Annotated in this window: 56 protein-coding genes (1 of these 56 cut by a window edge); 35 read left to right on the top strand and 21 right to left on the bottom strand. The window is 70.2% G+C overall.

The features are described 5' to 3' along the window. The 5 genes in view from MFF22_RS04885 to MFF22_RS04865 are tightly spaced (at most 24 nt apart) and all read right to left on the bottom strand, a layout consistent with a single transcriptional unit that may run on beyond the window. Window positions 1-1,869, bottom strand: the 5' portion of a protein-coding gene (locus tag MFF22_RS04885; protein WP_238247818.1) for a hybrid sensor histidine kinase/response regulator. 399 nt of this gene lie to the left of the window's left edge; only the first 1,869 of its 2,268 coding nucleotides appear in the window; its start codon is at window positions 1,867-1,869; the stop codon falls past the left edge of the window. Window positions 1,870-1,881: 12 nt separating this feature from the next. After that, window positions 1,882-3,555: a methyl-accepting chemotaxis protein gene (locus MFF22_RS04880; protein WP_238248024.1), complete on the bottom strand. Its 1,674-nt coding sequence runs from the start codon at window positions 3,553-3,555 to the stop codon at window positions 1,882-1,884. 24 nt (window positions 3,556-3,579) lie between these two features. Then, complete coding sequence (locus MFF22_RS04875; RefSeq protein WP_238247817.1) at window positions 3,580-4,122, bottom strand: chemotaxis protein CheW; 543 nt, start codon at window positions 4,120-4,122, stop codon at window positions 3,580-3,582. Window positions 4,123-4,124: 2 nt separating this feature from the next. Beyond that, window positions 4,125-5,633, bottom strand: coding sequence for a CheR family methyltransferase (locus MFF22_RS04870; protein WP_238247815.1), 1,509 nt, complete (start codon window positions 5,631-5,633; stop codon window positions 4,125-4,127). Between the two features lie 6 nt (window positions 5,634-5,639). Continuing rightward, on the bottom strand, window positions 5,640-6,140 hold the full coding sequence (locus MFF22_RS04865; RefSeq protein ID WP_238247814.1) for a chemotaxis protein CheW: 501 nt from the start codon (window positions 6,138-6,140) through the stop codon (window positions 5,640-5,642). A 291-nt stretch (window positions 6,141-6,431) separates the two neighbouring features. On the opposite strand from MFF22_RS04865, the gene MFF22_RS04860 reads away from it, so the two are divergent. The 7 genes from MFF22_RS04860 (at window position 6,432) to MFF22_RS04830 (ending at window position 13,504) form a co-directional block, all read left to right on the top strand. Continuing rightward, on the top strand, window positions 6,432-6,683 hold the full coding sequence (locus tag MFF22_RS04860; protein WP_238247813.1) for a hypothetical protein: 252 nt from the start codon (window positions 6,432-6,434) through the stop codon (window positions 6,681-6,683). A gap of 168 nt (window positions 6,684-6,851) precedes the next feature. Next, entirely contained in the window at window positions 6,852-7,661 is an 810-nt protein-coding gene (locus tag MFF22_RS04855) for a DeoR/GlpR family DNA-binding transcription regulator (RefSeq protein ID WP_238247812.1), read from the top strand. Window positions 7,662-7,735: 74 nt separating this feature from the next. Continuing rightward, the gene (gene glpD / locus MFF22_RS04850; RefSeq protein WP_238247810.1) at window positions 7,736-9,268 is read left to right on the top strand and encodes a glycerol-3-phosphate dehydrogenase; all 1,533 of its coding nucleotides are present in this window, start codon (window positions 7,736-7,738) and stop codon (window positions 9,266-9,268) included. 55 nt (window positions 9,269-9,323) lie between these two features. Then, window positions 9,324-10,829: a glycerol kinase GlpK gene (glpK, locus tag MFF22_RS04845; protein WP_238247808.1), complete on the top strand. Its 1,506-nt coding sequence runs from the start codon at window positions 9,324-9,326 to the stop codon at window positions 10,827-10,829. 186 nt (window positions 10,830-11,015) lie between these two features. After that, the gene (locus tag MFF22_RS04840) at window positions 11,016-11,747 is read left to right on the top strand and encodes an MIP/aquaporin family protein (protein ID WP_238247804.1); all 732 of its coding nucleotides are present in this window, start codon (window positions 11,016-11,018) and stop codon (window positions 11,745-11,747) included. Window positions 11,748-12,055: 308 nt separating this feature from the next. Continuing rightward, complete coding sequence (gene lipA, locus MFF22_RS04835; RefSeq protein ID WP_238247803.1) at window positions 12,056-13,033, top strand: lipoyl synthase; 978 nt, start codon at window positions 12,056-12,058, stop codon at window positions 13,031-13,033. Between the two features lie 15 nt (window positions 13,034-13,048). After that, window positions 13,049-13,504, top strand: a complete 456-nt coding sequence (locus tag MFF22_RS04830) for a type II toxin-antitoxin system RatA family toxin (protein ID WP_238247800.1) — start codon at window positions 13,049-13,051, stop codon at window positions 13,502-13,504. A gap of 4 nt (window positions 13,505-13,508) precedes the next feature. Here MFF22_RS04830 and MFF22_RS04825 read toward each other — a convergent pair whose 3' ends face one another. Both MFF22_RS04825 and MFF22_RS04820 read right to left on the bottom strand, forming a co-directional pair. Beyond that, entirely contained in the window at window positions 13,509-14,681 is a 1,173-nt protein-coding gene (locus tag MFF22_RS04825; protein WP_238247799.1) for a GGDEF domain-containing protein, read from the bottom strand. A gap of 238 nt (window positions 14,682-14,919) precedes the next feature. Next, the gene (locus tag MFF22_RS04820; RefSeq protein ID WP_238247797.1) at window positions 14,920-15,417 is read right to left on the bottom strand and encodes a CinA family protein; all 498 of its coding nucleotides are present in this window, start codon (window positions 15,415-15,417) and stop codon (window positions 14,920-14,922) included. A 97-nt stretch (window positions 15,418-15,514) separates the two neighbouring features. Between MFF22_RS04820 and MFF22_RS04815 the strand changes: the two genes are divergently transcribed. Beyond that, window positions 15,515-15,904, top strand: a complete 390-nt coding sequence (locus MFF22_RS04815; RefSeq protein ID WP_238247796.1) for an MAPEG family protein — start codon at window positions 15,515-15,517, stop codon at window positions 15,902-15,904. Between the two features lie 44 nt (window positions 15,905-15,948). Here the strand turns inward: MFF22_RS04815 and MFF22_RS04810 are convergent, their stop codons facing one another. Next, window positions 15,949-17,202, bottom strand: a complete 1,254-nt coding sequence (locus MFF22_RS04810; protein ID WP_238247795.1) for a bifunctional 2-C-methyl-D-erythritol 4-phosphate cytidylyltransferase/2-C-methyl-D-erythritol 2,4-cyclodiphosphate synthase — start codon at window positions 17,200-17,202, stop codon at window positions 15,949-15,951. A 153-nt stretch (window positions 17,203-17,355) separates the two neighbouring features. Between MFF22_RS04810 and dusB the strand changes: the two genes are divergently transcribed. From dusB to ntrC, 3 genes are read left to right on the top strand one after another with little or no spacing between them, the layout of a single operon-like run. Further along, window positions 17,356-18,369, top strand: a complete 1,014-nt coding sequence (gene dusB / locus MFF22_RS04805; protein WP_238247794.1) for a tRNA dihydrouridine synthase DusB — start codon at window positions 17,356-17,358, stop codon at window positions 18,367-18,369. Beyond that, complete coding sequence (locus tag MFF22_RS04800) at window positions 18,366-19,505, top strand: two-component system sensor histidine kinase NtrB (RefSeq protein WP_238247793.1); 1,140 nt, start codon at window positions 18,366-18,368, stop codon at window positions 19,503-19,505. Before dusB ends, MFF22_RS04800 begins: the two co-directional genes overlap by 4 nt. Window positions 19,506-19,539: 34 nt before the next feature. After that, window positions 19,540-21,009, top strand: a complete 1,470-nt coding sequence (gene ntrC, locus MFF22_RS04795) for a nitrogen regulation protein NR(I) (protein WP_238247792.1) — start codon at window positions 19,540-19,542, stop codon at window positions 21,007-21,009. A gap of 42 nt (window positions 21,010-21,051) precedes the next feature. On the opposite strand, the gene MFF22_RS04790 is transcribed toward ntrC, so the two are convergent. Beyond that, window positions 21,052-21,327, bottom strand: a complete 276-nt coding sequence (locus MFF22_RS04790) for a hypothetical protein (RefSeq protein ID WP_238247791.1) — start codon at window positions 21,325-21,327, stop codon at window positions 21,052-21,054. Between the two features lie 95 nt (window positions 21,328-21,422). On the opposite strand from MFF22_RS04790, the gene MFF22_RS04785 reads away from it, so the two are divergent. The 7 genes from MFF22_RS04785 (at window position 21,423) to MFF22_RS04755 (ending at window position 26,994) form a co-directional block, all read left to right on the top strand. Then, a complete protein-coding gene (locus MFF22_RS04785; RefSeq protein ID WP_238247790.1) occupies window positions 21,423-21,599 on the top strand; it encodes a ribosome modulation factor in 177 nt (58 codons plus the stop codon). Window positions 21,600-21,745: 146 nt separating this feature from the next. Then, window positions 21,746-21,985 (top strand): PilZ domain-containing protein, encoded by a 240-nt coding sequence (locus tag MFF22_RS04780; RefSeq protein WP_238247789.1) that lies wholly within the window; start codon window positions 21,746-21,748, stop codon window positions 21,983-21,985. A 91-nt stretch (window positions 21,986-22,076) separates the two neighbouring features. Beyond that, a complete protein-coding gene (metC, locus tag MFF22_RS04775; RefSeq protein ID WP_238247788.1) occupies window positions 22,077-23,276 on the top strand; it encodes a cystathionine beta-lyase in 1,200 nt (399 codons plus the stop codon). 58 nt (window positions 23,277-23,334) lie between these two features. Then, window positions 23,335-25,302, top strand: coding sequence for an ArnT family glycosyltransferase (locus MFF22_RS04770; protein ID WP_238247786.1), 1,968 nt, complete (start codon window positions 23,335-23,337; stop codon window positions 25,300-25,302). Then, a complete protein-coding gene (locus MFF22_RS04765) occupies window positions 25,299-26,075 on the top strand; it encodes a glycosyltransferase (protein WP_238247785.1) in 777 nt (258 codons plus the stop codon). Before MFF22_RS04770 ends, MFF22_RS04765 begins: the two co-directional genes overlap by 4 nt. Continuing rightward, entirely contained in the window at window positions 26,069-26,404 is a 336-nt protein-coding gene (locus MFF22_RS04760; protein ID WP_238247784.1) for a lipid-A-disaccharide synthase N-terminal domain-containing protein, read from the top strand. Before MFF22_RS04765 ends, MFF22_RS04760 begins: the two co-directional genes overlap by 7 nt. Further along, on the top strand, window positions 26,401-26,994 hold the full coding sequence (locus MFF22_RS04755; protein ID WP_238247783.1) for a pyridoxamine 5'-phosphate oxidase family protein: 594 nt from the start codon (window positions 26,401-26,403) through the stop codon (window positions 26,992-26,994). Before MFF22_RS04760 ends, MFF22_RS04755 begins: the two co-directional genes overlap by 4 nt. Window positions 26,995-27,182: 188 nt before the next feature. Here MFF22_RS04755 and MFF22_RS04750 read toward each other — a convergent pair whose 3' ends face one another. After that, window positions 27,183-28,046 carry a class II aldolase/adducin family protein gene (locus MFF22_RS04750; protein WP_238247782.1) on the bottom strand — a complete coding sequence of 288 codons (864 nt, stop codon included), beginning with the start codon at window positions 28,044-28,046 and terminating at the stop codon, window positions 27,183-27,185. A gap of 46 nt (window positions 28,047-28,092) precedes the next feature. Beyond that, window positions 28,093-29,397, bottom strand: coding sequence for an MFS transporter (locus tag MFF22_RS04745; protein WP_238247781.1), 1,305 nt, complete (start codon window positions 29,395-29,397; stop codon window positions 28,093-28,095). Between the two features lie 133 nt (window positions 29,398-29,530). Here MFF22_RS04745 and MFF22_RS04740 point away from each other — a divergent pair, with 133 nt between their 5' ends. From MFF22_RS04740 to MFF22_RS04725, 4 genes are all read left to right on the top strand, one after another. Continuing rightward, on the top strand, window positions 29,531-30,433 hold the full coding sequence (locus MFF22_RS04740; RefSeq protein WP_238247780.1) for a LysR substrate-binding domain-containing protein: 903 nt from the start codon (window positions 29,531-29,533) through the stop codon (window positions 30,431-30,433). Window positions 30,434-30,578: 145 nt separating this feature from the next. Beyond that, complete coding sequence (rarD, locus tag MFF22_RS04735) at window positions 30,579-31,451, top strand: EamA family transporter RarD (RefSeq protein ID WP_238247779.1); 873 nt, start codon at window positions 30,579-30,581, stop codon at window positions 31,449-31,451. Between the two features lie 65 nt (window positions 31,452-31,516). Beyond that, a complete protein-coding gene (locus MFF22_RS04730) occupies window positions 31,517-33,871 on the top strand; it encodes a response regulator (protein WP_238247778.1) in 2,355 nt (784 codons plus the stop codon). After that, window positions 33,868-34,146 (top strand): hypothetical protein, encoded by a 279-nt coding sequence (locus MFF22_RS04725; protein ID WP_238247777.1) that lies wholly within the window; start codon window positions 33,868-33,870, stop codon window positions 34,144-34,146. The genes MFF22_RS04730 and MFF22_RS04725 overlap by 4 nt, the downstream gene beginning before the upstream one ends. Before the next feature lie 140 nt (window positions 34,147-34,286). On the opposite strand, the gene MFF22_RS04720 is transcribed toward MFF22_RS04725, so the two are convergent. Then, window positions 34,287-35,336, bottom strand: coding sequence for a P1 family peptidase (locus MFF22_RS04720; protein ID WP_238247776.1), 1,050 nt, complete (start codon window positions 35,334-35,336; stop codon window positions 34,287-34,289). A 116-nt stretch (window positions 35,337-35,452) separates the two neighbouring features. Here MFF22_RS04720 and MFF22_RS04715 point away from each other — a divergent pair, with 116 nt between their 5' ends. Next, entirely contained in the window at window positions 35,453-36,322 is an 870-nt protein-coding gene (locus MFF22_RS04715; RefSeq protein ID WP_238247775.1) for an NAD(P)-dependent oxidoreductase, read from the top strand. 113 nt (window positions 36,323-36,435) lie between these two features. Further along, complete coding sequence (locus tag MFF22_RS04710; protein WP_238247774.1) at window positions 36,436-38,157, top strand: methyl-accepting chemotaxis protein; 1,722 nt, start codon at window positions 36,436-36,438, stop codon at window positions 38,155-38,157. Window positions 38,158-38,167: 10 nt separating this feature from the next. Here MFF22_RS04710 and MFF22_RS04705 read toward each other — a convergent pair whose 3' ends face one another. Next, complete coding sequence (locus MFF22_RS04705; protein ID WP_238247773.1) at window positions 38,168-39,034, bottom strand: S49 family peptidase; 867 nt, start codon at window positions 39,032-39,034, stop codon at window positions 38,168-38,170. Between the two features lie 235 nt (window positions 39,035-39,269). Here MFF22_RS04705 and MFF22_RS04700 point away from each other — a divergent pair, with 235 nt between their 5' ends. Next, on the top strand, window positions 39,270-39,590 hold the full coding sequence (locus tag MFF22_RS04700; RefSeq protein WP_238247772.1) for a hypothetical protein: 321 nt from the start codon (window positions 39,270-39,272) through the stop codon (window positions 39,588-39,590). Between the two features lie 216 nt (window positions 39,591-39,806). Beyond that, entirely contained in the window at window positions 39,807-42,524 is a 2,718-nt protein-coding gene (gene gyrA / locus MFF22_RS04695; protein ID WP_238247771.1) for a DNA gyrase subunit A, read from the top strand. A gap of 22 nt (window positions 42,525-42,546) precedes the next feature. Here the strand turns inward: gyrA and MFF22_RS04690 are convergent, their stop codons facing one another. From MFF22_RS04690 to MFF22_RS04670, 5 genes are all read right to left on the bottom strand, one after another. Continuing rightward, complete coding sequence (locus MFF22_RS04690) at window positions 42,547-42,771, bottom strand: hypothetical protein (RefSeq protein WP_238247770.1); 225 nt, start codon at window positions 42,769-42,771, stop codon at window positions 42,547-42,549. 73 nt (window positions 42,772-42,844) lie between these two features. After that, window positions 42,845-43,126, bottom strand: coding sequence for a type II toxin-antitoxin system VapC family toxin (locus MFF22_RS04685; RefSeq protein ID WP_283206153.1), 282 nt, complete (start codon window positions 43,124-43,126; stop codon window positions 42,845-42,847). Window positions 43,127-43,238: 112 nt separating this feature from the next. Further along, on the bottom strand, window positions 43,239-43,487 hold the full coding sequence (locus MFF22_RS04680) for an AbrB/MazE/SpoVT family DNA-binding domain-containing protein (RefSeq protein WP_238247768.1): 249 nt from the start codon (window positions 43,485-43,487) through the stop codon (window positions 43,239-43,241). Window positions 43,488-43,560: 73 nt separating this feature from the next. Continuing rightward, window positions 43,561-44,112 carry an RBBP9/YdeN family alpha/beta hydrolase gene (locus MFF22_RS04675; RefSeq protein WP_238247767.1) on the bottom strand — a complete coding sequence of 184 codons (552 nt, stop codon included), beginning with the start codon at window positions 44,110-44,112 and terminating at the stop codon, window positions 43,561-43,563. A gap of 46 nt (window positions 44,113-44,158) precedes the next feature. Then, window positions 44,159-45,271, bottom strand: a complete 1,113-nt coding sequence (locus MFF22_RS04670) for an apurinic/apyrimidinic endonuclease family protein (protein WP_370877561.1) — start codon at window positions 45,269-45,271, stop codon at window positions 44,159-44,161. A 124-nt stretch (window positions 45,272-45,395) separates the two neighbouring features. Between MFF22_RS04670 and MFF22_RS04665 the strand changes: the two genes are divergently transcribed. From MFF22_RS04665 to MFF22_RS04655, 3 genes are all read left to right on the top strand, one after another. After that, window positions 45,396-46,577 (top strand): YihY/virulence factor BrkB family protein, encoded by a 1,182-nt coding sequence (locus MFF22_RS04665; protein ID WP_238247765.1) that lies wholly within the window; start codon window positions 45,396-45,398, stop codon window positions 46,575-46,577. A 44-nt stretch (window positions 46,578-46,621) separates the two neighbouring features. Beyond that, window positions 46,622-47,029: a peptide-methionine (R)-S-oxide reductase MsrB gene (gene msrB / locus MFF22_RS04660; RefSeq protein ID WP_238247764.1), complete on the top strand. Its 408-nt coding sequence runs from the start codon at window positions 46,622-46,624 to the stop codon at window positions 47,027-47,029. Between the two features lie 330 nt (window positions 47,030-47,359). After that, window positions 47,360-48,367 carry a CYTH domain-containing protein gene (locus MFF22_RS04655; protein WP_238247763.1) on the top strand — a complete coding sequence of 336 codons (1,008 nt, stop codon included), beginning with the start codon at window positions 47,360-47,362 and terminating at the stop codon, window positions 48,365-48,367. A 50-nt stretch (window positions 48,368-48,417) separates the two neighbouring features. Here MFF22_RS04655 and MFF22_RS04650 read toward each other — a convergent pair whose 3' ends face one another. Further along, window positions 48,418-48,897, bottom strand: coding sequence for a L,D-transpeptidase (locus MFF22_RS04650; RefSeq protein ID WP_238247762.1), 480 nt, complete (start codon window positions 48,895-48,897; stop codon window positions 48,418-48,420). A gap of 199 nt (window positions 48,898-49,096) precedes the next feature. On the opposite strand from MFF22_RS04650, the gene MFF22_RS04645 reads away from it, so the two are divergent. After that, window positions 49,097-50,470 carry a dicarboxylate/amino acid:cation symporter gene (locus MFF22_RS04645; RefSeq protein WP_238247761.1) on the top strand — a complete coding sequence of 458 codons (1,374 nt, stop codon included), beginning with the start codon at window positions 49,097-49,099 and terminating at the stop codon, window positions 50,468-50,470. Further along, entirely contained in the window at window positions 50,467-51,387 is a 921-nt protein-coding gene (locus tag MFF22_RS04640; protein WP_238247760.1) for an ROK family protein, read from the top strand. The genes MFF22_RS04645 and MFF22_RS04640 overlap by 4 nt, the downstream gene beginning before the upstream one ends. Window positions 51,388-51,573: 186 nt before the next feature. On the opposite strand, the gene MFF22_RS04635 is transcribed toward MFF22_RS04640, so the two are convergent. Beyond that, complete coding sequence (locus MFF22_RS04635; protein WP_238247759.1) at window positions 51,574-52,623, bottom strand: HpcH/HpaI aldolase/citrate lyase family protein; 1,050 nt, start codon at window positions 52,621-52,623, stop codon at window positions 51,574-51,576. A 165-nt stretch (window positions 52,624-52,788) separates the two neighbouring features. Here MFF22_RS04635 and MFF22_RS04630 point away from each other — a divergent pair, with 165 nt between their 5' ends. Together MFF22_RS04630 and MFF22_RS04625 are read left to right on the top strand one after the other, a co-directional pair. After that, entirely contained in the window at window positions 52,789-53,040 is a 252-nt protein-coding gene (locus MFF22_RS04630) for a DUF4258 domain-containing protein (RefSeq protein WP_238247758.1), read from the top strand. After that, a complete protein-coding gene (locus MFF22_RS04625; RefSeq protein WP_238247757.1) occupies window positions 53,037-53,234 on the top strand; it encodes a DUF2283 domain-containing protein in 198 nt (65 codons plus the stop codon). The genes MFF22_RS04630 and MFF22_RS04625 overlap by 4 nt, the downstream gene beginning before the upstream one ends. Before the next feature lie 16 nt (window positions 53,235-53,250). On the opposite strand, the gene MFF22_RS04620 is transcribed toward MFF22_RS04625, so the two are convergent. Next, window positions 53,251-54,150: an alpha/beta fold hydrolase gene (locus MFF22_RS04620; RefSeq protein WP_238247756.1), complete on the bottom strand. Its 900-nt coding sequence runs from the start codon at window positions 54,148-54,150 to the stop codon at window positions 53,251-53,253. Window positions 54,151-54,271: 121 nt separating this feature from the next. Here MFF22_RS04620 and MFF22_RS04615 point away from each other — a divergent pair, with 121 nt between their 5' ends. After that, on the top strand, window positions 54,272-54,742 hold the full coding sequence (locus MFF22_RS04615) for a YidB family protein (RefSeq protein WP_238247755.1): 471 nt from the start codon (window positions 54,272-54,274) through the stop codon (window positions 54,740-54,742). Window positions 54,743-54,788: 46 nt separating this feature from the next. Next, entirely contained in the window at window positions 54,789-55,130 is a 342-nt protein-coding gene (locus MFF22_RS04610; RefSeq protein ID WP_238247754.1) for a YidB family protein, read from the top strand. The last annotated feature ends 59 nt before the right edge of the window (window positions 55,131-55,189 follow it).

Genomic DNA, 55,189 nt, shown 5'->3' with positions numbered 1-55,189 from the left:
CATATCCGGGTCCGAACGTGGCGCCCGCCCGAGGGTTCCAGCGGCGCCGGCCCTCGCGGCGAGCCCGTCGGGATCGAGGACGAGGACCGGGCGGTCCCCGGGCAGGATCGCGGTTCCTGCGATAAGGTCGCCGTCGCCGCCGACCTCCGGCGCGGGGAGGACGAGCAGGGAGCGCACGTCGCTCAGACCATCGACGGCGATGGCGACCCGGCCGCCCTCCGCCCGGAGGACGATGGCCGTCAGGCGGGCGGCATCGGGGTTCGGCGACGCACCGAGCATCCCGGCGAGGTCGGCCACGGGCAGGGCGCTCCCGTCCGGCCCGTCCGGCGGGATCACGGTCCGGCCCAGGGTCTGGGACAGGGCTGCACGGGGGAGGCGGATCAGCCGCTCGACGGCGGATGAGGGCAGGGCGCAGGTGTGGCCGCCGGCCTCCACGAGGAGCAGGCTGCGGCGCGCGGCCGAGAGCGGGAGGCTGAACGCCAGGGTCGTGCCGGTGGGGTTGCGCGGCTCCAGGCGCACGCTGCCCTGGAGCGACCGGGCGGCGTCGGCGGCCACCGAAAGGCCGTAGCCCCGGCCCGAGAGGGTGTCGATGGACTCCGCCGTGGAGAAGCCGGGCTCGAACACGAGGCGCAGGAGCGTCTCGGGGTCGGCCGCGGAGTCCAGGGGCAGGAGCCCCCGGTCCCGGGCGGTCGCCTCGATCCGGGCGAGGTTCGGCCCCGGCCCGTCGTCGTGGACCGCCACCCGCAGTCGGCCGCCGCGCAGAGCGACTTCCAGGGCGAGCCCGAGCGGCTCCGGCTTACCCTCGGCCCGGCGGACCTCGGGCGGCTGCCAGCCGTGACTCAGGGTGTTGCGCAGGGCGTGGAGGAGGGGGTCCTTGAGCGCTTGGAGGGTCGCCCGTTCCACCGGCAGGTCGAGGCCGGTCACGGCGAAGTCCACCTCCCGGCCCTGCTCCCGGGCCGTCTCCCGGATGGTGCGGGCGAGGGGTCCCAGCACCGTCTCGGCGGGCACGAGGGCGAGGCGCTCCGTCTCGGTTTGCACCCGCGCCGCCGCACCCTCGACGGCGTTGAGGGAGGCCGCCTGCCGCCTGGCATGGTCGGCCGCCTCCCTGGCGAGGCCGGCGAGGCCCGCCGTGAGGGCGCGGATCCCCGGACCGGCCTGGACCGATTCGAGCGCTTCGGCCTGGGCCTGTAGATCATGCAGGGCGGCGGCGAGGCGCCCCATCCCCTCGGCGGCCGAGGCCTTCCCGGCAAGGGTCGTGGACAGGTCGGCGCTCGCCCGCTGGAGGGCGGCGACGGTCTCTGCAGGAACCCTGAGGAAGGAGGCCGGCTCCTGCCCCTCGGGCGCACGGTCCCCGCTGCGCTTCGCCGCGGCCGCGGGGGGCGATGGCACCGGGGAAGGGTCCTGCGTGGCCTGGACCGGCGGGGGCGCAGGGACGGGCTCGGGGGCGGGCGGCGCGGGTGGTGATTGGGGCGCGGGTGGGGCGGCGGAGGGCTCGCCCCCCGGCTGCCCCAGGAGTCGCCCGAGGGCATCGAGGGCATCGCCCGGCATGTCGCAGCCGGCCCCGTCCTCGAGCCCGGCGACGTAGGACTCGATCCGGTCGAGGGCGAGTTCCACGGCCGAGGTGGCCTCCCGGTCGAGGGCGGTCACCCCGGTCCGGACCCGCTCGAACAGGGTTTCGAGGCGATGGGACACCGCCTCGACGGGCGGGAGGTCGACGGCGCGGGAGGCCCCCTTCAGGCTATGCGCCCGGCGGAACACGTCGTTCCAGTCGGGCGCGTCGGCGCGCAGGGCCGCCCGGATCGCGGCGACGTGCTCCCGGTGCTCGACATCGAAGGCCGCGAGCAGGAGCTGTCGGATATCGGTCGCCACGGGTCGCGGCGCTCAGGTCCGGTAGCGTTCCGCCAGGGCCATCAGGGCCTGGGCGAGCTCGGTCATGTTCGCGGAGGCAGTCTCGACCTGACGGGTGCCGGCGGCGGTCTGCTGGCTGGCCTGGCGGATGTTCTGCAGGGCGCCCATCACCTGCTCGATGCCGAGCTGCTGCTGGTTGGTGGAAGCGACGATCTGCTGGAACGTCTGGACGTTCTCCTCGAACCGGGCGGTGATCTCCTCGATGGTGCGCTGGGTCGTGTCGGACCGGGTCTTGCCCACCGCGGAGCGCTTTACCGCCTCCTCGGTCAGCATCACCGAGGTGTTGATGCCCCGCTGGATCTCACCGAGGATCGTCCGCACCTGCCCCGTCGCGGCCTTCGCCTGGTCCGCGAGAAGCTTCATCTCGGAGGCGACCACCGCGAAGCTGCGCCCGCTCTCGCCGGCGGCCGCCGCCTCGATGGCTGCGTTCAGGGCCAGCAGGTGGGTCCGCTCAGAGATGTCGTTGACGCTCTCGATGATCTCGCCGATCGCCTGGGTCTTCTCCGAGACGCTGACGATGTTGCCGGCCACCGCCTCGGCCTGCTCGCGGATCGCGTCCATGGCCTGGGCCGTGTCCGAGACGGCCCGCAGGCCCTGGCGGGAGGTCTTGGCCGTGGCCTGAGCGGTGGCGATCACCTCGCTCGCGCGCTTGGAGATCTGCGCGCCGGAATGGGTGATCTCATCGACGGTGGCCGCCGTCTCCTGCACGGCGGCGAACTGCTCCTCCACGGAGGCCGCCTGTTCCTGCGCCGAGGCGCGGATCTCGGCCGCCGCCGCGTTGAGGTCGGCGGTGGCCGCGCGGTTGGTGCGGGCGAGGTCCGACAGGCTCTCGACCATCCCGTCGAGGGTGCGCCCGAGCCGGGCGATCTCGTCCTGGCCGAGGGGGCGCAGGCGCCCGGTCAGGTCACCGTCCCCGACCTTCCCGACGAACGCCATCACGGTGTTCAGCGGACGCACCACGGCCCGGGTCACGAGGTAGGTGACGAGGAAGGCGAGCAACACGGCCGCGAGGAGGGTGAAGATGATCGAGAGGCGGGACCGCTCGTAGATGTCGGCCGCCGCCTGCTGGCCCACCGAGACGCTCTCGTCGAGGGCGTTGCGCGCCCGCTCGACCGCTCCGGTGGTCGCCGCGTATTGCCGGCCGAGATCGTCGTTGGCATCCTCGACGACCTGGATGTCCCCGGCCGCGGCGGCGTTGATCTGCCGCTCACCACTGTCGCGATACCGGCGATAAGTGTCGTTGGCCTGGCCTAGGGCGGTGAACAGCTTGTCGAAGGTCGCCGCCCGATCCGTGGAGATCGCGACTTTCCGGAACTGATCCGCTTCACGCAGCAGGTCCGCAAAGAGCTTGTCGGAGACGGCGCTGTTGCTGCGCCATTTGGCGAGGATGTCGGCTTCGCGGGACTGCCGCCCCTGGGCCTTCAGAAGGGAGGCGATCACCGAGTCCCGCCGCAGCACGCCCATGTCGCGGGTCTGGTTCCCCAGCTCGTCGAGCTGGCGCATGATCAGGAGATCCCTGGCCACGATCCTGTCGGTCGTTTCGCGCACGGCCCCGACCTGCCCGATGGCATAGATGCCCAGAGCCACAAGCACCGCCGTGACGGCAAAGAAGCCGAGGAGGATGCGTCGTCCGATCGAGATGCTCAGGGCCGGGCTCCGGGTCTGTTCAGGTCAGGGCATCACCCGCCGCAGCACCTGCGCCGGGTCGATGATGGTGAAGTCCGGGCTGCCGTCGGCGCCGGGGACATAGTCCGAAGCGGGGCCGCTTCCCAGTGGGGCGGCCTCCTCGCCGGGCGAGGGTGCGTTCCGCTGGTGGGCGGATCGCACGATGGCGAGGGCGCGATCGACCGAGAGGGCGACCGGCGGCTCGCCGCGCAGCAGAACGAGGTGATCCTCGGATCCGCCCCCCTCCGCCGCCGGCCGGCCCAGGGCCCTGGCGAGGCCGATCACCGGGACGATCCGCCCGGACAGGGCGACGATGCCGGAAAGCGCCGGGCCCGATCCCGGCACCGGCGTACACGGCCTCCCGGGGAGGACCTGCGCCACCGCCCCCAGGGGAAGGCCGATCCGGTCGCCGCCGCAGGCGCAGACGAGGTAGGGATGGGTCGGGCGCACCGCCTCCGCGGCGGCGTCCTTCCGCCTCGCGAGGGCGAGGGTGCGCGCGGCCTTGATCTCCCGGTCGCGGGTGGGGTCGCCGGGGGTTGCGTCGCGCATGCTCAGGCCCGCCCCCGCATCGTGTCTCCATTCCGGCCGAGCGCCAGGGCCACGCCCGCGGCGACGTCAGAGGCCACGGCCCCGTCGCCTTCGGGCAACGGCGTATCCGGAGGAAGGGCTTGGCTCAGGGCGAGGGCGTTGTCGAGGGCCCTGGCTGCCTCGTCCCTCCGCCCCTGGCCCAGAAGCAGCGATCCCAGGTGATAGTGGGCCATCACGAAGCCCCGGTCGAGATAGAGCGTCGCCCGGAACGCGCGCTCGGCCTCGACCTCCCGCCCGAGGCTCGCCGCGACGAGCCCCTCGTAGAACCGCAGGAAGGCGTTCATCGGCTCGCGTTCCAGGGCCTCGCGCAGGGCTCGCCACGCCGCGCCGGTCTCACCCGCGTCGGCGAGGGCGCGCACGCGGGACACGGGGTCGTCCGGGTCCGGCGCCTCGTCGGGGGGCAGGGATGGCGGGTGGGCCTCGACTACGACCCCGGCCTGCGCTGGGGCCGTTCCCGCCTCGGCGGCAGGCTGCGGAGGTCGCACCGCGTCGCGGAGCCCCCCTGTGGGGCCGGCGACCGTCGCCGGCACCTCGGGCAAAGGGCTCGGCGGGTGCTGGGTGCGCGTCGGCGCGGGCTCCACCGGCTGGGTTCCCCCGGGCCGGTAGGCGACGGTGCCGGGTAGGCTCACCGGATCGAGGAAGGCGGAGAAGGTCGGGTTCGGCTCGGCATGACCCAACAGGAGCCATCCCTCCGGCCGCAGCCGCCGTCCGAGGCCGTGGACGACCCGGGCCACGGTGGCCGCATCGAAGTAGATGAGCACGTTCCGGCACAGGATGAGGTCGTAGGCTTCCTCCGGCCCCGGAGGCTCCATGACCTTGAGCAGGTTGCCCTGGACGAAGCGGACCATCCCGCGGAATTCGGACCGCAGGGCGAAGCCACCCTCCCGGCGCAGTCCGGGCATCGGCGGCAAGTGGGTGAAGTAGCGCAGGCGCTCCTCCGGCGGGAGCGTCCGAAGGGCCCAACGGCCGTATTCGGCCGCCTGGGCGGTGGCGATGGCCTCGGCGCTGATGTCCGTCCCGGTGATCGTCACGCGCCAGTCGGGAAGGGCCTCCCCCAGGAGCTCCCGGACGAGGATCGCGAGGGAATACGGCTCAGCCCCCGTCGAGCAGCCGGCGCTCCAGATGCGCAGGCGGCGCTCGCTCCGCCGGGACGCGATGAGGTCCGGCAGGATCGTCGTGCGCAGGGCGGCGAATTGCTCGCTGTAGCGGAAGAAGAACGTCTCCCCGATGGTGATTTCCGCTTCCAGCAGCGCCCATTCCGCCTCGCCCACCGTCAGGTCGGCGAGGAGGGCATGGTAGGCGGCGAGGTCGGCACTCCCGGTCGCCCTCAGGCGGCGGTGCAGGCGCTCGAGGAGGAGTTCGTCCTTATCGATGTAATAGGCGTGGCCCGTGCGCGCGATGATGCGCGCCTTCAGCCCGGCATAGGCCGGGTCGGCGTCGGGATCGGGACGGGGCCTGTCTGGCCGGCGCATCGAGCCTCAGACCGGCATGGTGTCGGGAAGGGCCGAGAGGCGCTCGGCCGCCGCGCGGGCCTGCGCCTCGACGCGCCTCCGCTCGGCCTCGGTCAGCAGACGCTCCGGATCCAGGGCCGGCACGAGCCGGTCGCCAAGGGCGAGCCCCGCCGCCACGCAGCCGTTAAGGCTCACGGCCGGATCGGCCGGCCGGTGAGCGGGGGCAGGAACGGTGACGAGGTCGGTCACCCGGTCGGCCAGCCACGCGACGGACCGGTCGGCAGCGAGGACGAGGTGGGCATAGAGCCCTGCCTCCGCGGGGCCGGACCGCAGGCCGAGCAAGCCCGCGAGGTCAATCACCGGCACGGGACGCCCGCCGAGGTTGACGAATCCGGCCAGCCAGCCCCCCGAGGCGGGGGCAGCCTGGAGTTCGGGCAGGGGAAGAATCTCCGCCGCGGCCTCCCGGGGCAGGGCGCAGGCCGTGCCGGCAAGGTCGAGGACGAGATAGGCTATCCTGGGGTCCGCCACGCCCGTCTCCTCCCCGTCCGGTTTTTGCCCGGAGCACCTGCTCGAAGGTAATGCGCTCCCCGCCGACGGGAATGCGCGCCCGCGACATGTGAAGATGTCCCGTCACGACCGGGACACGGATGCCGCCGGATCGGGATCCAAGCCCGTTTCCGGCCCCACATTCCACCGGTATTTGTCCGCAGAAAATGTCTTAACTGCGGAACCATGTCCTGTCCCGCGGCTTTGGCGAGGCAGCGGTGGCGACGCGGTTCTCGCAGGCGCCGCCCGCTCGCGAATGGAAGGACTACACTCATGAGGAGCATTCTGCTCGGCGCCGCCGCGCTTACGCTGATCGCCGGCTCGGCCTTCGCCCAGGGCGGCTCGCCCTACAACACCTCCGGTGCGCAGGCCGGTGGCCCCCGTGGCGGCATGGAGCGCGCCGCGCAGGGTGCCGAGATGGAAGCTCCCGCTCCGGGCGCCCGCCCGATGATGCGCAAGCGCTCCATGCACAAGCGCATGCATCACCGGAAGATGCACCACCGCCGCATGCACCACAGCATGTAAGTCAGGAAGGCCCGCCCCCCGGCGGGCCTTTTTTTTGACCTCGCCCTACCCCCGCCCTTGCTTGCACGTGCGGGGGCAGGGCGGTTGCCCGGCCGTGGCTTTCGGCGCAGGATCATCGCGAACGCGGCGATGTTGCGAAGCGAAAACGAACGGGGCGGGGACGGGGGAATGGCGCAGCCGGGCGAACACCGGGCCGAGGCCGGCGGTGTCGAGGCGCGGCGGGACGCTATCGTCGTCGCGGTGCGCCAACGGGGTTTCATGACGATCGAGGCCCTGGCCGGGCAGTTCGGCGTCACCGTGCAAACCATCCGCCGGGACCTGAACGAGCTCAGCGCCGAGGGCCGGCTGGAACGCTACCGCGGCGGCGGCGGCTTGCCCTCCAGCGTCGAGAACATCGATTACGCCGACCGGCGGGTCACCCTGTTGGCCGAGAAGACCCGGATCGGACGCCTCGCGGCGAGCCGCATCCCGTCCCACTGTTCGGTCTTCATCAATATCGGCACCACGCCCGAGGCGGTGGCCCGGGAGCTGACCCGGCACGACGACCTGAGCGTCATCACGAACAACCTGCACGTCGCCCTGTCGCTCGCGGAGGCGACGGCCTTCCGGATCGTCGTGGCCGGGGGCACCGTGCGCAACCGGGACGGCGCGGTCCTCGGACAGCTCACCTGCGACACCCTCGGCCAGTTCCGGGTGGACGTGGCGGTCATCGGCATCAGCGGCATCGACGCCGACGGCGCGCTCCTGGATTACGATTACGAGGAGGTGCGGGCGACCCAGGCGATCCTGGCCCACGCCAAGCGGACCTTCCTCGTGGCCGACCACAGCAAGTTCACCCGCCGGCCGATGGTGCAGGCGGGACACCTGTCACAGATCGACACCTTCTTCACGGACAGGGCGCCGCCCCCCGCTATCGCTGCCCTGCTGGAGCGCGAAGGTGTCGCCCTCGCGGTGGCCGCCCCCGACGATGGCGCATAACGAACATTCGTTTTTCGCTTGCGAAAATACGAATCGGCGATATCCTGCCGGGAACGTGCACACTGGAGGAACCCATGGCGACCGCCTCGCCCCGGCGCGAACCGGCCGACGCTTTTGATCTTCTCGTCGTCGGCGGCGGGATCAACGGCACGGGGATCGCGCGGGATGCAGCAGGTCGCGGCCTTTCGGTCCTTCTCGCGGAGCGGGACGACCTGGCGGGCTTCACCTCCTCGTCCTCGACGAAGCTGATCCACGGCGGCTTGCGCTACCTCGAATATTACGAGTTCCGCCTCGTCCGGGAGGCTCTGGCCGAGCGGGAGCGCCTGCTGCGCCTCGCCCCGCATGTAATCTGGCCCCTGCGCTTCGTCCTACCCCACGACAAGGGCCTGCGCCCGGCTTGGCTTCTGCGGCTCGGGCTGTTCCTCTACGACCACCTGGCGCGTCTGCGAACCCTGCCGGGTTCGGAATCGGTCAACCTGCGCCGGGCCCCGGTGGGGCAGCCCCTGCAAGACCGGCTGACCAAGGGCTTTGTCTATTCGGATTGCTGGGTGGAGGACAGTCGCCTCGTCGTCCTCAACGCGATGGATGCCCGCGCGCACGGCGCCGAGGTGCTCACACGCACGGGCGTCGTCTCGGCCCGGCGCGAGGGCGACCTGTGGGTCGCGACCCTCCGCGACGAGCGCAGCGGCGCCGAGCGGACGGTGCGGGCGAAGGCCGTGGTCAACGCCGCCGGCCCGTGGGTGAGCAAGACGCTCGGTGGCACGCTCGGCATCAATTCCCGGGCGGCGGTGCGGCTGATCAAGGGCAGCCATATCGTCGTGCGCAAGCTGTTCGAAGGCGATCAGGCTTATATCCTGCAGCAGCCGGACAAGCGCATCGTCTTCGCGATCCCCTACGAGCGCGACTTTACACTCATCGGCACCACCGACGTGCCCTACGACGGCGAGCCCGGCCCGGTCTCCATCTCGCCGGAGGAGACGGATTACCTCTGCTCGTGCATCAACCGGTCGTTCAAGACCGCGATCGGCCCGGCGGACGTGGTGTGGACCTATTCGGGTGTCCGTCCCCTGTACGACGATGCGGCGGAGAACGCGTCGGCCGTCACCCGCGACTACGTCCTCGACGTGGAGGATGCGGGCGGGCGCCTGCCGGTGCTCTCGGTGTTCGGCGGCAAGATCACCACCTACCGAAAGCTGGCCGAGCATGCGTTGGAGAAGCTCGCGCCCTACTTCCCCGGCCTCAAGCCGGCCTGGACGGGGGGAGGCATCCTCCCCGGCGGCGACATGAAGGACGCCGACTTCGACACGTTCCTCGCCGACCTGAAGCGCCGCCGTCCGTTCCTGCCGGACGAGCTGGCCCGCCGCCTCGCCCGGGCCTACGGCACGCGGGTCGATGCCGTCCTCGGGTCGGCGACCTCCCTCGCCGACCTCGGCGAAGCCTTCGACGCCGGCCTCACCGCGGCGGAGGTCGATTACCTCCGCCGGGAGGAGTGGGTGACCAGGGCCGAGGACATTCTCTGGCGCCGCTCCAAGCTCGGCCTGCGGACCAGCCAACAGGGCGCGACGCGGCTCTCGGCCTATCTCGAACGCCGGGCCGAGGCGGCGTGACCCCACGATCCCCGATCCGGCCTGAGACCGGACGGGACTGACGAAGGAGGAAACGATGAGCCGTTACGTCGGGGCCATCGACCAGGGCACCACCAGCACCCGCTTCATGGTGTTCGACCGTGAGGGTACGGTGATCACCGTGGCCCAGGAAGAGCACGCGCAGATCTACCCGGCCCCCGGCCATGTCGAGCACGACGCCGCCGAAATCTGGGCGAAGACCCAGAAGGTCATGCGCGAGGCTCTCGCCAAGGGCGGCCTCACGCCGAAGGACCTCGCGGCCATCGGCATCACGAACCAGCGCGAGACCACGGTCATCTGGGACCGGGCGACCGGCACACCGCTCCACAATGCCCTGGTCTGGCAGGATACCCGCAACGACCGCCTCGTCTCGGAATTCGCCCATGCCGGCGGCCGGGACCGGTTCCGCGACCTCACCGGTCTCCCGCTGGCGAGCTACTTTTCCGGGCTGAAGCTGCGCTGGCTCCTCGACCACGTCCCAGGCGCCCGGGAGAAGGCGGAAGCCGGCGAAGTGCTGTTCGGCAACGTGGACACGTGGCTCCTCTGGAACCTGACCGGTGGCCCGGAGGGCGGACTGCACGCCACCGACGTGACCAATGCCAGCCGCACGCAGCTGATGTCCCTGAAGACCCTCGACTGGGACGAGGGGATGCTCCGGGAGTTCGGCATCCCCCGGGCGATGCTGCCGAGGATTGTCTCTTCGAGCGAAGTTTACGGCGAGGCCAAGGGCGACTTCGCCGGGGTGCCCATCGCCGGCATCCTTGGCGACCAGCAGGCGGCCCTCTTCGGCCAGACCTGCTTCACCCCCGGCGAGGCCAAGAACACCTACGGTACCGGCTGCTTTGCCCTGATGAACACCGGCGAGGAAGCCGTGCCCTCGAAGGCCGGTCTCGTCACGACCCTTGGCTACCGCCTCGACGGCCAAAAGCCGGTCTACGCGCTGGAGGGCTCCATCGCCATCACCGGCGCCCTGGTGCAGTGGCTGCGCGACAACCTGCACATGATTAAGGATTCCGCCGAGGTGGAAAGCCTCGCCGCCACCGTCGAGGACAATGGCGGGGTCTATTTCGTGCCGGCCTTCTCCGGCCTGTACGCGCCCCACTGGAACGAGGGGGCGCGCGGCCTGATCATCGGCCTCACGCGCTATGCCAACCGGGGCCACATCGCCCGCTCGGTTCTGGAGGCCACCGCCTTCCAGACCCGGGAGGTGCTGGCCGCCATGGCCAAGGATTCCGGCATTCCCGTCAAGGAGCTGCGGGCCGATGGCGGCATGGTCGCCAACGGGACGCTGATGCAGTTCCAGGCCGACATCCTCGACGTGCCGGTCGTCCGCCCGAAGGTCTCCGAGACCACGGCGCTCGGTGCCGCCTACGTGGCCGGGCTCGCGGTGGGCTATTGGAAGGGCCTCGACGACCTCAAGCGCAACTGGGGCGTGGACAAGCGGTGGGAGGCGAAGATGGATGCCGGCCGCCGGGAGACCATCGCCGCCATGTGGAGCCGCGCGGTGGAACGCTCCTTCGACTGGAAGGCCGACGAGGACTGAGCCATCGGGCGCCGCCCGCCGATCCCACCCTTGCCCTCATCCTGAGGTGCCCGCTCCGGCGGGCCTCGAAGGAGGGCTCCAGAGATCGCGCGGGCCATGGAGCCCTCCTTCGAGGCCGCTGCGCGGCACCTCAGGATGAGGGCGCGAGAAGGCCAATATCGCCAGCAATATAAGGGAGAACACGTCATGGCATCGCCGTTCCTGGGCGAGATGCTGGGCACGATGACGCTCATCGTGCTCGGCGATGGAGTGGTGGCCGGCGCGCTGTTGAAGCGCTCCAAGGGCGAGGCCATGGGCTGGATCGGCATCACCGCCGGCTGGGCCTTCGCGACGCTGGCGGGCGTCTTCGTCGCGAACGCAGCGGGCAGCGCCGACGCGCACATCAACCCGGCGGTGACGATCGGCGCCGCCTTCCACACGGGCGACTACTCCAAGCTCGCCACTTATCTTCCGGCGCAGTTCCTCGGCGCCTTCCTCGGCGCGGCCATCGTCTGGCTGCATTACCTGCCGCACTGGGCGGCGACCCCCGAGAAGGATCTCAAGCTCGCCGTGTTCTGCACCGGGCCCGCCATCCGCGACGCCCGGGCGAACATGATCTCGGAGGTGGTGGCGACCTTCGTGCTGGTCTTCACCATCGCCGCCCTGGTCACCAGTACCGTGGGCTCCTCCGGCGGCTTCCCACGCGGCGTGGCTCCCTATCTCGTGGCCATGCTGGTCTGGGGGATCGGTCTGTCGCTCGGCGGCACCACCGGCTACGCCATCAACCCCGCCCGCGACCTCGGGCCGCGCCTTGCCCACGCCGTGCTCCCCATCGCCGGCAAGGGCTCGTCCGATTGGGGCTATGCGCTGATCCCGGTGGCCGGGCCGGCGGTGGGGGCGATCCTGGCCGGGCTGTTCGTACGGATGCTCGGGATGTGAAACGCGCCGTCGTTGCGGCCCGACACCCTCGCCGTCATTGCGTCCTGACACCCTTGCCGTCATTGCGAACGCAGTGAAGCAACCCAGGGCAGCGGGCCGCTTCAAAATGTGGCGCCGCTGGATTGCTTCGCTCCGCTCGCAATGACGGCGGTGGCGAGGGCGGCCGGGTCAGTCGGGCCGGCCTCACCCGCGTGACATCGCCGGGAGAAGGTCGCGCCTCAGCGTCGCGCCCGTTTGCGGCGGAGGCGGTTAGCGCCTAGATCAACGCCATCCCCTCGCTTCCGCGCCCCGGCGCGCCCCGGTTCAGCATGGCCGTCGTCCTCGACCTCCTCAAGAACGATCCGCGGCCCCCGCGCCATCCGGAGAAAGCCCACCGGCCCGACCAGCCGATCGCGCTGAAGAAGCCCGACTGGATCCGCGTGAAGGCACCCGGCTCCAAGGCCTGGGGGGAGACGCAGAAGATCGTGCGCGAGCACGGGCTCGTCACCGTCTGCGAGGAAGCCGGCTGCCCCAATATCGGCGAGTGCTGGGAGAAGCGGCACGCCACCTTCATGATCATGGGGGACACCTGCACCAGGGCCTGCGCCTTCTGCAACGTGCGCACCGGCCTGCCGGAGGGCCTCGATGCTGCCGAGCCGGAGAAAATCGGCGACTCGGTCGCCAAGCTCGGCCTGCACCACGTGGTCATTACCTCCGTCGACCGGGACGACCTGAAGGACGGGGGCGCGGAGCATTTCGCCCGGACCATCGCGGCGATCCGCCGGGCGAGCCCCGGCACCACCGTCGAGATCCTCACCCCCGATTTCCTGCGTAAGGACGGCGCCCTGGAAACGGTGGTCGCGGCCCGGCCCGACGTGTTCAACCACAACCTCGAGACGGTGCCCGCAAAGTACCTGACGGTGCGCCCCGGCGCCCGCTACTTCCACTCGGTGCGCCTGTTGCAGCGTGTGAAGGAGCTGGACCCGACGATCTTCACCAAGTCCGGCATCATGGTCGGCCTTGGCGAAGAGCGGAACGAAGTGCTCCAGCTCATGGACGACCTGCGCTCGGCCGATGTCGACTTCCTCACCATCGGCCAATATTTGCAACCTTCGAAGAAGCACCACGCGGTGATGCGCTTCGTGCCGCCTGACGAGTTCAAGGGCTACGAGACGACGGCGTATGCCAAGGGGTTCCTCCTCGTCTCGGCGACGCCGCTGACGCGCTCGTCGCACCATGCCGGGGAGGATTTCGCCCGGCTGCAGGCGGCCCGGCTCGCCAAGCTGTCACCCGCGCTCTCGGCCTGAGAAAGTCCGTTCCGTATGCCTTCCTTCCGGGTCACGCGCCGGGTGCAGCACACTGCCCAGCAGATGTACGACCTCGTCGCCGACGTCCAGCACTATCCCGAATTCCTGCCGCTCTGCGAGTCGCTGAGGATCATCCGCCGCCAGGACATGCCCGAGGGCGGGCAGGTGCTGATCGCGGAGATGGGTGTCGGCTACAAGGCGATCCGCGAGCGGTTCACTACCCGCGTCACCCTCGATCCTGCCGGCCACAGGATCGTGGCCGAGTATATCGACGGGCCGTTCCGCCACCTTGAGAATCGCTGGGTTTTCAAGGATGCCGAGCCCGGCACCTGCGACGTCGATTTCTTCATCACCTACGAGTTCAAGAGCCGCACCCTCGGCCTGCTCATGGGCTCGATGTTCGACCGCGCCTTCCGCAAGTTCACCGACGCGTTCGAGAGTCGGGCTGCGCGGATCTACGGGACGGCCTGACCCGTCAGGCCGCCGCCGGCCCCGCCACCTCCACGCGGTTCCGCCCCAGGGCCTTGGCCCGGTAGAGCGCCCGGTCGGCGCGGTCGAGGAGCTGGCCGAGGTCGCCCCGCCCGGGCCGCCCCTCGGCGAGGCCGATGCTGACGGTGGCCCGGATCCCGGGCCCTTCCCCCTGTTCCGAGGCGACGGCGAAGCGCAGGGCCACCTCCTCGCCGAGCCGCTTCGCTTCGGCGAGCCCCCGGCCGGGCAGGAGGGCGGCGAACTCCTCGCCGCCGAGCCGGGCGACCACCGGCTCCGGATCCTCGACGTCCCGGATGAGGTCCCGGGCCACGTTCGCGAAGAGCCGGATCACCGCATCGCCTGCGGCATGGCCGTGGCGGTCGTTGATGGCCTTGAAGTGGTCGAGGTCGAAGGCGAGCAGGGACACCGGCGCATCACCCCCGTGGCGCGAGAGGATGCGGCTGCCCTGCTCGAAGAAGCCGTGCCGGTTGGAGAGGCCGGTGAGGTAGTCCGTCCGGGCCGCGGCGCGGAGGCGTTCCTGGGCCTCCTCGCGGATGAGGGCGATGAACGTCATCGGCATGGCCACCGAATAGAGCACCCCCTCGTACATGGTGAACTTGGCCACGGCCGTGAGCACCTCGGCGCCATAGGCGGAGGCCAGGACCGGGGTGACGAAGGCGCGGCACAGGTAGAACAGCCCGTGCCCCGCCGGGATCGCCACGGCGATGGCCCGGGACCGGAGGCCCCGCACCGCCCGGCAGCGCAGGAGCGTCAAGGCGGTGAGGCCGACGATCGCCGCCACGGGCAGGGACGCGATATGGTTCCAGAAGGCCTGCGGGAAATGGACGCCGGCCACCGCCCAGGTCAGGGCAAGGGCACCCAGGGTGACCGCGTACCATTGGCTCCCCGCCCGGCCATCGAGCAGGCGGACTCCGTGCAGCCAGAGCAGATAGCCCGAGACGAACAGAAGGCTGGCACCGGCCGGACCGGAGATTCCCGGCAAGCGCGTCCGGTTCATGGCCACGACACAGGCCACGGCGAAGACGAAGGCACCTGCCGCCCAGAACCCGAGTTCACGCGCCCGGAGACGATACGCTTGACGCTCCCACAGCATCATGGCCCCAGCGACTGTCAGGGTCCCGATCGTCAGACAATACAGGGTTTGGAGGTCGACTTGCATCGCAGCCACGGGGAGAATTCGCGTCAACCATACAGATGGCGATCGAAAACTTCCTTACGCCCTCCGAGAACTGCTAAATATAGTTAAGATACACAATCATGATTGCATCAAGCTCAGCAGATATTATAGAGTTTGATGAGACATGGTGACATCATCACGGTCGTGAAATACCTCATCCCGTTGTTATGTCCAAGACTTTTCGCTCGTCGACCGACGGCGTCCGAAGTGGAATTTCCTGTCATTCCGAAGCGACTGCGTCTTCGAGCAACGTGAGGGCGTCCGCCACGGCCGCCCGGCGGATGCCGCCCCGGCCGAGATCGCCGTAGCGGCGGGCGATGTGCCGGGTGCCGTCCGGCCCGGCCACCGCGAGGTGGACGAGGCCCACGGGCTTGTCCGCGCTCCCGCCGCCCGGCCCGGCGATGCCGGTGATCGCCACGGCGACGTCGGCGCGGGACGCCGCGCGGGCCCCCTCGGCCATCGCCCTCGCCACGTGCTCGCTCACCGCCCCGTGGGTCGCGATGAGACCGGGATCGACGCCGATCGCTTCGGCCTTGGCGGCGTTCGAGTAGGTGACGTACCCCCGCTCCACGGCGGCGGACGAGCCCGGCACGGCCGTGAGCAGGGCCGCGACGAGGCCGCCGGTGCAGGATTCTGCCGTGGCCAGCGTCCGGCCGGCTGCCGAATAGGCCGAGACGAGGGCCTCGGCACGGCGCAGGAGTTCGGGGTCGTCGATCATCGGAAGGACTTTCCGGGGCCGCGGGCGCCCTATGTCGCTGAAACTTTGCTTGTAGCCCCCCGTTGCAGGGCTACTCAACCTTGGAGAAAGCGACCTCATGATCTTTCCGGCGACCACGGCCTTCTATGCCGCGTTGCTCGCGCTGTTCTACCTCGGCCTGTCGGGCTGGGTGATGGCGGGCCGCCTGTCGGGTAACGTCCTGCACGGGGACGGCGGCGATCCGGATCTGCAGAAGCGCATTCGCAGCCAAGGAAATTTCGGCGAATACGTGCCGATCGCCCTCATCCTGATCGCCCTGCTCGAAGGGCGCGGCGCGGGGCATGGGACGGTGCAGGCCTTGCTCATCGCTCTCCTGATCGGACGGATCCTGCATCCGGTGGGCATGTTCGCCCCCGCGAACTCCCCCCGCCAGTTCGCCTGCCGAGGCGGCGGCATCCTCCTGACCTTCGGGACGGTCCTCGTGGCGGCGGTGCTGCTGCTGGTGTGAGCCGACGCCTGTCCCTCCCCCCTCTGCGGGGGAGGGCGGCCCCCTCAGGCCGCATCGTCCTCCGGCAGCCGTACTGTCGCGGCGGCCTGGGCGGCGAGGCCTTCGGCACGGCCGACGAAGCCGAGCTTTTCCGTGGTCGTCGCCTTGATGGACACGGCCGTCAGGGGCACCCCGGCGATCTCGGCGATCCGGCCACGGATCGCCTCCCGGTGCTGACCGATCCGCGGAGCCTCCGCCAGGACGGTGATATCCAAATGGTCGATCCTGCCGCCCCGCGCCCGCACCAGTTCGCAGGCATGGGCGAGGAACTGGTCCGAGGAGGCACCGCGCCACTTCTCGTCGGAGGGCGGGAAATGCGTGCCGATGTCGCCGTCGGCGATGGCGCCGAGGAGGGCGTCGGTCAGGGCATGCAGGGCCACGTCCCCGTCGGAATGGGCGAGGACGCCCCGGTCCGCCGGGATGCGGATGCCGCCGAGCCAGACATGGTCGCCTTCGGTGAAGGCGTGCACGTCGAAGCCCGTGCCGAGGCGGGTTACATACTGGGTCATCGCGGTGGCTCCGGCGGATTCGGATGAGAAGGCCCGTTCGGCCTCGATCAGGTCGGCGGCCTGGGTGATCTTGCGGTTTTCGACCTCCCCCGCGAACACCACCACCGGCAGCCCGGCCCATTCGGCCAGCGCTCCGTCATCGGTGAAGGCATGGAGGTCCTGCCCGGCGGCGGCCCGGTGGGCGTCGAGGAGGGGCCCGAAGGCGAAGGCCTGGGGCGTCTGCACCGCGCGCAGGGCTTCCCGTGCGGGAGTCTCGACGACACGGCCGATCCCGGGTTCGATCTCCTCGACGCGCTTGACCGTATCGGTCACCGGAACGCCCGGCACGGCGGCGCCGTGATCGCGGCCTGCCCGGATCGCCCGCTCGATCAGCTCGGGGCGAATGAAGGGCCGCGCGGCGTCGTGGACCAGAACGATCGCCGGCGCGCCGGAGGCGGCGAGGGCTTCCAGCCCGGCCCTAACGGACATCTGTCGGGTGGCGCCGCCCTCGACCGGGTCGGCGATCCGCGCGCGAATCGCGGGTGTGAGGTCGTCCAGACAGTCGTGGAAGAAGTCGGCTGCGTCGGCCGCGATGACCGGCTGGATCTGGCCGATCCCAGGATACGCGGCCAGTGCCGCCAGTGTCCGCGTCAGGACCGCCTGGCCCGCGACCCGCCGGTACTGTTTGGGGACCCCTCCGCCCACGCGGATGCCGCGGCCCGCCGCCACGACGATCGCAGCGACGCTCTGACTCTCACGGGAGGCGGACATGAAGGCGAGAATCCCGGCGAGGATGGCGGCAGACCTGCCGCGCGGCCGGCGCCATACCTGTGAAACGTGCCCTGCGTTTAAGCGGGGGAGGGGGCGAAATCAACGCGCCGCCCCGCTTGCGTCCCGCAACGCTTTGCCTCATTGTTGAGCAGAATGACGACTGACCATTATTTGGGCGCCCTGCGCCGCGGCCGTTCTGCCGGAGATCCGCCCCTGTGCCTCCTGGCACCGCTGTCCGGCGTGACCGACCTGCATATGCGCCGCATCGCCCTGCGTTGCGGGGCCGATGCCGTCGTCTCGGAGATGGTGGCCGCCCGGGAATTCGCCCGGGGCTCGACCGAGGCGGCCCTTCGGGCCGAGGGGGCGGACATCTCGCCGCACATCGTCCAGCTCGCCGGTTGCGAGGCTGCGCCGATGGCCGAAGCCGCCCGGCTGGCGGAAGCCAACGGCGCCGACGCCATCGACGTGAACATGGGCTGCCCGGCCAAGGTCGTGACCGGGATCGCCTCCGGTTCCGCGCTCATGCGCGACCTCGACCACGCGGAACGGCTGCTGGCCGCCGTCCGTGGGGCGGTGGCGATCCCCGTGACGGTGAAGATGCGCCTGGGCTGGGATCATTCCTCCCGAAACGCCGCCGACCTCGCCGCCCGGGCGGAGCGGCTCGGGCTCAATGCCGTGACGGTCCACGGCCGCACCCGGCAGCAATTCTACAAGGATCGCGCCGACTGGGTGGCGATCCGCAACGTGGTCGAGGCGGTGTCGATTCCCGTCATCGCCAACGGCGACGTCACGGGGATCGCCGAGGCGCGGGCCTGCCTCGCCGCCTCGGGCGCGGCGGGAGTGATGATCGGCCGGGCGGCCACGGGGCGGCCCTGGCTCGTCGGGCAGGTGGCGGCGGAACTGGCCGATCGCCCGGCCTCGCCCCCCGATCGGGCGGAGCAGGCCGCCCTGGCGGCCGAGCACTATGCCGGGCTGCTGTCGCTCTACGGCCGGCAGATGGGCGTGCGGCACGCGCGCAAGCACCTCGCCGCCTATGCTGAGGCCGGTGGCGCCCTGGACGCCCCCGAGCGGAACGCCCTGCTGACGACGACGGACCCGGAGGCGGTCTTCGCCCTCCTGCGCCGGGCCTTTACCGGTCCGGCCCCTGGGATGAGGGCCGCGGCATGACCGGCGACGATCGTCCGTCCGGCCCGGCGGGCTCCCGCCTCGACGGCAGCGACGCGGTGCTCAACGCCTTGCCGCTGCCGGTTCTCACCATCGGCGGGGATGAGCGCATCCTCCAGTGCAACCATGCGGCGGAGGCGTTCTTCGAATACTCGGCGCGGCTGATGCAGCGGCGGCGCCTGCGGGATATCATCCCCTTCGGCTCGCCGATCATCGCCCTGGTGGCGGAGGTGCGGCGGCGCAAGGCGAGCGTCAGCGAGTACCGGGTGGAACTGACCCAGCCCCGGCTCGGCACGGAGCGCAGTGTCGATGTCTTCGCCACGCCCCTCGACGACGGCGACGCCGTGGTGATGATGCTGCAGGAGCGCACCATCGCCGACAAGATGAACCGCCAGCTCACCCATCGCGGGGCCGCCCGCTCGATGGTGGCGCTCGGCGCCATGCTCGCGCACGAGATCAAGAACCCGCTCGCCGGCATCCGCGGGGCGGCGCAACTCCTGGAGAGCACCGGCGCCGAGGAGGACCGGCTGCTCACCCGACTGATCTGTGACGAGTCCGACCGGATCGTCCGCATCGTGGAGCGGATGGAACTGTTCGGGGACGAGAGGCCGGCCGAACGGGGGCCGGTCAACGTCCACGGGGTGCTCGATCAGGTGAAGCGCTCGGCCCAGTCGGGCTTCGGGCGTCACATCCGCTTCATCGAGACCTACGACCCTTCCCTGCCGCCGGTCCTCGGCAACCGGGACCAGCTCGTTCAGGTAATCCTCAACCTCGTAAAGAACGCCGCCGAAGCCATCGGCCCGGACGCGGTGGAGGGCGAGATCACCCTGGCGACCGCCTTCCGCACCGGCCTTCGGCTGCAGATTCCCGGCTCGCGCGAGCGGGTCAGCCTGCCCATCGAGGTGGCGATCCGCGACAACGGCCCCGGCATCACCAGTGAGATGCTGAGCGACATGTTCGACCCGTTCGTGACCACCAAAGCACAGGGTTCCGGCCTCGGTCTTGCTTTGGTCGCCAAGATCGTCGGGGACCACGGAGGGATCGTCGAATGTGATCCCGCCCCCCGCCGGACGACGTTCCGCATCCTCCTTCCGATGTCGAGCGCGCGCGACGGGCGCGAGCCGACCCTCGACCCCTGATCCGGATGCCAGCCGGAGGTTTTGAGTAACAGTCATGCCCAACGGCCACATCATCGTCGCAGACGACGACGCCGCCATCCGCACGGTGCTCAACCAAGCGCTGTCCCGGGCGGGCTACGAGGTCCGCTCAACGGGCAATTGCGCGACCCTCTGGCGCTGGGTCGCGCAGGGGGAGGGCGACCTCGTCATCACCGACGTGGTGATGCCCGACGAGAACGTGTTCGACCTGCTGCCCCGCATCAAGCGGGTGCGGCCGGAGCTGCCGATCATCGTGATGAGCGCGCAGAACACCTTCATGACCGCCATCCGCGCTTCCGAGCGGGGCGCCTACGAGTATCTGCCCAAGCCCTTCGACCTGAAGGAGCTGATCGCCATCGTCGGCCGCGCGCTCTCCCGGCCCCGCGGGGCGCCCGCGCCCGGCGCCGGGCCGGAGAACGAGGACATCCCCCTCGTCGGCCGCTCGCCGGCCATGCAGGAGATCTACCGGGCGCTGGCCCGCCTGATGCCCACCGACCTGACGGTGATGATCACCGGCGAGTCGGGCACCGGTAAGGAACTGGTCGCCCGGGCGCTCCACGATTACGGCCGCCGCCGCACGGGGCCGTTCGTGCCGGTGAACATGGCCGCGATCCCCCGCGACCTGATCGAGTCCGAGCTGTTCGGCCACGAGAAGGGCGCCTTCACCGGGGCGCTGCAGCGCTCGGCCGGCCGGTTCGAGCAGGCCGAGGGCGGCACGCTGTTTCTCGACGAGATCGGCGACATGCCGATGGAGGCGCAGACCCGTCTGCTGCGTGTCCTTCAGCAGGGCGAGTACACCACCGTCGGCGGCCGGGTGCCGATCCGCACGAATGTTCGCATCATCGCGGCGACCAACAAGGACCTGCGGGTCTCGATCCAGCAGGGAATCTTCCGCGAGGACCTGTTCTTCCGCCTCAACGTCGTGCCCCTGCGCCTGCCGGCGCTCCGGGAACGGTCGGAGGACGTGCCCGACCTCATCCGGCACTTCTTCGTGCTGGTCGAGCGCGAGGGTCTCACCCGCAAGACCCTCGACGGCGATGCCATGGAGAAGCTCAAGCGCTACCGCTGGCCCGGCAACGTCCGCGAGTTGGAAAACCTCGTCCGGCGGCTGGCTGCCCTCTATCCGCAGGAGACGATCACCGGCCCGGTGATCGAGGCCGAGCTCGACACCCTTCCCCTGGCTCAACCCGCCTCGGCGGGGGGTAGCAACGGCGCGTCGCGGAAGTCCTCGGGGGAATCCGAGAGCCTGTCGAGCGCGGTGGAACGGCACCTGTCGGACTACTTCTCGGGCTATCGCGACACTCTGCCGCCGCCCGGCCTTTACCACCGGGTTCTGCGGGAGATCGAAGGCCCCCTGATCGGCGCAGCGCTCGCCGCCACCCGCGGCAACCAGATCCGGGCCGCCGAACTTCTTGGTGTGAACCGGAACACCCTGCGCAAGAAGGTGCGGGACCTGGACCTGCAGGTGTTCCGCAGCGCGCGGTAGGCGAAACAGTCTCCCACTCCCCGCAGGGGGGAGTGGGGGAGGTTACCGCCCGCGCATGATCGGATCGCCCTGAATCAGCGCCCGCAGCCGCTCGGTGTCGTACCCGTTCGGGATCGACGAGGCCGCCTTCTTCGCCACGGGCGCGGGGGCGGGCAGGGGCGCCGGGATGGAACCCGTCGCCGAAGGTTCGAGGACGGCGGTTCGCGCCACCGGGGCAGGCGGGGCGAGATGGGCGAGCCGGTCGGCGCTGACGAACACCACGATGGCGGTCGAGACCGTGACGACGAGACCGCCGAAGAGGGGACGCAGGATACGCACGCCGCGGGACCCGGGAACTCTGGACAGGACCGCAACAGAATAGGGCTGCGCCCGTTAACGAAGCCCCCCATGTGACCGAAAAGGCGCCACGCCCCATGACCAACGTGCAGGCCACCGCCAGCGACAGTCCGTTCATCCAGGGCCGCAACGCCCGCCTATACGGCAAGCCGAAGAGCGAATGCCCCTACCCGGAGGGTTCGCAGGAGCACGAGGCGTGGATGCAGGCCTACGACGAGGCCCAGCAATCCGACCCGCCGCAAACCAAGCGCTAACGCAACCTCAGAATGAGTTCACCGCCATCGCCAGATCGGTCGAATTTGAGCGATCCGGTCGGCGGGGGCGTTAAGGACCCTCGCCCGCATAGTCGCCCATGATAACGCGGCCCCCTCGGGCGGGCCGCCTCGCGGGAGCGGCGGCAATGGCATCTAGGAACGGAAAGCGGGTCTCCCTCGACCGCCCGGGTCGGGTCGATCCGGGAACGGGCGAAGCGCATGCCTGCATCGTCCGAGACATCTCGGCGGCTGGCGCCCGGCTTCTCCTGCCGGAAGCGGGCGAGGTGCCGGAGACCTTCGCCCTCTCCCTGGACCCCGGTGGCGACCGCTGGGCCTGCCGGGTGGTCTGGCGGCAGGTGGGCGAGATCGGCGTCGCATTCGCGTGATCCGGCGGCGGGGCCGATGATGGCGCCAGCTTGACGGATGGCGGTCGCGGGGTCTTCGTGCGGCATCGCCGTACCGCAGATCCGGGTTCCGATGTCGCTGAAGCCAAACCCCGAGTCCAAGAAGAAATTCGGTCCCGCCACGCGACTCGTGCATGCCGGGCGCGACCCGTCCGAGCAGCACGGGTTCGTCAACACGCCGATCTACCGTGGCTCGACGGTGCTGTTCCCGACCTACGACGACCTTCAGCACCGGCGCGGACGCTACACCTACGGCACCCACGGCACCCCGACCTCCGACGCCCTCGCCGAGGCCTGGAGCGAGATCGCCGGGGCGGCCGGCACCGTGGCGACGCCCTCCGGGCTCGCCGCGCTCTCCATCGGCCTGATGGCCGCCGTCTCGGCCGGGGACCACCTCCTCGTCACCGACTCGGCCTACCGCCCGACCCGCATCTTCTGCGACGAGGTGCTCAAGCGCTTCGGAGTCGAGACGACCTATTACGATCCGCTCATCGGGGCCGGAATCGCCAAGCTGATGCGCGACAACACCAGGGCGGTGCTGGTGGAGGCGCCGGGCTCGCTGACCTTCGAGATGCAGGACGTGCCCGCCATCGCCGAGGCGGCCCATGCCCGGGACGCCTGCGTGATCATGGACAACACCTGGGCGACGCCTCTGCTCTTCCCGCCCCACGAGCGGGGCGTGGACATCGCGGTGGAGGCCGGCACCAAGTACCTCAGCGGCGGCTCGGACCTGCTCCTCGGCCTCACCTCCGCCAACGCCCGGTACTGGCCGGCGCTCAACCGGACCTACCATCAGTTCTCGGTCTGCGCCGGGCCGGAGGACATGTTCCTGGCCATGCGCGGCCTGCGCACCATGGGCCTGCGCCTGCGCGAGCACGGGCGCCAGGGATTGGAGATCGCCCGGTGGCTCCAGGGGCGACCGGAGGTTCTGCGCGTGCTCCATCCGGCCCTCCCGGAGGATCCGGGCCATGCCATCTGGAAGCGCGACTTCGCGGGGGCGTCGGGCCTGTTCGGGGTCATCCTGAGGCCGGTGCCGGAGAAGGCCGTCGCCGCCATGCTCGATGGGCTCGAACTGTTCGGGATGGGCTTCTCCTGGGGTGGGTTCGAGAGCCTGTGCATCCCCTTCGATTGCACGCCCTTCCGCACCGCCACCCGCTGGGCGCCGGGGGGGCCGGGCCTGCGCTTCCACATCGGCCTGGAAGACGTGGAGGACCTGAAGACGGACCTCGCCGCCGGCTTCACGCGGCTGAGGAAGGCGGCCGGGGATATTTGACTTTCCCCGCCCGATCCCGATTGAGGTGCCGGGGACGGAGAGCCGTGACCCGGAGCCCATGACCATACGCCTTCCCGTCGGCGCGCTTGCCCGCGACGGCGACGCCCCGTCCGTCGGCCAGCGTGCCGACCGAGGCCCGACCCTCCTCGACCGGCTCTCCGCGGGCCATACCCGTGCCTGCGCGGCCCTCGCCGCCCTGTGCCTGCTGCTGTTCCTGCCGGGGCAGATCTCCCTCCAGCCGATGGACCGGGACGAGCCGCGCTTCGCCCAGGCCTCCAAGCAGATGCTGGAGACAGGCGACTTCGTGTCGATCCGGTTCCAGGACGAGGCCCGCAACAAGAAGCCGGTGGGCATCTACTGGGCGCAGGCCGCCGCCGTCGCGGCGGGGGAGGCGCTGGGCGTGCCCGACGCCCGTACCCGCATCGCCCTCTACCGCGTTCCCTCCCTCGTCGGCGCCCTCGCCTCGGTGCTGCTGGCCTACTGGGCCGCGCTCGCGTTCCTGCCCCGGCGGAGCGCCCTGCTGGCCGCCGCGCTGTACGGCGCCTGCCTGATGCTCAACGCCGAGGCGCACCTCGCCAAGACCGACGCTTTGCTGGCCGCCTGTGCCACGGCGAGCCTGGGGGCGCTGGCCCGGGCGTGGCTCGGGCGGCATCGCCTCTCCGCGCAAGGGAGGGATCGGGACGATCCCTCGTCGCCCGGGGCCGATCCCACCCATTCCCCTCATCCTGAGGTGCTGCGGAGCAGCCTCGAAGGAGGCATCCAGCCTGCTGCGCGATCCCTGGGGCCCTCCTTCGAGGCCCGCCCGAGCGGGCGCCTCAGGATGAGGTGGAGCGGGGGATCGATGTCGCTGCGAGCCCCGCAAGACGGGGAGGGGGGCTTCGCCCCGCGTCTCGGCGCAACTGTCTTCCTCGCCTTCTGGCTCGGCCTTGCGGTCGGCATCCTCGTGAAGGGGCCGATGGTGCCGCTGTTCGTGGCACTGCCGGCCGCGCTCCTGTCGTGGAAGGCCCGTTCGGGGCGCTGGCTCCTGCCCCTCAGGCCCTGGGCCGGGCTTGCCCTCACGGCGCTGATCGTCGCCCCGTGGTTCGTGGCCATCACCCTCAAGAGCGGCGGCGCCTTCTACGCCGAGGCGGTCGGCAAGGACATGCTCGGCAAGGTCGGCGGCGCGGCCGAGCGGCACTGGGGCCCGCCGGGCGCCTACACGCTGATCTTCTTCGCGACCTTCTGGCCCGGCGCGGCCTTCGCCGCCATGAGCCTGCCCCTGGCGTGGCGAGAGCGCCGTACCGAGGCTGTCGCCTTCCTGATCGCGACCGTCCTCCCGGCGTGGCTGATGTTCGAGGCCGTGCCGACCAAGCTCCCCCATTACGTGCTGCCGCTGATGCCCTGGATCGCGATCCTGACGGTCCTCGCCCTCGGCCGCGGCGAGCTCGATCCCCGCCGCCGGGGGGCACGGGTCACGGCGCTGCTGGTGCCGGCGATCCCGGTGGCACTGACGGTCGGCCTGTGCCTCGTGGGCTGGAAGCTCGATGACCACACCATCCCATGGCTCGCCCTCCCGGTCCTGGGGGCCGCCTGCCTCGCCGCCGGAGCGAGCTGGTACGCCTTCGCCCGGAACCGGGCCGAGCACGCCCTGATGCTCGGGATCCTCGCCTCGTGCCTCCTCGGGCCGGGTGTGCTCGGCCTGGCGCAGCGGCAGTTGCCGGCGCTGAAGGTCTCGCCACGACTAGCCGCCTTCCGGGACCGCATGCCCTGCGCCGACCCGCAGGTGGCGAGCCTCGGCTACCGGGAGCCGAGCCTCGTCTTCCTTACCGGCACCGGCCTCGACCTCCTGCCCGATGCCCCCGCCGCCAAAGCCTTCCTGCAGGGGGGCGGCTGCCGGCTGCTCTTCGTGGAAGGCCGCGAGCGCGAAGCGTTCAACACCGCCTGGCCCGTCGGCCGGCCCGCCCCGCCGCCGCTGGGCGAAGTGGAGGGCTTCAACCTCAACACCGGCCGCCGCGTCTTCGTGACGGCCTATGCGGCGACACCATGACCCCTCCGGACGCCCCCCGCCTCACCATCGTCGTGCCCGTGAAGAACGAGGCCGGCAACATCGCCCCCCTCGTGGCAGAGATCGAGCGAGCCTGCGCCGGCCTGCCCTTCGAGGTCGTCTACATCGACGACGGCTCGACCGATTCCACGCCCGCGGCCCTGGAGGCCGCCCGGGCCGGCCGGCCCTGGCTGCGGGTGCTGCGCCACGGGCAGAGCGCGGGCCAATCCGCTGCCGTAAGGAGCGGCGTGCTGGCCGCCCGGGGTGCGATCATCGCCACCCTCGACGGCGACGGCCAGAACGACCCGGCCTTCATTCCGGTCCTCCTTTCCGCCCTCGACGAGGCCGGGGAGGGTGCAGGCCTCGCCCAGGGACAGCGGCGCGGCCGCAAGGACGGGCGTTTCAAGATGCTCCAGTCCCGGATCGCCAACGGGGTCCGGGGCCGGATCCTCAAGGATTCCACCCGGGACACCGGCTGCGGCCTGAAGGTGTTCCGTCGACACGTCTACCTGCGCCTGCCCTATTTCGACGCCCTGCACCGGTTCATGCCGGCCCTGGTCGCCCGGGAGGGCTACTCCGTGGTCCACCGGGACGTGATCGACCGGCCCCGGCTGACCGGCACGTCGAATTACGGCCTGTTCGACCGGCTCTGGGTCGGCCTTCTCGACCTCGCCGGGGTGTGGTGGCTGATCCGGCGGAAGCGCGCCACCCCGCGGGCCGTCGAGGTGGGAACACCAGAGGCGGATGCCGCCAGGGATGAGGACGTCGGATGCTGATCCAGCTCGCCCACGACCTGCCTGACTACTTCTACGACGTGTTCGTCACCCGGTTCGATTTCTGGCTGGCGTTCGGCGTGCTGGCGCAGCTGATCTTCGGCTCCCGCTTCATCCTCCAGTGGATCGCCAGCGAGCGGGCGGGCAAGAGCGTGATGCCGCTCTCCTTCTGGTTCCTGTCGATCGCCGGCGGGCTGATGACCCTGGTCTACGGCTTCGTCCGCAGGGAGCCTGTGATCATCATCGGCCAGGGCCTTTCCACGGGCATCTACTTCCGCAACCTCGCCCTGATCTTCCGGGAGCGGCAGCGTCGCCGGGGGGCGGCGGCGTGACCCCGCTCCCGCCCTTCTACGACGACCTCGACGCCACCCTCGCGGAACTCTGGCGGCTGCTGGCCGACGGGGCGGAGCACGGGCGCAGCGGCTTCCACCTGCCGACGCTGGCCACCCTGTCGCCGGAGGGTCCGCGCCTGCGCACCGTCGTGCTGCGGGAGGCGGACGCCGCCACGAGGACCCTGCGCTTCCACTGCGACCGCCGCTCGGACAAGGCATTCGAACTGGCGGGCAACCCCGCCTGCGCCCTTGCCGTCTACGATGCCGGGGCGAAGATCCAGATCCGCATCGAAGGCCGGGCCGTCCTGCACACGGACGACGCGGTGGCCGAGGCGGCTTGGGCGGGCTCGCGGGCGATGAGCCGGGTCTGCTACGCGTCCGAGCCGCCCCCCGGCACGGCCCTTCCCTCCGGCGGCGCCTACACGCTCCTCGACGAGGCGACGGCGGCCACCACGGGCCGCCGGCATTTCTGCGCAGTGGTGGTACAGGCGCACCGCCTCGACTTCCTCTACCTCGATCGCCGGGGCCACCGCCGGGCGGCCTGGGCCCGGGACGAGTCGGGCTGGGACGGGGGCTGGGTGGCGCCCTGACGGTCCTCCCGGCCACCTTCGTCATTGCGAGCGAAGCGAAGCAATCCAGGGCAGCGGGACCTATCCGAACGTCGCGGATCCCTGGATTGCTTCGCTTCGCTCGCAATGACGGCGAGGGGCCATAGCAAAATGGGGCGGCGCCTTGCGGCACCGCCCCCGCGCGTCTCTCGCGTAGACGCGTTGCCCCCTCACGCGAACATGTCCGGCTGGGTCGCCGCGATGTGGTTGTAGATCGTCTGGAAGTGCAGCCAGCCGATATAGTCGCTGCCGACATGCTCGCGGCTGTAGCGGGCGGTCTTCTCCGACAGGAGCTGCGGCTTGATGCCGGTGGCCTCGACCATGAGTTGCTGTTTGCAGGCCCGTTCCAGGGCGATGAACCAGAAGGCCGCGTCGTCGATGCTGTGATGCGAGCAGGTCAGCAGGCCGTGGTTCTGGTGAAGCACGCCGCGGTTGCGGCCGATCTGCTGGGCCACCGAGAGGCCGCTGTTCTTCTCCACCGCCACCGCACCGGCCGACGCGCCGATCACCGCGTGGCTGTTGTAGAAGGCGGCCGCATCCTGGCTGATCATGTCGAGGGGCCGGCCCGTGGCGCACCACGCGGTGCCGTAGGTGGTGTGCGCGTGGCACATCGCCATGACCTCGGGGTACTCGTCGTGGACGGCGGCGTGCAGGACGAAGCCGGCGCGGTTGATCGCGTAGCGGCCCTCGACGACCCGGCCGTCATGGTCGGCCAGGATCAGGTTCGACATGTTCACCTGCGAGAAGTGAACGCACATCGGGTTGGTCCAGTACAGCTCCGGATGCTCCGGGTCGCGGATCGTCAGGTGGCCCGCGAAGCCGTAGTCGAAGCCGTGCATCGCGAAGGCGCGGCAGGCGGCGACGAGGTGCTTCTTGCGGTAATCCCGCGCCTCGGCATGGTTGGCGAATTCCGGGATCTCCGGGAAGATCAGGCCGGCCTGCTCGGGCTGGTAGATCGAAGTCCGCCGGCGGCCGGAATCGTCGTTGGGCAGATCGATGGCGACACTGTCGTGGTGGTCGTGTTCGTCGAGCATGGAATGTCCTTCCGGTTGCAGGTGTGGGGTCGAGGGGGCGCCGCGGTCAGCGGTTGACGAGGCGCTTGGGCATGGTCAGCGCGAGGGCGCTGCCGATGGCGAGGCAGGCGGCGAGGGTGTAGACGCCGAGGCTCGTCGACTTGGTCGCGTCGATGATCCAGCCGATCAGGTACGGGCTGACGAAGCCCGCGAGGTTGCCGACGGAGTTGATCACCGCGATGCCGGTGGCCGCCGCGGCCCCGGCGAGGACCGCAGTGGGCAGGCACCAGAACTGGGCGAGGGTCACGAGCACGCCGATCGTGGCGACGGTGAGGGCGGCCTCGGCGACGACGAGGTCCTTGCTGTACCAGATGCTCACCAGCCAGCCGGCGGCGCCCACGAGGCCGGGGACGACGATGTGCCAGCGCCGCTCCCGGGCCGCGTCCGACATCCGCCCGACGGTGATCATCGCCGCCGCCGCCGCGCCGTAGGGCAGCATCGTGAGGAAGCCGATCTGGAGCGGGTCGGAGACGCCCGCGCCCTTGATCAGGGTCGGCAGCCAGAAGCCGACGCCGTAGAGGCCCATGATGAAGAAGAAGTAGATCCCGCTCAGCAACCATACCCAGGGGCTGGTGAAGCCGTCGCGGAAGCGGTGGGCGCCCACGGAGGAGGCGTCGGCGGCGACGTTGCGCTCCAGGAGGGCCTTCTCGTCGGCGGTGAGCCACTTGGCCTGGGCGATGCCGTTGTCGAGGTAGGCAAGGACGCAGAAGCCGAGGATGAGCGACGGCAGCGCCTCGATCAGGAACAGCCATTGCCACCCGGCGAGGCCGTGCATCCCGCTGAAGGCGTTCATGATCCAGCCCGAGAGGGGCCCGCCGACGAGGCCGGCGACCGGGATGCCGGTCATGAACAGGGCGATGATGCCGCCCCGGCGCTCGGACGGGTACCAGTAGGTGAGGTACAGGATCACGCCCGGGAACAGGCCGGCTTCCGCCACCCCGAGGAGGAAGCGCAGGATGTAGAACATCGTGGCGCTGGTCACGAACATCATCGCGGCCGAGATCAGCGCCCAGCTGATCATCACCCGGGCGATCCAGACCCGGGCGCCGACCTTGTGCAGGATCATGTTGCTCGGCACCTCGAAGACGAAGTAGCCGATGAAGAAGATGCCGGCGCCGAGACCGTAGACGGTCTCGCTGAACTTCAGATCGTTGAGCATCTGCAGCTTGGCGAAGCCGACGTTGACGCGGTCGAGGTAGGCCGCGACGTAACAGGCGAACAGGAACGGCACGAGGCGCCAGGTCACCTTGCGATAGACCCGTGTCGCCTCGTCGATCACTGGACCGTCGAGAGTGGCTACTCCCTGTGCCATCCCTGGTTTCCTCCCGATAGACTTCGTTCGTTGCTGCCGTCTGCGCGGCATGGGCAGTATTTTTCCGCTTCCGGCCCGCCTTTGACAAACGATGAATTTTCACCGACAGGTGAATTGGATTCACGGATAGGGCATGCGGCGGATCCCCAGTTTCCCCTCCCTGCGCGCCTTCGAGGCCGCGGCCCGGCTCGGCAGCTTCGCCCGGGCGAGCCAGGAGCTGTGCCTGACGCCGTCCGCCGTCAGCCATCAGGTCCGTGCCCTGGAGCGGCATCTCGGCCGCGCCCTGTTCCGCCGGGAGAACCGGCAGGCGACCCTGACCGCCGACGGCGAGCGCCTTCTCGCCGGCCTGTCCCGGGCCTTCGACGGGATCGAGGCGGCCTGCGCCGAACTGATGCCGGCGGCGGGGCCGGCGCTCGCCGTCCACTGCACGCCGAGCTTCGCCCAGAAATGGCTGGGCCCCCGCCTGCCGGACTTCGTGGAAGCCAACCCGGCCATCGCGATCCGCCTGTCCTCCGGGGCGGAGCCCCTCGACCTGATGCGTCATGGGGAGATCGACGTGCTCATCGCCTACGGGCGTCCGCCGGGCGGAACCGGCCTGCGGGTGGAGGCCCTGGGCCCGGAGGAGATCGCCGCCCTGTGCCGGCCGGAGATGGCGCGGGAGGCGGCCGCCCTCACGCCCGAGGCGATCGCCCGGCTGACATGGCTCGAATCGTCCTTCAGCCCCGTGCGCTGGGCGGACTGGTTCGCCCATAACGGGTTGACCGCTCCGAAGACCCGGGCTGGCCCGGCCTTCGACCGGGGGTCCCTCGTCATCTCCGCAGCGGTGCAAGGGCTCGGCGTCGCCCTGGAGACCCTCCGCTTCGCCCGGGCCGAGATGGAGGCCGGGGATCTGGTCCGCCTCGGGGAGGGCCGGTGCGACAGTATCCGGAAGGACCTGCACTTCCTCTGCTGGCGCGTCCGGGACGACGAGGCCCCCGGCATCCGCCGCTTCCGGGACTGGATCCTGGAGGGGGAAAGGCGCGTCGGCACGGGCTGACACCGTGCCGGTCGGAGCGACGCAAAGGTAACGCGCAGCAGGCACCCGGATGGCTGCTGTGCATGCCATGGGCTGACGACGGCGAGGCGCCTCGGCTAGAGACACGCGGCCGGTTCCGCGACCTCGAACCGGGGAAGGAACCGCCGTGGGCCTCGTCTACGCGCTCGCCGCCTATCTGAGCTGGGGCCTCGTGGTCCCGCTGCACTTCCGGCTGCTCAGCGGGTTCAGCCCCTGGTACATCCTGGCCGAGCGCATCGTGTGGTCGACCCTGTTCGCCGGCCTCCTGGCCCTGGCGTGGCGCAAGCGCCTGAGGCTGCCCGTTCCGCTGAGCCCCAAGCACGGGCTCCTGGCGCTGTCGGCCGTGTTCATCGGGGTGAACTGGCTGCTCTACCTGATGGCCATCGAGCGCGGGCATCTGCTGGATGCGAGCCTCGGCTACTACATCAACCCGCTGATAAACGTCGCCCTCGGGCGGCTCATCCTCGGGGAACGCCTGCGGCCGGTCCAGGCGGTGGCGATCGGCATCGCCGCGGCGGGGGTGGCGGTGGCGGTGGCCTGGGCGGGGGACCTGCCGCTGATGTCCCTTGCCCTGGCGCTGTCCTTCGCCCTCTACGGGCTCGTGCGGAAGATCGTGGCGGTCGACTCCCTGGTGGGCTTCCTGGCGGAGACGCTCTTCCTCCTGCCCGTGGCGGTGGGGTGGCTACTCCTGACGCCGGAGCCGTTCCTGCAGCCCGCCCCCCGGGACCTCGGCCTCCTGATGCTCACCGGGTTGACCACGGCGCTGCCGCTGATCTGGTTCGCTGCAGCCGCGGTGCGCCTGCGGCTGACGACCCTCGGGCTTCTCCAATACGTCGCACCCACCTGCCTGTTGCTCCTCAGCATCCTCGTCTTCGGTGAGCATGTGGAGCCGCACCGGGCGGCGATGTTCGGGCTGATCTGGCTCGGGCTCGCCCTGTATACGGTGGATGCCGTCCGCGGCCGGCGGAGCGAGGCGAAGGCGACCCCCGTCCGGGCCTAGGCCGAACGGATACCCTTTCCCGTCCCGCGCGCTATTTGTCACACGATCCAGCACCGGCGGAGCCGATGAGCGAACCTGTGGGCGGCGATGCCGTCACCGACGACGACTTCCGCAACCTTGCGGACATACTCCCCCAGCTGGCCTGGATCGCCAGGGCCGACGGCCACATCGTCTGGTACAATGCGCGTTGGTACGCCTACACCGGCACGACCCTGGAGGAGATGCAGGGCTGGGGCTGGCGCAACATCCACCACCCCGACCACATCGCCGCCGTCGAGGTCCGGTACCGCCTCGCCATCGAGGCCGGAGTGCCGTGGGAGGACACGTTCCCCCTCCGGGGCGCGGACGGCGAGTACCGTTGGTTCCTGTCGCAGGCGATGCCGCACCGGGCGCCGGACGGGACCATCCTGCGCTGGTACGGCACCAATACCGATATCTCCCGCCGCCGGGCCACGGAGGAAAGGCTCCGCCATTCCGAGGAGCGGTTCCGCGCCCTGATCGATGCCTCGGCCTCGGTCATCTGGAACACCACGGCGGAAGGCGAAATGCAGCCGCCCCAGCCGCGCTGGGGTGCCTATACCGGCCAGACCGAGGAAGGCTACCTGGGCTGGGGATGGATCGACGCCGTGCACCCCGACGACCGGGCCATGACGGCGGAGGCCTGGGCGCGTTCGGTGGAAGAGCGCGTGCCCTATTCCATCACCCACCGCCTGCTCCGGCACGACGGCGCGTGGCGCGACATGGAGGCCCGGGGCGTCCCGGTCTTCGCGGCGGACGGCTCCCTCCGGGAATGGGTCGGGACCCACACCGACATCACCGCGCGAAGGGAGGCCGAGGCCGAAGCCGAGCGGGCGCGGCAGGCCGCCGAGGCGGCGAACCGGGCCAAGAGCCAGTTCATCGCCAACATGAGCCACGAGCTGCGCACCCCCCTCTCGGCGGTGATCGGCTACTCGGAGATGCTCGGCGAGGAACTGGAGGATATCGGGCAGGCCGCCCTCCTGCCGGATCTTCGCAAGATCGAGGCGGCGGCGCGGCACCTGCTTTCCCTCATCAACGACGTCCTCGACATCTCCAAGATCGAGGCGGGGCGCGTGACCGCCTCGGCCGAGACCTTCACCGTCACCGACCTGCTCCGGGACGTCACCGACTCCACGGGCTCCCTGGTGGAGAAGAAGGGCAACCGCTTCGTCCTCGATGCGGAGGCCGACCTCGGCGCGATGCACCAGGATCAGACCAAGATCCGGCAATGCCTCCTGAACCTCGTCGGCAATGCGGCGAAGTTCAGCGAGAACGGGACGATCACCCTCACGGTCCGCCGCCACCGGGAGGAGGACGCCGACTGGATGTCCTTCGCGGTGTCCGATACCGGGATCGGCCTGACGCAGGAGCAGATCGGGCGGCTGTTCCAGCGCTTCGTCCAGGCCGACGATTCGACCACCCGCCAGTTCGGTGGCACGGGACTGGGGCTGGCCATCACCCAGGCCTTCTGCCGCACCATGGGCGGCGATATCGGCGTCGAGAGCGAACCGGGCCGCGGCGCGACCTTCACCATGCGCCTGCCCTCGATCCTCGTGCCGGAGGACGAGCCGGTGGAGGATCTTCCCCCCGTCGAAGTGCACGAGCAGCACGACACCGTCCTCCTCGTCGATGACGATCCGGCCGCGAGGGAGTTGCTGCAGCGGTTCCTGGAGCGGGAAGGCTTCCATGTCCGCACCGCCGCCGACGGCCGGGCCGGCCTCACCCTGGCGCGGGCGCTCAGGCCGCGGGCGATCCTCCTCGACGTGGAGATGCCGCGGATGGACGGCTGGGCGGTGCTGCATGCCGTGCGCAGCGACCCGGACCTCGCGGGGACGCCGGTCATCATGACCTCGGTGGTGGCCGAGCAGGGCCTCGGTCAGGCCCTCGGCGCCACGGACTACTTCGTGAAGCCCATCGACTGGGACCGCCTGAAGGGCCTGATGGAGCGCTACCGGCCCCAGGCGCCGGCCGAGGCGCGGGTTCTCGTCGTGGACGACGACGACGACGGGCGCGAACGTCTTCGCCGCTCCCTCACCCGCGAGGGCTGGAAGGTGGACGAGGCCCGGAACGGCCGCATCGCCCTGGAGCATTACGACCGCTCCCGGCCCAACCTGATCCTCCTCGACCTGATGATGCCCGAGATGGACGGGTTCAGCTTCCTGCGCGCCCTGCGCTCCCGCCCGGACGGCGACGTGCCGGTGGTGGTGCTGACGGCCAAGGAGATCACCCCCGCGGAGAAGGTGAGCCTCGGCGCCCAGGCGGACCGGGTGATCTCCAAGGGAACGCTGAGCCTCGCCGAGATCGGGCGGCAGTTGCGGGTTCTCTACGCCCGCTCCACACCCGAGACCGTGCCCGGCCATCTGCAGGGCCTGATCGAGCAACTGGCGGAGAGGGACGGATGAGCGACGGGATCGATCCCGACAAGGCAGTGGCGATCCGCCTGCGGGCGCGGCTCGCGGTGGTGGAACGGGCCGCGTGGTTCGGCCTCGTCCACGCGATGCGGACCCGGCCCGAGGAGACGGAGGCCTTCATCGCCTCCGAGCGGGACCGCTGTACGGAGGGGTTCGGCAGCAAGGGCTGGGCCGGCGACCTCACGCAGGCCGAGCGCGCCATGCTCGCCGCGGAGGTGGACAAGGGACTGGCCGAACTGCTCGCCGACGCCAAGGACGCCGTCTAAGGGATTTTGGCGGGCGGAGGATCGTGAGAGCGATCCACCACTACCTCTTACCTTTGCCGGTCACCACCGCTTCCCCTCTCCCCGCATGCGGGCAGAGGGGATCCCCCGCGCACGAAACCGGATGGCCGCGACGGTGGGGTTCAGGCCGGGCCCGCGCCACTTCCGAACAGGTCCCGCCATGCCGGCGGCAGCCCGTCCAGCGTGCCGGGCGGGGAGGGCGCGACTCCCGGCAGGCTCGTCGCGGCATGGATCCCGATGGCGATCGCCCGGGCCAGGACACGCGCCGCCGCATGACCGAGCCGGGCCACGTCGGCGATGGGATCCGCGAGGGGCCGCTCACCCGTCGCCGCAGCGAAGACGAGGTCACCGTCCAGGGGCGTATGGGCCGGGACGAGGGCCCGGGCGAGGCCGTCCTGCGCGGCCACGGCGAGGCGGCGGCATTGCGCTTTGCTGAGGAGGGCGTCCGTGGCGACCACGGCAAGGGTCGTCGACGAGCCGGCGGCGACGCGCGCGGGGAAAGCGTGAGCCTCCTCCGGCACCCGCCCGGGCAGGCCGAGGCCGCCGAACTCGTCGCCCCGCTCGAACGGCGCCGCCCAGAAATGCGGGCCGCCGCCAACCACGGCGCTCCCGAAGGCGTTCACCGCCACAAGGGCCGCGACGTGAAACGGCGTCCCCGGTACGGGGGCGGAGGCCGAGCCGATCCCACCCTTGAGGGTGGCGGTGCGCGCCCCCATCCCGGCCCCCACGGAGCCGAGGGCGAACTCCACCCCCGCCGCCTCCGCCGCCCGGTAGCCCATGTCGCGATAGGGCGGCACGGCGCCCCAATCCTTGTCGCCGCCGTTGAGCAGGTCGAACAGGATCGCCGCCGGCACGATGGGCACGCGCATCCCGCCCACGGGAAAGCCCTGGCCATGCCCGGCGAGCCACCCGGTCACCCCCGCGGCGGCATCGAGGCCGAAGGCGGAGCCGCCCGAGAGGACGAGGGCGTCGACGGCCTCCACCGTCCGCTCGGGATCGAGGAGGTCGGTCTCCCGCGTTCCGGGCCCACCGCCGCGCACGTCCACGGAGGCGACCGCCGGACGGTCGAACAGGATGGCGGTGACGCCGCTGCGCACGGCGAGGTCGTGGGCATGGCCGACCCGGATGCCGGGAATGTCGCTGAGGAGGCCACGCAGCCGGGATTCGCCCATGGGAGGGAGACTGCCACGATCCGCCCCCCGCCGGAACGGCCATCGGACGGGCCCCGCGCACTTTCCCCGGGCCGGGCGGTTCCCATCTTGCGAGGCATCACCCCGGAGAGACGCACATGGATGTCGGTTTTATCGGAATGGGCCGCATGGGCCGCGGCATGGCCGCCCGCCTCGCGCAGGAAGGCCACCGGGTCAGGGCCTGGAACCGGTCGCCGGAGGCCGCGCAGGGCATCCCGGGCGTGACCGCCGTCGGCACCGCGGCAGAGGCCTTCACCGGGGACGCCGCGATCTCCATGCTGGCCGATGACGCGGCGCTGGAGGCGGTCGTGGTCCAGGGCGGCCTCCTCGACGGCGCCGGCCGCCCCGCCGTGCATCTCGGCATGAGCACCATCTCCGTCGCCCTCGCCGAGCGGCTGACCGCCATCCACGGCCGGGCCGGCGTTCCTTACGTCTCCGCGCCGGTCTTCGGCCGGCCGGACGTCGCGGAGGCGGGCAAGCTCAACATCGTCGCCGCCGGCCCCGATGCGGCGATCGCCGCCGCGGCGCCCCTCCTCGACGCCATGGGCGCCAAGACGTGGCGCTACGGGGAGGAGCCGAAACGGGCCAACGCGGTCAAGCTCGCGGGGAATTTCATGCTCGTCGCCGCCATCGAGGCGATGGGCGAGGCCTGCGCCTTCACCGAAGGCCACGGGGTGAAGGGCGGCGACTTCCTCGACCTGATGACCAACACGATCTTCGCGTCGCCCGTCTACAAGAACTACGGCGCCGCCATCGCCGCCCGCCGCTACGAGCCGCCGGGTTTCGGCCTCCGCCTCGGGGCGAAGGATATCCGCCTCGCCCTCCAGGCCGCCGAGACGGCGGGCGTGCCGATGCCCTTCGCCAGCGTCCTGCGGGACGGGCTCATCGAGGCGATGAGCCACGGGGATGCGGACAAGGACCTCGCCGCCCTGGCCGAAGTGTCGGCCCGCAGGCGCGGAAAGGGGTAGGCGACTGCGGCAAAACAACTCATATCACGCCGCCGTGAGCGGGCACGGCCTTTTTTAAATCAATATTGACGCCGTGCCCCGACAAAACTGCCCCGTGAAGTATAGGGCAGATTATGAATTTCGTCTCACGCCTCCGTTCCCGGTCGCTCACGCTGTCGGCAAAAGTCATCCTGCTGGCGATGCTGGCGGTGACACTGACGACGGGAGCGATCTGGGTCACCGTCTCACGTCAGACCTGGTCCCAGATGGAGGATCGGCAACGGACGAATGGTGAGCGCAACCTGAGGACTTTGGCCCTGGTCCTCGCCGGCCGCGTGCAGGGGGCGAAGGCGGACCTCGACGGGACGCGGGTGAGCCGCGTGACCACGCCGGACCTGTCGGCCTTCACGGATGCCTCGGTGGTCGACGACGCCGTGGCCTATAGCGGCGGTGTCGCCACCGTGTTCGCCTACGACCCGGCGAAGGACGTCTTCGTGCGCCGGCAGACCACAGTGCGGAAGGAAGACGGCTCGCGGGCGGTCGGCACGGCGCTCGCCGCCGACAGCCCGGCCCTGCCCGTCCTGCGCGCCGGGCGGACCTTCGAAGGGCCGACGGTGCTGTTCGGACGCCGCTTCTACACGGTCTACCAACCGGTCTTCGACGGTGCCGGCAAGATCAACGGCGTGCTCTTCGTCGGCCTGCCGATCGAGATGTATTTCGAAGCCCATGCCGAGACGATGAACCGGCTGACCGTCGCGGCGCTCGCCATCGCGCTCATCGCCTGCACGCTGGTCGGCATCGCCGCCTCCCGCCTGTTCCGCCCCTTCGCAGCGATGTCGACCCGGATCGAGGCCCTGGCCGCGGGCGACACCGAGAGCCCCGTGGGCGACACCGGCCGGGGCGACGAGATCGGCGCCGTGGCCCGCGCCCTCGAGACCCTGCGCGAAGCGGTCCGCCGGACCCGGGAGCTCGAAGGCCTGCAGAGCACCGACGCGGAGAAGGCGGCACGCCGCCGGGCGATGCTCGACGAAACCATCGCGGCATTCCGCAGCCGGGTCGATGCCTTGAAGACCACCCTCACCGCGAACACCGGCGACATGCGCGAGCGCGCCGAGGATATGCGCCGCCGCGCCGCCGAGGCCGAAGCCGCCGTCGCGGACACGGCCCAGGCCTCGCGGGAGACGTCCTCCAGCGTGCAGACGGTGGCGAGCGCAGCCGAGGAGCTTCACGCCTCCATCGCCGAAATCAGCGGCCAGCTCGGACAGGCCGAGTCGCTGGTATCGTCGGCCACGCGCGAATCCTCCGCCATGGAGACGCAGATCGGAGGCCTCGCCGAGGCGGCGTCCCGGATCGGCGCCGTGGTCGGCTTGATCCGCACCATCGCCGAGCAGACCAACCTGCTGGCCCTGAACGCCACCATCGAAGCCGCCCGCGCCGGGGAGGCGGGCCGAGGCTTCTCGGTGGTCGCTGCCGAGGTGAAGCAGCTCGCAGCACAGACCGCCCGCGCGACGGAGGAGATCGCCGATCAGATCGGCGCGGTTCAGGCCGCGACGGGCACGACGGTCGCCGCCATCGGGCGGATGGGCGAGCAGATGCGTTCCGTCCAGGCGACCACCGCCGGCATCGCCGTCGCTGTCTCGGCCCAGGGCGACGCCACGGCGGAGATCTCCCGCAACGTCGCGGAGACGGCGGACGCCACCGGCTCCATCGCCCACGGAATGATGGTGGTGAGCGGCGCGACGCAGCGATCCGCCCGCCTTGCCGAGAGCGTCACCGCCGCCGCGGGCTCGGTCGATACGGTCGCCTCGGAGCTGGAGACCGAGATCGGCCGCTTCCTGGCGCAGGTGGCGGCCTGACGGCGGGCGCCTACAGGCCGTAGCGGGCGAAGGCCGCCCGCTCTTCCAGGGCGGCAAGGGCCTCGGCGGGAAGGGTGGAGACCGCTTCACCGATCTTGCCGGGGGCGCCGCGACGCAGGAGACGGCTCAGGAACCCGCCCTTGGCCTCGGCGATGGCCACGAGATCGACCTTCTCCCCGAAGCGCCCGCGCATCGTGGACCGGACGTCCCCGAGGGCATCCACGAGGCCAAGGGGCAGGGCCTGCCGGCCCGTCCAGACGGCTCCGGTATACAGATTCTCCTCCGTCGGCAGGCCCGGACGGCGGGAGGAGACCAATTCGGTGAAGAGCGCCTGGACATCCGCCTGGATGCGCTTCAAGCGCTCGATGTCGGCGGGATCCTCCGGCCGGAAGGGATCGAGCATGGCCTTGGCCTCGCCGATCGTGTGCACCCGCCGCTCGATGCCGAGCTTCTCGAGCAGGCCGGGGAAGCCGAACCCCGCCGAGACCACCCCGATGGAGCCCACGATGGAGGTCGGGTCCGCGACGATCTCGTCGGCGGCGCAGGCGATCATATAGCCGCCGGAGGCCGCCACATCCTCCACGAAGGCGACCACCGGCAGGGACTTCTCCTCGGCCAGCGCCCGGATCCGCCGGAAGATCAGGTGCGACTGTGCCGGCGATCCGCCCGGCGAGTTGATGACCAGGGCGACGGCCTTCACGCCCGGAAGCGAAAAGGCCCGCTCGAGGCTGCCGGCGACGGAGGCGATCGAGAGTCCCGGCCGAAGGGGCGAGACTGCCCCGATCGTCCCTGAAAGGCGCACAACCGCCACGCGCGGTCGCCGATTCCTCAGGCGCCCCGGCAACAGGGCTCGGAGACGTTCGGACAGCGCGGGCATGGGTTCAACGCTCGACGGATGACGCTCGGACACCGGGGGATAATGGGATTTCAGTCCGCCGCCGCAAGGGCGGGACCGCCGTGCCGCACCCGGAGATCACGATCGGTTAGCTGTCTGCGTAGTTGCCGACACAACCTTAGCTGGAGCAGTCGAACCGTTTCCCGCCTCCCGCCGTTCCCTGGGACGGACCGGCAATCCCGCAGGCCGTATCCGACAACGGGAGAGAGACGACACGATGCGCACCTTCAGACTGCCGCGCTGGCCGATCCTGATCTTGCTCGCCGCCTTCTTCATCGGTCCCACCGCCGGCCCGGTCCGTGCCGCCCCGCTTCCGGTGCCCATGTCCGCCGCCACGAGCGCTCCGGATGCCGCCGTGCAGCAGGTCTATTACGGCTGGCGCCGCCATTACGGCTGGCGTCGGCACTATGGCTGGCGCCGCCACTACGGCTGGCGCCAGCACTACGGCTATCGCCGCCATTACGGCTATGGCCGCCCCTACGGCTATGGCTATCGCCGCCATTGGCACCACTACCGCCGGCCGATCTACTTCTACTGAGCCCTTGAACCTGCCCCGGCCGCGATGGCCGGGGCACCGTCCCCGACGGTGGAACAGCCCTCCTGCGCGCCTGCGGACCCTTGCGCGCGCACGCGAAAGCCCTTAACCAAACGTCTGATATCACTGCACTTCCGCAGCAGTGCCTGACGCAGCCCCGGCCCGGCCCCCGGCCGCCGGCGGATCCGCCCCAGGCCCCGATACAGACGGACGCACAACTTGGCCGAGACCGATCCGACGGGCGCACCGCCGCCCGCCAGCGACATCCGCCCCGTTTCCATCACCGACGAGATGCGCCGCTCCTACCTCGATTACGCGATGAGCGTGATCGTGAGCCGCGCCCTGCCGGATGCCCGCGACGGGCTGAAGCCCGTCCACCGCCGCATCCTCTACTCGGCGTTCGAATCCGGGCACCTGCCCGAGCGCAAATACGTCAAGTCCGCCCGCATCGTCGGCGACGTGATCGGTCTGTATCACCCGCACGGCGACCAATCGATCTACGACGCCCTGGTCCGCATGGCCCAGGACTTCTCGATGCGCCTGATGCTCATCGACGGGCAGGGCAATTTCGGCTCCGTGGACGGCGATCCGCCGGCGGCCATGCGCTACACCGAGTCCCGCCTCGCCAAGCCCGCCATCGCGCTCCTCACCGACATCGACAAGAACACCGTCGATTTCGGCCCGAACTACGACGAGTCGCGGGAGGAGCCCCTCGTCCTGCCGGCGCGGTTCCCGAACCTGCTGGTCAACGGCGCGGGCGGCATCGCCGTCGGCATGGCGACCAACATCCCGCCCCACAACCTCGGCGAGCTGATCGACGCCTGCGTCGCCCTGATCGACGATCCGGGCCTGACCATCGAGCAGTTGAACGAGATCGTCCCCGGCCCCGATTTCCCGACCGGCGGGATGATCCTCGGCCGGGCCGGGACCCGGCAGGCCTACACGACCGGCCGCGGCTCGGTGATCATGCGGGCGAAGTCCCACGTCGAGGAACTCCGCAAGGAGCGCGAGGCGCTGATCTTCACCGAGATCCCGTATCAGGTGAACAAGGCGACGCTGGTCGAGAAGATCGCGGAGCTCGTCAAGGAGAAGCGCGTCGAGGGCATCTCGGACCTGCGCGACGAATCCGACCGCAGCGGCATGCGCATCGTGGTCGAGATCAAGCGCGACGCCATGGCCGAGGTGGTGCTGAACCAGCTCTACCGGTTCACCCCCCTGCAATCCTCCTTCGGCTGCAACATGGTCGCCCTGAACGGCGGCCGCCCCGAACTGATGAATCTGAAGGACCTGCTCCAGGCCTTCGTGGACTTCCGCGAGGAGGTCGTCTCCCGCCGGACCAAGTTCCTCCTCGGCAAGGCCCGGGAACGCGCCCACGTGTTGTGCGGGCTGGCCATCGCGGTGGCCAACATCGACGAGGTGATCCGCCTGATCCGCACCTCGCCGGACCCGAACACCGCCCGCGAGTCGCTGATGGCCCGGGACTGGCCGGCCCACGACATCGCCCCCCTCATCGCCCTCGTTGACGACCCCCGCCACCGGGTCGCGGAGAACGGCACCTACCGCCTTTCGGAGATCCAGGCCCGGGCCATCCTCGACCTGCGCCTGCAGCGCCTCACCGCGCTCGGCCGCGACGAGGTCGGGGACGAGCTGAAGAAGCTCGCCGACGAGATCGCCGACTACCTCGACATCCTGCGCTCCCGGGCGCGGATCCAGGGCATTGTGAAGCACGAACTGATCGAGGTGCGCGAGCAGTTCGCCACGCCGCGCCTCACCGAGATCGTCGACTACGATTCGAGCGTGGACGACGAGGACCTGATCCAGAAGGAGGACATGGTCGTCACCGTGTCCCACGCGGGCTACGTGAAGCGCGTGCCGCTCTCGACCTACCGGTCGCAGCGGCGGGGCGGCAAGGGCCGCTCCGGCATGGCGACCCGCGACGAGGATTTCGTCACCCGCCTGTTCGTGGCCAACACCCACACGCCGGTGCTGTTCTTCTCCAGCCAGGGCCAAGCCTACAAGGAGAAGGTGTGGCGCCTGCCGATGGCCGCGCCGAATGCCCGTGGCAAGGCGCTGGTGAACATCCTGCAATTGCAGGACACCTCCGAGCGCATCACCACGATCATGCCGCTGCCGGAGGACGAGGCCTCCTGGGAGACGCTGGACGTGATGTTCGCGACCGCGAGCGGCAGCGTCCGCCGGAACAAGCTGTCGGATTTCACGACCGTGAACCGCAACGGCAAGATCGCCATGAAGCTCGACGAGGGCGACCACATCGTCCACGTCGAGATCTGCCGGCCGGACCAGAACGTGCTGCTGACCACGGCGCTCGGCCAGTGCATCCGCTTCCCCGTCGAGGACGTGCGGGTGTTCAAGGGCCGGGACTCGACCGGCGTGCGGGGCATCAACCTCGCCGAGGGCGACCGGGTGATCTCGATGACCATCCTCAACGCCTTCGAGGCCACGCCCGAGGAGCGCTCGGGCTACCTGAAGATGCGCCGGGCGGTGACCGGCGAGGTCGAAGAGGGGAACGAGGAGCCGGAGGAGGGCGCCGAGGCGGCTGCCATCTCCCTGGATCGCTACAACGAAATGGGGGCGGCCGAGCAATACGTGCTCACCATCTCCGAGCGCGGCTACGGCAAGCGGTCGTCGTCCTTCGAGTACCGGACGTCGGGCCGGGGCGGGAAGGGTATTACCGCCATGCGGGTCAACGCCCGCAACGGCCACCTCGTGGCGTCCTTCCCCGTGGAGGCGTCGGACCAGATCATGCTGGTCACGAACGGGGGCCAGCTCATCCGCGTGCCGGTAGACGACATTCGCATCGTCGGCCGCGCCTCACAGGGCGTGACCGTGTTCAACACCGACAAGACCGAGAAGGTCGTCTCGGTCGAGCACATCGAGGGCGAGGAGGAAGGGGAGGGCGAGGCCGAGACGGCCTGATCCTCCCTCACGGCCGGGCGCGTCAGCGCCCGGCGGCCGCCCGCCTGTTGGCGATGCGGGAGAACATGTTGCCGGTGTAGTCGGCGACCTTCGCCTTCTCCGGCTCGCCGACCTGGGCCTCGAAGGCCTCGATCCGCTTGAGCAGCGCCGCGTCGTTGAACAGCGATGAGTTGAAGGTCTTGTTGGCCCGGGGGCCGAGGGCGGCCTGGACCGCTTCGAGGCGGGCGAGGAGGTCTTTGCGCGTCACGGGGTTCTCCGGGGGGTGGGACGGCAGCGCGCCACCCCAGGCCACACTCGACGCTTCGAGGGTAAATGCGGGGTTAACGGAGCAGCTCGATCCGCAGCCCGGCTAGGGGAAGTTCGGCCCAAGCCCGATCGGCGGTCATTACGGGAAGGCCTTGGACGGCCGCCAGCGCAAGGCAGGCGCGGTCCCCGAAGGACAGACCTGCCCGGCGCGTCGCCGCCCTCAACCGACCCGCTTCGATGGCCTGGGGCCGATCGAAATCGACCGTGTCGAGATGCAGGGGATCGAGAACCGCCGCAGCGAACTCGACCGTGCCGCCCCGCTCGACGATCTTCGCCACAACCTCCGAATAGTTCACCGACGAGATGACAGATCAGCCGAGGACGGCCTCGACCCGTTCCTCGCCTTCCTCGCCCTGCAACAGGCTCAGCAGCGCCGACGCATAGAGGACATAGCGTTCAGCCATCCGATCAATCCCTGCCAGCATCCACGCGCCGGTCGGCGATCAGTTCATTCACAAGGCTGATGTCGTCGGACACGAGTTGACGCATCAACCTCTGGGCATTGGCCACGGCGGAACTCCGGGAGCGGACACGCAGCTCGCCGTTGGCGACCTCGACGAGGACGGTGTCCCCGACCTCGACGCCGAGTTCCTGACGGAAGCTTGCCGGGATCGCCAACTCACCACCATCGGTGATCTTGATGGCTCGCGGGGACATACTCGGCCTCCCGAATTCGAAACGGGAACAAGCTAATAGCCGGGGCCGCCCGGCACCAGCCGTACGAAGTCCCTCACAGCCCCTTCATGAACCCGGCGAGCCGCATCAGTCCCTCGGGCCAGGGTCCGTGGCCGCTGGCGATGTTGATATGGCCCGACTCGCCCGCATCCACGGTGAGCGCCCCCCAGGCATGGGCGAAGTCGTCGGCACGGTCGTAGGAGCAGTGCGGGTCGGTACGGCTCGCCACCAGCAGGGACGGGAAGGGCAGGGGATCGCGGGGCAGGGGGGCGAAGGCGCGCACGGTATCCGGCAGGTTCGGCGCCTCCTCGACATCGGGGACGGCCACGAACAGCGCGCCGCGCACCACGCCCTCGGGGAATAGCGGCACCGCCTCGACGCAGGCGACGACGCCGAGACTGTGGGCGATCAGGATCACCGGCCGGGTGGCCTCCCGCACCGCCGCGGCGACCTGCCCGCACCATTCGTCGCGGCTCGGGGTGTGCCAGTCGTCCTGGGCGACGATCCGGGCGGTGGGGAGCCGACCGGCCCAGCGTGCCTGCCAGTGGCCCTCCCCGGAGCCCCCGAGCCCGGGCACGATGAGGATGTCGCAATCGGCGGTCTTCATCCGTCGATGCCTAGAGCACGCCCAAGGCGCCGCGCAAGCCTTGCGGTCATGCCGCCACGGCCTCGCCCATGGACTGGATGTGCGCGGCGATCTGCATGGAGGCGAGGTTCTTGGCCTTGGCCTCGATCTCGAAATCCGCCCAGGCGAGATGCCGGGCCACGAGGTCGTTGACCGCCCGGTTCCACATCAGGTCCGAATGGGCGGCGAGGTCGCGGACGGAATGTCCGGCCTCGCGCAGGGCGGGGAAGTCCGGGAGGCGGTCCTCGTCGCAATCGGCGAGGACCGCCTCCCGCGACACGCTGATATGCGCCACCGGCCGCACCCCGCGCCAGGACTCGATCACCCGGGCGATCCGGGGATCGTCCGGCTCGATGTAATCGCCGCCACTCTCCACCCAGTGGTGGTGCAGGTCGAAGACGACCGGCACGAGGTCGGACAGGCGCAGCACCTCGTCGAGGCCGAAGAGGTTCTCATCGTTTTCCACGGTCACGAGATCCCGGGCGAGGCGGCTCGCCCGGGGCAGGGTCTCGCGGAACCCCGCGACGCCGGGGTCCCCGGCCCCGACATGGATGTTGATGTGGGCCCCATGCGGGTGCCAGCCGCCGCCATAGCCCATCAGGCCGAACAGCTCGGCATGGTAGTCGAGTTCGGAGAGGCCATTCTCGATCGCCGCCGGGTTCTGGCTCGCCAGCAGGCAGAACGGGCCGGGGTGGAAGCTCAGCCGCACGCCGAGCCTGCGGGCCAGGACCCCGGCCTCCGCGAGCCCGGTCTCCACAGCCATGCGCAGGTCCGGCTCGGCGTAGAGCGCCTTGACGGCGAGATGGGTGTAGCCGGGCAGGACGTTGCTGCCCATGCGCAGCAGCCGCTCAATGGGCGGGCGGGCACCGACCCAGGCGATCTGGCGCGACAGGGCCGTCAGGTTGTGCCTCACGACTCCGACGAGCTTTTCCCGCCGGTCGGCGGGGTTGAGCTTGGCGAGATGCGCCATGGTCACCGTCGTCAGGTTCATGGCGCGGGTCGCCTCCCGCGCCGCCTTCAGGGTGGCATGGGTCCCAGGCGGCTCGTCGAGGACGAAGGTGCAGCAGAAGCCGAGGCGGGCTTGCGAGGGGACCTGCGGGGACACTTGCGGAAGGACTTGTGGGGAGTTTTTTCTTGGCATTCCGGCACAACGCGCCACGCGCTGATCCGTGGCAGGGCAAAGTCGCGGAACGGTGAGGCCGGGCCGACGTTTGCGCTCAGAGAGCGTGGCAATACCGCTCAGGCTCTCTCCGACACGATCCCCGATGCCGACGCCTTCCCCCCGCCCGAGCGGACCGCCCGAGACCGCTTCGACCCTGTGGATCCTGATGCTCGGGACGGCCCTCGTCGCCCTGACCGTCGCCCAGCCGCGCCGGGTCGCGGCGCTGGCCCCTGCGACACCCCGGCCGGGGCCGGAACCCGCGGAGCACAAGGCGCGCAAGCCCAACGGCGCGGGCGGCGCACGGTCCATCGAGGGCCATGCGGCGCGGATGATCGCGGCGACCCAGCCCGAACGCGGCCGGCACGCCGAACATCCCACCGCCATCCCCGCAGCCGGATGGAAGGACATCCTCGTTCGCGTCTACCTGGAGTTCCTCAAGGACCGGGTGCTCGCGGTCGCCGCGGGGGTGACGTTCTACACCCTGCTGGCCCTGTTCCCCGGCATCGCCGCCCTGGTCACGCTCTACGGGCTCTTCGCCGATGCGAGCGCGATCAACGATCACCTCGCGCAGCTCCATGCGGTGCTGCCCTCCGGCGCGGTCGAGATCGTCGGCGATCAGGTGAAGCGCATCGCCGCCAAGCCCAGCGGCACGCTGGGGCTCACCTTCTTCTCCAGCCTTCTGGTGTCGATCTGGAGCGCGAACGCCGCCATGAAGGCGATGTTCGATGCCCTGAACGTGGTCTACGAGGAAGATGAGAAGCGCAACTTCTTCATGCTCAACCTGCGCTCCCTCACCTTCACCGTCGGGGCGCTGATCTTCATCATCATCGCCCTCAATGCCATCGTCGTCGTGCCGGTGGTGTTCAACTTCCTCGGGCTCGGCTCCGAGGCGTGGCTGATCGCGGCCCTGCGCTGGCCGGGCTTGCTGATCGTGATCCTCGGGGCCTTGTCCGTGCTCTACCGCTTCGGCCCAAGCCGGGAGTATGCCCGCTGGCGCTGGGTCGGCGTCGGCAGCCTCGTGGCGGGGCTGCTCTGGCTCGTCGCGTCCCTGCTCTTCTCCTGGTACGTGAGCAATTTCGGCACCTACAACGAGACCTATGGGTCCCTCGGAGCCGTGATCGGCTTCATGACCTGGATCTGGATCTCATCGACGATCGTCCTCGTCGGCGGGGAGATCAACGCCGAGATCGAACACCAGACCGGCCGGGACACCACGACCGGACAGCCCCAACCCCTGGGCACCCGCCGGGCGCGGATGGCCGACACTCTCGGCGCGGCGGCCTGACGCCGGAGGGGGCGCTCCCTATATTTGCAGCAAAGGAGTGTCCCATGTCCGACAGCACGATCGCCACCCCCGAGGCCCTCAGCGACGCTGAATGGCGGGCCCGTCTAAGCGACGACCAGTACCGCGTCCTTCGTGAGCACGGCACCGAGCGGGCCGGTACGTCCTGCCTGCTCGCCGAGAAGCGGCCAGGAACCTTCGCCTGCGCCGGATGCGGGCAACCCCTTTTCGAGCAGGGGACGAAGTACGAGTCCGGCACGGGCTGGCCGAGCTTCTTCGCCCCCCTCGAAGGGGCGGTGGAGACGACGACGGACCGCAGCTACGGCATGGTCCGGACGAAGGTCCACTGCGCCCGGTGCAAGGGCCATCTCGGCCACGTCTTCGAGGACGGGCCCGCTCCCAGCGGCCTCCGCTACTGCATGAACGGAGCGGCCATGACCTTCGAGGCGGCCTGACGCGGGTCGGCTAAGGCGCGACGCCTGCCGGGGGAAAAGCCGGACGGTGTGCGGGGATCATGGGGAAAGAGCGCCCCGGCCCCCGCCCACCCTCCGCATTCCGCCTTGATTTCGGCATCATTTTGCGTAGTCGCTTTACTTATACGAGGTATCGTTAATCCTGAGCCGTCGAGCGGGACAATCAGGCCCGAGTTCTCGGCGGCACTGTGAAGTTCGATACCCGCCGATCCGTTCTCTCGACTTGCCCTTAACTCGGTGCGTCGAAAGTGACCGGACCAATCGGCCGTTCCGGGCATCGGGCCGGGCCGGGCGTGAGGAGTGAAACAGTCCATGAGCACAACCCGCAGGTTCCTCGTCGCGCCGGCCCTCGTCCGCCTGATCCGCAAGGAACGGGGTAGCAGCCGGATCACGGAAGGCCATTTCGCCCCCCAGGGCGGCCGCAATTCCTTCGTCCGGGTGGACGGCCAGGCATGCCAGCTCGTCCTGGTGAACAACGGTGTCGAGGAGCGCACCGACGTGCCCCGCGCCCACGGCGACGCCCTCTTGGACGTCTGCCCCGGCAAGGCGGCCTACGACCGGACCACCCTGACCGCGGGCGGCCGGGAGATCCTGATCGACCGCTACGTGTCGCCCGGCAGCCTCGATCTGGTGAGCGTCGCCTTCGACGACGGCGCGCAGGCAGGAGCCTATCAGGCGCCGGCATGGTTCGGCCGCGAGGTCACGAACGAGGGCGCTTTCGAGCGCGCCGCCCTGGCGATCCAGGGCGTGCCGGCCGCGGCCGAGACGTCCCTCAGCAACGCCGCCCTCGACGCCGTGCTCGACCTGATCGAGCCGCGCTTCGGCTTCGGCCGCTACGGCGCCTCGTCCCGTTCGACGGAGGGGACGGACGGCCTCAGCGGCGCCCTCCGGCGCCCGGCGGCGACCGGGCCGGCACCCGAGGCTCCGCGCCCGGCCCCCGAGCCGGAGGTTCTCGCCCCCGCGCCGGTCCCGCCCGCCCCCGAGCCCGTTCCGGCCTTGGCGGAGATCCCAACTCCCGCCCCCGAGGCGATCCACCACGAGCCCGCGCCTGAAGAGGTGCATCAGGACATCGCCCATCACGAGGCGGCCCACGCCGAAGACCATGGCCAGCCGGCCCACGCGGTGGGTTCTTCCGCCAACGGCACGCCCGCCGAGGCCGTGCACGGCGACGCCCGGATCGACGACGTGATCGAGAGCCTTTCGGCGGCCCTCGGCGCGGCGATCCACCAGAACCCGGGCCAGCCGGAAAAGCAGGAAGATCCGAGCGCGGTGTTCGAGCGCTGGACGGTCCGTCCCCGCCGGACCCAGACCCAGGGCTGACGCCCGATCCAGGACGACGTTCGAAGGCCGGCGCCCGCGCGCCGGCCTTTTCAGTTCCTGATGACGACGGCAGCCCCGCCATAGTCCCGGGCGAGGCGGAACAGCGTCGCCGCATGGCCTGGTGAGAGGCGGATGCAGCCGTGGCTCGCCCGCCGCCCGAGGGAGCCGACGGAATAGGTGCCATGAATGGCGTAGCCGCCCCGGAAAAACATGGCGTGCGGCATCGGTGCGCCATGATACTTGTGCGACCGCCACATCGTCGCCATCCGTCCGACCCTGTAGGCCCCGTTCGGGGTCACGAACCCGCGCCTCGCCGTCGAGACGGGCCATTCATAGGCCGGCATGCCATCGACAAAGACGCGCATGCGCTGGTGCGACTGGTCGATGCGGGCCACGACGCCCGCACTAGCCGGAAGCGCCGGGAGGCCCAAGGCGACGACCGCGCCGAACAGGCCGACGCGGAGACGGAACGACTTTGACATGACGCTCACCGGAAGCTGACGCGGGGCCGCGGCGGCACGTTCCGGCATGGACGAAGCTTCGCGCGAGCCCCGTCTTAAAGTGACCGATCACCGCGTCGGGTGAGACGGGCGCTGAGGCGGAATCGACAGGTTTTTGTCATGGTTGGCCCGGGTGGGACTACGGAGCCGGCGTTGAGATGGCCGCCAAAGCCGGCTAGCGTGTCACGAACGGGGAGACGCGCGCGGAATCGCGCGGAGGAAGTAGAGAATGGCTCAGGCGATCCACGCCACGGGAACGACCGCCGCTCCGAAGGAGCCATGGTACAAGGTGCTTTACATCCAGGTGCTGATCGCGATCGCGCTCGGCATCCTGCTCGGTTGGTACGATCCCGCGACGGGCAAATCTCTGAAGTGGCTCGGTGACGCCTTCATTGGCCTCATCAAGATGATGATCGCGCCCATCATCTTCTGCACCATCGTCCACGGCATCGCCTCGATCGGCGACCTGAGGAAGGTCGGGCGGGTGGGCCTCAAGGCCCTCGTCTATTTCGAGGTCGTGTCCACCCTGGCGTTGCTCATCGGCGTCCTGGTCGGCGAGGTCATCCGGCCTGGCGCCAGCTTCCATGCCGACCCGTCGAAGCTCGATGCGAGCAAGGTCGCGAGCTACGCGAGCAAGGCCGCCTCCGATTCGACCGTCGCCCACATCATGGCGCTGATCCCGAAGAGCTTCTTCGACGCCTTCGCCACCGGTGACCTGCTGCAGGTGCTCCTCGTCTCGATCCTCACCGGCTGCGTCGTCACCGGGCTCGGCGAGAAGACGGCCGCCGTCAGCAGCGCCATCGACACCGCCGGGCAGATCTTCTTCCGGATCATCGGCATCATCGTGAAGCTCGCACCCATCGGCGCCTTCGGCGCGATGGCCTTCACCATCGGCGAGTACGGCATTCAGAAGGTCTACGACCTCGGCCAACTCGTCGCGACCTTCTATCTGACCTCGGCGCTCTTCGTCCTGGTGGTCCTCGGCGCCATCGCGCGGCTGGCCGGCTTCTCGATCCTGAAGTTCCTGGCCTACATCAAGGACGAACTGCTCATCGTGCTCGGCACCTCGTCGTCCGAGACGGTGCTGCCGCACATGATGACCAAGATGCGCCGCCTCGGTGCGTCGGATTCGGTCGTCGGACTCGTGGTGCCTACGGGCTACTCGTTCAACCTCGATGGCACTAACATCTACATGACCCTCACCACCCTGTTCCTGGCGCAGGCGGTGGGGGCGGATTTGTCCATCGGCCAGTACGCGACGATCATCCTCGTGGCGATGCTTACCTCGAAGGGCGCCTCCGGCGTCACCGGGGCGGGGTTCATCACCCTGGCGGCAACCCTGTCGGCGATCCCGAACAACCCGGTTCCCGTGGCGGCGATGACCCTGGTGCTCGGCATCGACAAGTTCATGTCCGAGTGCCGCGCGCTGACCAACCTAGTGGGCAACGGCGTGGCCTGTGTCGTCGTCGCGAGTTGGGAAGGCGAGCTCGACCGGAATAAGCTCAACGAGGTGATGGCCAACCCCGTCGCCATCGGCACGGCCGTGACCGACAACACCCCTGCGCCGATGCCGACCGACACCAAGGTCGCTGCAGCAGAATGAGATCGCCACAGGCTCGGCTCGGGATCGACCTCGGCGGGACGAAGATCGCCGGGGTCGTGCTCGACTGGGATGGGCGCCGGCTCGCCCAGGGCCGGGTGGCTACCCCGCGGGGTGATTACGGCGCCACCCTCCAGGCCGTCGCGGATCTGGCCCTGACCCTCGAAGGGGAGGCCGGGCGGCCCTGCAGCGTCGGCGTGGGCATGCCGGGCAGCCTGTCCCCGGCCACCGGCCGCGTCCGCAACGCCAACTCGCACTGGCTCATCGGCCACGCCTTCGGCACCGATCTCGGCGTCCGGCTGGGGCGGGAGGTGCGCGTCGCCAACGACGCCGATTGCCTCGCCGTCTCGGAGGCGACGGACGGGGCAGGGGCGGGGGCCCGGGTGGTCTGGGCCATCATCCTCGGTACCGGGGTCGGCTCGGGCCTTGCCATCGAGGGGCGGCTTCATGCCGGTCGCAACGGCATCGCAGGCGAATGGGGGCACAACCCGCTGCCGGCCCCCCGGGACGACGAGCGGCCCGGCCCGACCTGCTATTGCGGCCGCCGCGGCTGCATCGAGACCTGGGCTTCCGGCCCCGCCCTGGCGGCGGACCACGCCCGGCACCACGGGGGCGGGATGACCGCCGAGGCGGTGGTCGAGGCGGCCCGGGGCGGCGATGCCGCCGCCCGCGCGACCCTGGCCCGCCACCTGGACCGGCTCGGCCGGGCGGCGGCGCAGGTGGTCAACGTCCTCGACCCGGACGTGATCGTGATCGGCGGCGGGCTTTCGCGCATCCCCGAGCTGATTGCCGGCCTGCCGGAGGCGATGCGCCCGCACATCTTCTCGGACGCGTTCGACACCCCCGTCCGCGCCAGCCAGCACGGCGACGATTCCGGCGTGCGCGGCGCCGCATGGCTGTGGGGGACGGAGACGGTGTGAAACCTGGGGCTACCCGCATCGCCCGATCCGCAGGTACCCTCCCACTCGTTACCTCACCCTGAGGTGCGGCGAAGCCGCCTCGAAGGAGAGTTCCAGGGATCGCAGAGCTTGCGAGAGCCCTCCTTCGAGGCCCGCTGACGCGGGCACCTCAGGATGAGGTCCTGGGTGGGACAAGGGCGCCTGGGTTCACCCCAGATCGTACACCTTCGCCAGATCCGGATCCTTCGCCGCGACGAGCTTGGCGAGGTCCACGATGACCTTGGCCTGCTTCCACGTGGCGTCGTCCTGCATCTTGCCGTCGAGCATCACGGCGCCGGTGCCATCGGGCATGGCGGCGACGATCCGGGCGGCGAAGGCGACCTCGGCCGGGTCTGGCGCGAAGACCTTCTTGGCAAGCGCCACTTGGCTCGGGTGGAGCGTCCAGGCTCCGGCGCAGCCCATCAGGAAGGCGTTGCGGAACTGGACCTCGCAGGCGGCCAGATCCGAAAAGTCGCCGAATGGGCCGTAGAACGCCTTGATGCCGTTGGCCATGCAGGCATCGACCATCCGGGCGATGGTGTAGTGCCAGAGATCCTGCTGGGCGCTGGCCCGGGGGGCATCCCCGGCGGGGTCGGCGATGACCCGGTAATCCGGATGGCCGCCGCCGACGCGGGTAGTCTTCATGCCCCGGGAGGCGGCGAGGTCGGCGGGCCCCAGGCTCATGCCATGCATCCGCGGCGAGGCGCAGGCGATGGCATCGACGTTGGCGACGCCCTCGGCGGTTTCGAGGATGGCGTGGACGAGGATCGGCTTCTTCACCCCGTGGCGGGCTTCGAGCTGCGCCAGGAGCTGGTCGATGTAGTGGATGTCCCACGGACCCTCGACCTTGGGCACCATCACCACGTCGAGCTTGTCGCCGACCTCGGCGACGATGGTGAACAGGTCGTCCAGAATCCACGGGGAATTCAGGGCGTTGATCCGGGTCCAAAGGCCGGTGCCGGTGGCGGCGAAGTCGGTCGCCTGGGCCATGGCGACGAAGCCCTTGCGGGCCGCCTCCTTCTGGTCGGCGGGGACGGCGTCCTCCAGGTTGCCGAGCACCACGTCGACGGTGCCGGCCAGTTCCGGCACCCGGGCGCGGACCTTGTCGTTGTGGGGCGGCACGAAGTGGATCATCCGTTCCAGCTTCACGGGCAGGTCCCGGAATGGAGCCGGCGCGCCGGTGGCCAGGGGCTGGAAGAATCGGCGGGGCAGTTTCATGGCGGGCCTTCGGCTCTGGCGTTCCTCGTCAGGGCGTTATGGCACTCGCTCCGCTCAGGTAAAGCTGTGCTTTCGTGCCGTTTCGGTCTCCGGCGGATAAGCTGACGTTTGCTCCGATGAAACGTGCGTCCGCCTCTTAATGATTCGTCAACCACGGAGGTGGCGGTGCGAATCACCTACGGCGCCCATGCCATGGATGTCATGGCGGAGCGCGGAATCGACCGGGCATGGATCGAGCGAACTGTGATCGCCCCGGAGACGATCGAGCCGGATGCAACGCATCCCGAACGGGTCAGGGCCTATCGGACGGTCCCGGAGCGCGACGGTCGGGTTCTGCGTGAGATATATGTCCCGACGCTCGAAGGCGCACATATCGTGACTGCCTTCCTCGACCGTAGCCGGAGGCGCCCCTCGTGAAGTCGCGGTACGATGCCGAGGCCGATGCCCTGTATATCCGCTTCGCCGACGCCCCTGTCGCGGAGAGCGAGGAGGTGCGCCCCGGGTTCGTGGTCGATTTCGACGCGCAGGGGCGGATCGTGGCCGTCGAGATTCCCGACGTCTCCGAACGGCTTTCGGCGGGGGCCGACCTGACGCAGCTGACGGCCGCCTGAGCGCGGGCGACCGCCCTCACATCAGATCGAGCACAGCCTGCGCGAACGCCTCCGGCGCCTCCTGGGGGACGTTGTGGCCGATGCGCGGCAGGCGGCGGTAGCGGTAGGGGCCGCTGAACCGCACCGCGTCGCCGTCGTCGGATTTCGGGGGGAAGACTCCGCCATCGCTCCCCTCGAGGACAATGGTCGGCACGCCGATCTTGGGCTGGGCGGCGAGGCGCTCCTCGATCGCCGCATAGGCCGGGTCGCCGGGCACGACGCCGTAGCGCACCCGGTAGGAGTGGATCACCACCTCCACGAAATCGGGGTTGTCGAACGAGGCTGTCGTGCGGGCGAGGGTCGCCGCGTCGAAATCCCAGTGCGGCGACCATTGCCGCCACAGCAGTTCGGCGATCCCGGCGCGGTTCTCGGTGAGCCCCGCCCGGCCGCGCCCGGTATGAAAGTAATACTGATACCAGAGCCGGCTCTCCGACTCGGGCGCGGCCGGGCGACCGGACCGGGCCACGTCGTGCAGGTTGTAGCCGCTGCCGCAGGACACCAGCCCCCGCACCCTTTCCGGCCAAAGGGCCGCGACGACGCAGGCTGCCCGTCCGCCCCAATCGTAGCCTGCCAGCACTGCCTGATGGATGCCGAGGGCATCCATGAAGGCGAGGAGGTCCGCGCCCAGCGCCGCCTGTTCACCGGACCGGGGCGTGGCGTCGTCGAGGAAACGCGTCGGGCCGTATCCCCGCAGGTACGGCACGAGGCAGCGGACGCCTCGGCCCGCAAGCCTCTCCGCCGCGGGCAGGCAGGCCTGGATGTCGTAGGGGAAACCGTGGAGCAGGATTGCGGGCGGCCCGTCCGCCGGCCCGGTCTCACGGTAGGCCACGTCGAGCACGCCGGCGCGCAGGTGCTGGTCGGAACCGGCTTCGGCCATGTCGCGTCGCTCCGTTCACCGTTTCGGGGGGTCCTGCCCGGCAATCGCGTCGCACACGCTTGCCGGCCCTGTCCAGCGCCCGACCTAGGCGGTGAGTCGACACGGAAGGGTGAGGTGAGCGATGGGTCTCAAGGATGTGCTGGGCGACCTCGCGGCGGCGACGGAGCGGACGATCGCCGAGGTCGGAGGGCGCGACATCCCCATGGCCTTCGCCAAGTTCCATCCCGGCGGCCTCGCAGGCTTCCTCGACCGCCTGAAGCAGGAAGGCCACGGGGCGGAGGTCGACTCCTGGCTGCAGGCTATCGATCCGCGCCCCATCCCGGCACCCGCCCTGGCCGCCTGCCTGCCGGAACCGGTGGCCGAGAGCATCGCCCGGGATCTCTCCCTGCCGCGGGAGCGGCTCGCAACCGCCCTCGCCGAGTTTCTGCCCGCCGCGGTCGCGGCCCGGAGCAAGGATGGGCGCCTGACGCCGCAGCCGGTGTTCTCCAGCACCCAGGTGGTGGGCAAGCCCGCGCAAGGAAGCGAGCTGAAATCCGTTGAAACCGAGCACCGGACCATGTTTGGCGATCCGGAATCCGAGGTAAAACAGTAGAACGGTCGCCGGGGCCCGGTCATCATGCCCCCGTAGAGGACGGAACATGAGTCTTTTCGATTCGCTCGGCGGCTCTTTGGAGCAGATGGCCCTGAAGGCCCTACCCGGCATCATTCAACAGGTGCTGCCCGGGGGTCTCAACGCGTTGCTCGATAAGCTCCGGAGTTCCGGTTACGAGTCGCAGGTCAACTCCTGGCTCGGCCGGGGCCCGAACGAGCCGATCACCGCCGACGATCTCCAGAAGGTCCTGGGCAACGATCAGGTCCGTGAGATGGCCGCAAAACTCGGCATCCCCGTCGAGCAGCTGTTTCCGACCCTGGCGAAGACCCTTCCGCAGGCTGTCGACGACCACAGCCCCAACGGGACGCTGCACCCGCCGCAGGGGTGAAGCGCGTTTCTGCGCCCAACCCCACCCGACGTTGCGAACGCAGTCAAGCAATCCAGGGC

Origin of the sequence: Methylobacterium persicinum (genome assembly GCF_022179525.1) — a bacterium.
Taxonomy (GTDB): Bacteria; Pseudomonadota; Alphaproteobacteria; order Rhizobiales; family Beijerinckiaceae; genus Methylobacterium; species Methylobacterium persicinum.
The sequence above is the reverse complement of the archived record's forward strand: the minus strand, read 5'-3'. Positions and strand labels throughout refer to the sequence as shown.

Coding starts and splice junctions, on each gene's coding strand:
- MFF22_RS04875 (WP_238247817.1), bottom strand. CDS start 4,122: ATGCGCGACGCAACCCCCGGCGACCCCACCCGCGACCGGGAGATCAAG.
- MFF22_RS04870 (WP_238247815.1), bottom strand. CDS start 5,633: ATGCGCCGGCCAGACAGGCCCCGTCCCGATCCCGACGCCGACCCGGCC.
- MFF22_RS04860 (WP_238247813.1), top strand. CDS start 6,432: ATGAGGAGCATTCTGCTCGGCGCCGCCGCGCTTACGCTGATCGCCGGC.
- MFF22_RS04855 (WP_238247812.1), top strand. CDS start 6,852: ATGGCGCAGCCGGGCGAACACCGGGCCGAGGCCGGCGGTGTCGAGGCG.
- glpD (WP_238247810.1), top strand. CDS start 7,736: ATGGCGACCGCCTCGCCCCGGCGCGAACCGGCCGACGCTTTTGATCTT.
- glpK (WP_238247808.1), top strand. CDS start 9,324: ATGAGCCGTTACGTCGGGGCCATCGACCAGGGCACCACCAGCACCCGC.
- MFF22_RS04840 (WP_238247804.1), top strand. CDS start 11,016: ATGGCATCGCCGTTCCTGGGCGAGATGCTGGGCACGATGACGCTCATC.
- lipA (WP_238247803.1), top strand. CDS start 12,056: ATGGCCGTCGTCCTCGACCTCCTCAAGAACGATCCGCGGCCCCCGCGC.
- MFF22_RS04830 (WP_238247800.1), top strand. CDS start 13,049: ATGCCTTCCTTCCGGGTCACGCGCCGGGTGCAGCACACTGCCCAGCAG.
- MFF22_RS04825 (WP_238247799.1), bottom strand. CDS start 14,681: ATGCAAGTCGACCTCCAAACCCTGTATTGTCTGACGATCGGGACCCTG.
- MFF22_RS04820 (WP_238247797.1), bottom strand. CDS start 15,417: ATGATCGACGACCCCGAACTCCTGCGCCGTGCCGAGGCCCTCGTCTCG.
- MFF22_RS04815 (WP_238247796.1), top strand. CDS start 15,515: ATGATCTTTCCGGCGACCACGGCCTTCTATGCCGCGTTGCTCGCGCTG.
- MFF22_RS04810 (WP_238247795.1), bottom strand. CDS start 17,202: ATGTCCGCCTCCCGTGAGAGTCAGAGCGTCGCTGCGATCGTCGTGGCG.
- dusB (WP_238247794.1), top strand. CDS start 17,356: ATGACGACTGACCATTATTTGGGCGCCCTGCGCCGCGGCCGTTCTGCC.
- MFF22_RS04800 (WP_238247793.1), top strand. CDS start 18,366: ATGACCGGCGACGATCGTCCGTCCGGCCCGGCGGGCTCCCGCCTCGAC.
- ntrC (WP_238247792.1), top strand. CDS start 19,540: ATGCCCAACGGCCACATCATCGTCGCAGACGACGACGCCGCCATCCGC.
- MFF22_RS04785 (WP_238247790.1), top strand. CDS start 21,423: ATGACCAACGTGCAGGCCACCGCCAGCGACAGTCCGTTCATCCAGGGC.
- MFF22_RS04780 (WP_238247789.1), top strand. CDS start 21,746: ATGGCATCTAGGAACGGAAAGCGGGTCTCCCTCGACCGCCCGGGTCGG.
- metC (WP_238247788.1), top strand. CDS start 22,077: ATGTCGCTGAAGCCAAACCCCGAGTCCAAGAAGAAATTCGGTCCCGCC.
- MFF22_RS04770 (WP_238247786.1), top strand. CDS start 23,335: ATGACCATACGCCTTCCCGTCGGCGCGCTTGCCCGCGACGGCGACGCC.
- MFF22_RS04765 (WP_238247785.1), top strand. CDS start 25,299: ATGACCCCTCCGGACGCCCCCCGCCTCACCATCGTCGTGCCCGTGAAG.
- MFF22_RS04760 (WP_238247784.1), top strand. CDS start 26,069: ATGCTGATCCAGCTCGCCCACGACCTGCCTGACTACTTCTACGACGTG.
- MFF22_RS04750 (WP_238247782.1), bottom strand. CDS start 28,046: ATGCTCGACGAACACGACCACCACGACAGTGTCGCCATCGATCTGCCC.
- MFF22_RS04745 (WP_238247781.1), bottom strand. CDS start 29,397: ATGGCACAGGGAGTAGCCACTCTCGACGGTCCAGTGATCGACGAGGCG.
- MFF22_RS04740 (WP_238247780.1), top strand. CDS start 29,531: ATGCGGCGGATCCCCAGTTTCCCCTCCCTGCGCGCCTTCGAGGCCGCG.
- MFF22_RS04730 (WP_238247778.1), top strand. CDS start 31,517: ATGAGCGAACCTGTGGGCGGCGATGCCGTCACCGACGACGACTTCCGC.
- MFF22_RS04725 (WP_238247777.1), top strand. CDS start 33,868: ATGAGCGACGGGATCGATCCCGACAAGGCAGTGGCGATCCGCCTGCGG.
- MFF22_RS04720 (WP_238247776.1), bottom strand. CDS start 35,336: ATGGGCGAATCCCGGCTGCGTGGCCTCCTCAGCGACATTCCCGGCATC.
- MFF22_RS04715 (WP_238247775.1), top strand. CDS start 35,453: ATGGATGTCGGTTTTATCGGAATGGGCCGCATGGGCCGCGGCATGGCC.
- MFF22_RS04710 (WP_238247774.1), top strand. CDS start 36,436: ATGAATTTCGTCTCACGCCTCCGTTCCCGGTCGCTCACGCTGTCGGCA.
- MFF22_RS04705 (WP_238247773.1), bottom strand. CDS start 39,034: ATGCCCGCGCTGTCCGAACGTCTCCGAGCCCTGTTGCCGGGGCGCCTG.
- MFF22_RS04700 (WP_238247772.1), top strand. CDS start 39,270: ATGCGCACCTTCAGACTGCCGCGCTGGCCGATCCTGATCTTGCTCGCC.
- MFF22_RS04680 (WP_238247768.1), bottom strand. CDS start 43,487: ATGTCCCCGCGAGCCATCAAGATCACCGATGGTGGTGAGTTGGCGATC.
- MFF22_RS04675 (WP_238247767.1), bottom strand. CDS start 44,112: ATGAAGACCGCCGATTGCGACATCCTCATCGTGCCCGGGCTCGGGGGC.
- MFF22_RS04670 (WP_370877561.1), bottom strand. CDS start 45,271: ATGCCAAGAAAAAACTCCCCACAAGTCCTTCCGCAAGTGTCCCCGCAG.
- MFF22_RS04665 (WP_238247765.1), top strand. CDS start 45,396: ATGCCGACGCCTTCCCCCCGCCCGAGCGGACCGCCCGAGACCGCTTCG.
- msrB (WP_238247764.1), top strand. CDS start 46,622: ATGTCCGACAGCACGATCGCCACCCCCGAGGCCCTCAGCGACGCTGAA.
- MFF22_RS04655 (WP_238247763.1), top strand. CDS start 47,360: ATGAGCACAACCCGCAGGTTCCTCGTCGCGCCGGCCCTCGTCCGCCTG.
- MFF22_RS04650 (WP_238247762.1), bottom strand. CDS start 48,897: ATGCCGGAACGTGCCGCCGCGGCCCCGCGTCAGCTTCCGGTGAGCGTC.
- MFF22_RS04645 (WP_238247761.1), top strand. CDS start 49,097: ATGGCTCAGGCGATCCACGCCACGGGAACGACCGCCGCTCCGAAGGAG.
- MFF22_RS04640 (WP_238247760.1), top strand. CDS start 50,467: ATGAGATCGCCACAGGCTCGGCTCGGGATCGACCTCGGCGGGACGAAG.
- MFF22_RS04635 (WP_238247759.1), bottom strand. CDS start 52,623: ATGAAACTGCCCCGCCGATTCTTCCAGCCCCTGGCCACCGGCGCGCCG.
- MFF22_RS04620 (WP_238247756.1), bottom strand. CDS start 54,150: ATGGCCGAAGCCGGTTCCGACCAGCACCTGCGCGCCGGCGTGCTCGAC.
- MFF22_RS04615 (WP_238247755.1), top strand. CDS start 54,272: ATGGGTCTCAAGGATGTGCTGGGCGACCTCGCGGCGGCGACGGAGCGG.
- MFF22_RS04610 (WP_238247754.1), top strand. CDS start 54,789: ATGAGTCTTTTCGATTCGCTCGGCGGCTCTTTGGAGCAGATGGCCCTG.